Annotated in this window: 42 protein-coding genes; 30 read left to right on the top strand and 12 right to left on the bottom strand. The window is 59.0% G+C overall.

What is annotated here, in order from left to right:
• Positions 1 to 40: 40 nt before the first annotated feature.
• Together DMZ65_RS16655 and DMZ65_RS16650 are read right to left on the bottom strand one after the other, a co-directional pair.
• The gene (locus DMZ65_RS16655; protein ID WP_025031068.1) at positions 41 to 856 is read right to left on the bottom strand and encodes an AAA family ATPase; all 816 of its coding nucleotides are present in this window, start codon (positions 854 to 856) and stop codon (positions 41 to 43) included.
• Between the two features lie 2 nt (positions 857 to 858).
• The gene (locus DMZ65_RS16650; RefSeq protein ID WP_157960614.1) at positions 859 to 2271 is read right to left on the bottom strand and encodes a TnsB C-terminal domain-containing protein; all 1413 of its coding nucleotides are present in this window, start codon (positions 2269 to 2271) and stop codon (positions 859 to 861) included.
• A gap of 184 nt (positions 2272 to 2455) precedes the next feature.
• On the opposite strand from DMZ65_RS16650, the gene DMZ65_RS16645 reads away from it, so the two are divergent.
• On the top strand, positions 2456 to 3055 hold the full coding sequence (locus DMZ65_RS16645; RefSeq protein ID WP_116599034.1) for a recombinase family protein: 600 nt from the start codon (positions 2456 to 2458) through the stop codon (positions 3053 to 3055).
• A 383-nt stretch (positions 3056 to 3438) separates the two neighbouring features.
• On the opposite strand, the gene DMZ65_RS16640 is transcribed toward DMZ65_RS16645, so the two are convergent.
• Positions 3439 to 4275: a helix-turn-helix transcriptional regulator gene (locus DMZ65_RS16640; RefSeq protein ID WP_116599033.1), complete on the bottom strand. Its 837-nt coding sequence runs from the start codon at positions 4273 to 4275 to the stop codon at positions 3439 to 3441.
• A gap of 347 nt (positions 4276 to 4622) precedes the next feature.
• Between DMZ65_RS16640 and DMZ65_RS16635 the strand changes: the two genes are divergently transcribed.
• From DMZ65_RS16635 to DMZ65_RS16580, 12 genes are all read left to right on the top strand, one after another.
• Complete coding sequence (locus tag DMZ65_RS16635) at positions 4623 to 5573, top strand: Rieske 2Fe-2S domain-containing protein (RefSeq protein WP_157960613.1); 951 nt, start codon at positions 4623 to 4625, stop codon at positions 5571 to 5573.
• 21 nt (positions 5574 to 5594) lie between these two features.
• Positions 5595 to 6557, top strand: coding sequence for a PDR/VanB family oxidoreductase (locus tag DMZ65_RS16630; RefSeq protein WP_116599031.1), 963 nt, complete (start codon positions 5595 to 5597; stop codon positions 6555 to 6557).
• 22 nt (positions 6558 to 6579) lie between these two features.
• Positions 6580 to 7611, top strand: a complete 1032-nt coding sequence (locus tag DMZ65_RS16625) for a BMP family lipoprotein (protein ID WP_116599030.1) — start codon at positions 6580 to 6582, stop codon at positions 7609 to 7611.
• A 91-nt stretch (positions 7612 to 7702) separates the two neighbouring features.
• Entirely contained in the window at positions 7703 to 9229 is a 1527-nt protein-coding gene (locus DMZ65_RS16620) for an ABC transporter ATP-binding protein (RefSeq protein WP_116599029.1), read from the top strand.
• The gene (locus DMZ65_RS16615; protein WP_116599028.1) at positions 9226 to 10347 is read left to right on the top strand and encodes an ABC transporter permease; all 1122 of its coding nucleotides are present in this window, start codon (positions 9226 to 9228) and stop codon (positions 10345 to 10347) included. The genes DMZ65_RS16620 and DMZ65_RS16615 overlap by 4 nt, the downstream gene beginning before the upstream one ends.
• Positions 10340 to 11269, top strand: a complete 930-nt coding sequence (locus DMZ65_RS16610; RefSeq protein WP_116599027.1) for an ABC transporter permease — start codon at positions 10340 to 10342, stop codon at positions 11267 to 11269. Before DMZ65_RS16615 ends, DMZ65_RS16610 begins: the two co-directional genes overlap by 8 nt.
• Positions 11270 to 11290: 21 nt before the next feature.
• The gene (locus DMZ65_RS16605; RefSeq protein ID WP_116599114.1) at positions 11291 to 12196 is read left to right on the top strand and encodes an aromatic ring-hydroxylating oxygenase subunit alpha; all 906 of its coding nucleotides are present in this window, start codon (positions 11291 to 11293) and stop codon (positions 12194 to 12196) included.
• A gap of 14 nt (positions 12197 to 12210) precedes the next feature.
• Positions 12211 to 13959 (top strand): Rieske 2Fe-2S domain-containing protein, encoded by a 1749-nt coding sequence (locus DMZ65_RS16600; RefSeq protein ID WP_116599026.1) that lies wholly within the window; start codon positions 12211 to 12213, stop codon positions 13957 to 13959.
• A 10-nt stretch (positions 13960 to 13969) separates the two neighbouring features.
• Complete coding sequence (locus tag DMZ65_RS16595; protein WP_116599025.1) at positions 13970 to 14608, top strand: glutathione S-transferase family protein; 639 nt, start codon at positions 13970 to 13972, stop codon at positions 14606 to 14608.
• A gap of 40 nt (positions 14609 to 14648) precedes the next feature.
• Entirely contained in the window at positions 14649 to 15761 is a 1113-nt protein-coding gene (locus DMZ65_RS16590; RefSeq protein ID WP_116599024.1) for an S-(hydroxymethyl)glutathione dehydrogenase/class III alcohol dehydrogenase, read from the top strand.
• A gap of 3 nt (positions 15762 to 15764) precedes the next feature.
• Entirely contained in the window at positions 15765 to 16658 is an 894-nt protein-coding gene (gene fghA / locus DMZ65_RS16585) for an S-formylglutathione hydrolase (protein WP_116599023.1), read from the top strand.
• Positions 16659 to 16663: 5 nt separating this feature from the next.
• A complete protein-coding gene (locus DMZ65_RS16580; protein WP_116599022.1) occupies positions 16664 to 17671 on the top strand; it encodes a GlxA family transcriptional regulator in 1008 nt (335 codons plus the stop codon).
• Between the two features lie 255 nt (positions 17672 to 17926).
• Here the strand turns inward: DMZ65_RS16580 and DMZ65_RS16575 are convergent, their stop codons facing one another.
• The 7 genes from DMZ65_RS16575 to DMZ65_RS16550 form a co-directional block, all read right to left on the bottom strand.
• Entirely contained in the window at positions 17927 to 18730 is an 804-nt protein-coding gene (locus DMZ65_RS16575) for an aldehyde dehydrogenase family protein (protein ID WP_116599932.1), read from the bottom strand.
• A 3-nt stretch (positions 18731 to 18733) separates the two neighbouring features.
• The gene (locus DMZ65_RS16570) at positions 18734 to 19501 is read right to left on the bottom strand and encodes an enoyl-CoA hydratase/isomerase family protein (RefSeq protein WP_116599931.1); all 768 of its coding nucleotides are present in this window, start codon (positions 19499 to 19501) and stop codon (positions 18734 to 18736) included.
• Positions 19498 to 21069 (bottom strand): acyl CoA:acetate/3-ketoacid CoA transferase, encoded by a 1572-nt coding sequence (locus DMZ65_RS16565; protein WP_116599930.1) that lies wholly within the window; start codon positions 21067 to 21069, stop codon positions 19498 to 19500. The genes DMZ65_RS16570 and DMZ65_RS16565 overlap by 4 nt, the downstream gene beginning before the upstream one ends.
• Positions 21066 to 22070, bottom strand: coding sequence for a Gfo/Idh/MocA family protein (locus tag DMZ65_RS16560; protein ID WP_232825042.1), 1005 nt, complete (start codon positions 22068 to 22070; stop codon positions 21066 to 21068). The genes DMZ65_RS16565 and DMZ65_RS16560 overlap by 4 nt, the downstream gene beginning before the upstream one ends.
• Before the next feature lie 147 nt (positions 22071 to 22217).
• Positions 22218 to 23666, bottom strand: a complete 1449-nt coding sequence (locus DMZ65_RS16555; RefSeq protein ID WP_116599928.1) for an MFS transporter — start codon at positions 23664 to 23666, stop codon at positions 22218 to 22220.
• 43 nt (positions 23667 to 23709) lie between these two features.
• The gene (locus tag DMZ65_RS19535; protein ID WP_157960663.1) at positions 23710 to 23880 is read right to left on the bottom strand and encodes a hypothetical protein; all 171 of its coding nucleotides are present in this window, start codon (positions 23878 to 23880) and stop codon (positions 23710 to 23712) included.
• A 134-nt stretch (positions 23881 to 24014) separates the two neighbouring features.
• Positions 24015 to 25028: a GlxA family transcriptional regulator gene (locus DMZ65_RS16550; protein ID WP_116599927.1), complete on the bottom strand. Its 1014-nt coding sequence runs from the start codon at positions 25026 to 25028 to the stop codon at positions 24015 to 24017.
• Positions 25029 to 25131: 103 nt separating this feature from the next.
• Here DMZ65_RS16550 and DMZ65_RS16545 point away from each other — a divergent pair, with 103 nt between their 5' ends.
• The 11 genes from DMZ65_RS16545 (at position 25132) to DMZ65_RS16495 (ending at position 40775) form a co-directional block, all read left to right on the top strand.
• Complete coding sequence (locus tag DMZ65_RS16545; protein ID WP_116599926.1) at positions 25132 to 26385, top strand: sarcosine oxidase subunit beta family protein; 1254 nt, start codon at positions 25132 to 25134, stop codon at positions 26383 to 26385.
• Between the two features lie 11 nt (positions 26386 to 26396).
• A complete protein-coding gene (locus DMZ65_RS16540) occupies positions 26397 to 26696 on the top strand; it encodes a sarcosine oxidase subunit delta (RefSeq protein ID WP_116599925.1) in 300 nt (99 codons plus the stop codon).
• Positions 26693 to 29695 (top strand): sarcosine oxidase subunit alpha, encoded by a 3003-nt coding sequence (locus DMZ65_RS16535; RefSeq protein WP_116599924.1) that lies wholly within the window; start codon positions 26693 to 26695, stop codon positions 29693 to 29695. Before DMZ65_RS16540 ends, DMZ65_RS16535 begins: the two co-directional genes overlap by 4 nt.
• A 13-nt stretch (positions 29696 to 29708) precedes the next feature.
• Positions 29709 to 30239: a sarcosine oxidase subunit gamma gene (locus DMZ65_RS16530; RefSeq protein WP_116599923.1), complete on the top strand. Its 531-nt coding sequence runs from the start codon at positions 29709 to 29711 to the stop codon at positions 30237 to 30239.
• A gap of 78 nt (positions 30240 to 30317) precedes the next feature.
• A complete protein-coding gene (gene glyA, locus DMZ65_RS16525; protein WP_116599935.1) occupies positions 30318 to 31592 on the top strand; it encodes a serine hydroxymethyltransferase in 1275 nt (424 codons plus the stop codon).
• 567 nt (positions 31593 to 32159) lie between these two features.
• Positions 32160 to 33899 (top strand): NAD(P)H-dependent oxidoreductase subunit E, encoded by a 1740-nt coding sequence (locus DMZ65_RS16520; protein ID WP_198662718.1) that lies wholly within the window; start codon positions 32160 to 32162, stop codon positions 33897 to 33899.
• Complete coding sequence (fdhF, locus tag DMZ65_RS16515; protein WP_116599921.1) at positions 33896 to 36676, top strand: formate dehydrogenase subunit alpha; 2781 nt, start codon at positions 33896 to 33898, stop codon at positions 36674 to 36676. Before DMZ65_RS16520 ends, fdhF begins: the two co-directional genes overlap by 4 nt.
• A 51-nt stretch (positions 36677 to 36727) precedes the next feature.
• On the top strand, positions 36728 to 38404 hold the full coding sequence (locus DMZ65_RS16510) for a formate--tetrahydrofolate ligase (protein ID WP_116599920.1): 1677 nt from the start codon (positions 36728 to 36730) through the stop codon (positions 38402 to 38404).
• 116 nt (positions 38405 to 38520) lie between these two features.
• Entirely contained in the window at positions 38521 to 39411 is an 891-nt protein-coding gene (gene folD / locus DMZ65_RS16505) for a bifunctional methylenetetrahydrofolate dehydrogenase/methenyltetrahydrofolate cyclohydrolase FolD (RefSeq protein WP_116599919.1), read from the top strand.
• Complete coding sequence (locus tag DMZ65_RS16500; RefSeq protein ID WP_269801570.1) at positions 39408 to 40301, top strand: bifunctional 5,10-methylenetetrahydrofolate dehydrogenase/5,10-methenyltetrahydrofolate cyclohydrolase; 894 nt, start codon at positions 39408 to 39410, stop codon at positions 40299 to 40301. Before folD ends, DMZ65_RS16500 begins: the two co-directional genes overlap by 4 nt.
• A gap of 45 nt (positions 40302 to 40346) precedes the next feature.
• Entirely contained in the window at positions 40347 to 40775 is a 429-nt protein-coding gene (locus tag DMZ65_RS16495; RefSeq protein ID WP_116599918.1) for a group II truncated hemoglobin, read from the top strand.
• 254 nt (positions 40776 to 41029) lie between these two features.
• On the opposite strand, the gene DMZ65_RS16490 is transcribed toward DMZ65_RS16495, so the two are convergent.
• The gene (locus tag DMZ65_RS16490) at positions 41030 to 42007 is read right to left on the bottom strand and encodes an HpcH/HpaI aldolase/citrate lyase family protein (RefSeq protein ID WP_116599917.1); all 978 of its coding nucleotides are present in this window, start codon (positions 42005 to 42007) and stop codon (positions 41030 to 41032) included.
• Between the two features lie 98 nt (positions 42008 to 42105).
• Positions 42106 to 42762, bottom strand: a complete 657-nt coding sequence (locus DMZ65_RS16485) for a response regulator transcription factor (protein WP_232825041.1) — start codon at positions 42760 to 42762, stop codon at positions 42106 to 42108.
• Between the two features lie 201 nt (positions 42763 to 42963).
• Here DMZ65_RS16485 and DMZ65_RS16480 point away from each other — a divergent pair, with 201 nt between their 5' ends.
• The 6 genes from DMZ65_RS16480 to glyA (DMZ65_RS16455) are packed head-to-tail and all read left to right on the top strand — an operon-like array spanning position 42964 to position 51284.
• Entirely contained in the window at positions 42964 to 44211 is a 1248-nt protein-coding gene (locus DMZ65_RS16480; protein WP_116599916.1) for a pyridoxal-phosphate-dependent aminotransferase family protein, read from the top strand.
• A gap of 24 nt (positions 44212 to 44235) precedes the next feature.
• On the top strand, positions 44236 to 45432 hold the full coding sequence (locus DMZ65_RS16475) for a malate--CoA ligase subunit beta (RefSeq protein WP_116599915.1): 1197 nt from the start codon (positions 44236 to 44238) through the stop codon (positions 45430 to 45432).
• Complete coding sequence (gene sucD, locus DMZ65_RS16470) at positions 45432 to 46313, top strand: succinate--CoA ligase subunit alpha (protein ID WP_116599914.1); 882 nt, start codon at positions 45432 to 45434, stop codon at positions 46311 to 46313. The genes DMZ65_RS16475 and sucD overlap by 1 nt, the downstream gene beginning before the upstream one ends.
• A 12-nt stretch (positions 46314 to 46325) precedes the next feature.
• Positions 46326 to 47297: a 2-hydroxyacid dehydrogenase gene (locus tag DMZ65_RS16465; RefSeq protein ID WP_084353735.1), complete on the top strand. Its 972-nt coding sequence runs from the start codon at positions 46326 to 46328 to the stop codon at positions 47295 to 47297.
• Positions 47297 to 49963: a phosphoenolpyruvate carboxylase gene (locus DMZ65_RS16460; RefSeq protein WP_116599913.1), complete on the top strand. Its 2667-nt coding sequence runs from the start codon at positions 47297 to 47299 to the stop codon at positions 49961 to 49963. Before DMZ65_RS16465 ends, DMZ65_RS16460 begins: the two co-directional genes overlap by 1 nt.
• A 25-nt stretch (positions 49964 to 49988) precedes the next feature.
• On the top strand, positions 49989 to 51284 hold the full coding sequence (gene glyA, locus DMZ65_RS16455; RefSeq protein ID WP_116599912.1) for a serine hydroxymethyltransferase: 1296 nt from the start codon (positions 49989 to 49991) through the stop codon (positions 51282 to 51284).
• Positions 51285 to 51517 lie beyond the last annotated feature (233 nt).

Genomic DNA, 51517 nt, shown 5'->3' with positions numbered 1-51517 from the left:
GCTGTGATCCCCAGCGTTATCTGGCGGTGTTCCTTCAGCGCTAAGTGGCGCCAATTACCAGCGTGGAGCGTGCGGCCTCGACGACGTCGTCAGTAACGAGTGATAGCTCGTTGATCTTTAGGATGCGTTCTATTTGGACAAAGAGGCGATGCAGCAGCCGGAAGTTCCCGCCGGTGATGCGGGCAATGGATGCGATCGCTTGGTGATCAGTAAAGTCGGCGGCGTCCAGTTGCAGGCCGAGTTTTCGCCAGTGGCGGGTGAGGACGAAGGTCAGTTCATCCCCCTTCAGCGCGCGATAGTGGTGTGCGAAGCCGATCCGGCTGTAGAGCTGCGGATAGCGTTCCAGTTTTCGTTCCAGGCCGGGCATTCCGATCAGGATAACGCCGATACCGGTCCGGTCGAAGATATCGCGCACATGTTCAAGACTTTGCGTCGAAAGTCGTTCGGCCTCATCGACTACCAGAACTTCTATAGACCCTTGAGCATGGCGTTCCGGAATAACCATGCTCGGATTGAGCGCCAGATCGATGGAACCTTCTGCGCGGGTTATAAGACGGCGTAAATCTTCCCGAACCTCCCGAACCGGGCCGCCGACTGTCGGTGTGTAGAAAACTGTGCGTGACTTGGCCAATGCCTCATAGGCGATGGCGTCCGATGCGTCGCGTGGCCCCCACTCCGTCAGGAGCGCTTCGGCCTTGTCCCACCGGGCGAAACGCCGCGCCGACATCGTTTTTCCGACACCAGCCGTGCCGAAGCAGATTCCGATATACCGGTGTTTCTGCACCGCAGCTGCGAACTCGACAAAGCGGCGATGCTCTTTCGTGGCGATGAATGTGCCATTGCGCTGTCCCGTCATTGTCAATCATCAGACTGATAGGTTCGGAGTTTCGACTTGCGTTGCGGTCGAGGCGCGGTCTCGGTCGTCCTGCGGGCTGTTCCCTCCGGGAAATATTCCGCAACGACGCCGACCCGTTCATTAACCTGCTGGCGCAGGGCCCGCCGCTGCGCCGCACGGGCTGTCTGTATGTCTTTCAGCGTGATCGTCTCATGGGCATGTTTCGGGCTGATGGCGCGGCACAGGAAGCGGTTCTTGTGGAAGACGCGGATCTCACCAAGGTCGCGCGGATCATATCGGATCGTGACGCTTTCGCCGACATAGGGAGCAAGGATCGTGCTCATGAAGCGCAGCCCTTGAAAATGCACACCGTCGCGGCGCACGAGCCGAGGCTTTGCGACCATGACGAGTAACAGGTCGAGGTCGTCAATAGTGTTGGGCATTTGAGGAAGCCAACCGTCGGCGCACCACGACGTCAGCGGCGGCAGCCCCGTTTCGCGATGAGTGCGAGAATTGTAGGTCTCCGTGATCCACGCGCCGATGACGGCATTGAGATCGGCCAGCGACAGTTTCGGCGATGTTGCTGGTTTCCCGTTCACGACGTTGCCGGAGAGCTCCGGAAGCAGTTCGGTGTTCAATGTGCCGAAAAAACGCTCAATTTTTCCGCGCCCCTGCGGTCGCGCTACGGCGGAATGGATGATCTGGAACCGCAGGCTGGCAGCTGCCTGTTCGAGATGTTCTGATGTGAAGTCGCTCCCGTGATCGACATAGAGAATTTCTGGAATCCCGCAGATCGGCCAGTCCGGATTCAGCTTGCGCCAGATGGCCTGTCGAAGCGCCAAGGACGTTTGCAGAGCCGACGGTGCGCCGAGAAATACTAGGTATCCAGCGATTGCGCGGGAATAGTCGTCCATAATCGCAGTCAGCCAAGGCCGCACCGATTTTCCGTTCGCGTCGATGATCAATATATCCAGCATCGTATGATCCGCTTGCCAGAGCGCATTCGGTGCGCTCGCTCTGTGTCGGTGGATCAGCTCGAAGCGGTCTCGATAGGCGCACGCCCCATCCTGCGCTAGCGTGACCATCGCAGGACCGAGTGCCTGTACGATGGAATGAACGGTGCCATAGGATGGAACTGACCAATCCCTGCTTTTGGCAACAGTTTCAGCGCGTCGATAGATTGCGGCACAGGACAGCCGGGGCTTGCGAAGCGCGAGCCCCTCGATCAAAGTGATCAGTGGCCCGGGTAGCTTGCGAGTGCCGCGATCAGATCGCGCTCTGACCTTCAATCCGTCCAGACCTTCCAGCCTGTATCGCGACAACCAGCGTTGCGCCGTCCGGATCGGCACATCGGCCGCGCGGGCGGCAGTGGTCAGAGAAACGCCCTCTTCCAGATGGGGTCGCAGAGCGGCGAACCGGCGCATCGCTTCGTCCATTCTGCATCTCCAATCTGTCCGAAAGGGGAACGCTGAGCGGACGCCGTCTCGCCTCGGGCCCACACCTTATATTTAAGGGGAAAATCGATTCTCATTTAGCTGGTACGGTGATAGTATCATTTAACGGGCCTTTTTCGTTACAATTCTACATGGCTCCAGAATAATTTTTCCGAAGGACGCCCCCATGTCTGAAACTCGTATTGGATACGCCCGATGCTCGACCGATAAACAGGACCTTGCCGCTCAGAAGGCAACCCTCCTGCATCTCGGTGTGGCTGAGGACCGCACCTATACTGACCATGGCTTGACCGGAACGAACCGCGAGCGGCCAGGACTGGCGCAGGCCTTGGCCGCCGTAAGAGCCGGCGACACGCTGGTGGTCCCAAAACTCGACCGGCTGGCAAGGTCGGTTCCGGACGCTCGCTCCATCGCAGACGAGTTGGCAAAGCGCGGGGTTAGGCTTGCCTTAGGGGCGTCGGTCTATGATCCGCACGATCCGATGGGAAAGATGTTCTTTAACATTCTTGCCACCTTCGCCGAGTTCGAGGCTGACCTGATCCGCATGCGCACCAAAGAGGGCATGGCAGTCGCCCGCGCTAAGGGGAAGCTGAAGGGCAAGAAGCCCAAGCTGTCGGATCGCCGCCAGACAGAGTTGCGGCGCATGTATGACACGGGCGACTACTCCATCAGCGATCTGGCAGAACTGTTCGATGTTTCGCGGCCGACAGTCTATCGCGTCCTACAACGGACGCCGAGCGCCGAAGTATCCATCGAAGCGCGCTAGCTGACCTTCGCCGCGCTCTACATCAACAACTGCTCTGCGGACAAACCGGAATTGTGCGGCTGCAGATATTGCTCACGCAGAATATTGTCGCGCTTGCAGCGACATGGGTGCGGCGATGCGGTGGATTTCACCAAACCGGTCTTGCGATGCGTTGGAACCGAGCGAAATCAAACTCGCCGTTCACGGCACCTCTCCTAAGACCGCTTTTGGAAGTTCACATTTGCTGCAGCATGTATCTATGGGCTCTGTAACAGGGCTCAATGCGAGCTCAATTTCCTCGATGTCTCTCGTGAGCTGATTTAGTGTTGTGATGAAAAGTGTTTCGAGACACAGAACTCGCTGATATCTAAACCTGCTGACCTGCAGGACGATCCAACACACAGTCAGAACAAAGTATCTACAACAGAGTCCTCAGTATCGCTTGGCTGAGTGAATCCCAAGTCCTTGCGTAGTTCTGCAGGTGACATTCCGAAGAGTTTTTTTATCGTTCTGGAAAAGTGAGGCATACTTTTGAACCCACATTTGAAGGCGATTTCGGATTGCGCGAGACCAGATTGAATTAGGAGTTGTCGCGCGGTTGAAGCCCGCACTCGCCATAAATAGCGCGAGGGCGTAATTCCTATATGCTTTTTAAAGGCGCTGATCAGATATTGCTGCGTAATACCTGAATTACGGGCGATTGTCGGCATATCTAGTTTTTCGTCAGAAATATTCTCCTTTATAAATCGACGAGCAATAAGGATCGCTTTGGGAATTTTTCTGTCTGCCTCGGATTGATGAGCTTCAACCAGAAATGCACGAAGGGCAGCGTGACCAATCGCATCTCGCATTGCATTAAGTTCTGGTCCAGAAGAATGACCTGCTTCTAGTCCGATCTCCTGCAATTGAGCTAGCCTTTGAGTTGTCGACACCGTCTCGTAGCCGTGACACATCTGGCGAAATTCAAGTTTCTGCAGGCGCGGTAAAAACCCTTCGCACCAAATCGCAGTCGTGCACTCGCCCTTGCGATAGTGAAATTCAAACTTTTCATTTGCAACGGCAACGCCAGTTTGTCCTGCCGCGACTAGAATTTCGGCGTCTTCCGTACGCATGATGCAGCAACCTTGTTCAACCGTTAATAGTGACAGGTACGGGCGCAAGATAGGGCCGAAGACACCTCCGTTAGGGTAAGTCATTTTGCCGAAGGAATATCCGCGAACGTAGTTGAGTAGCTGGTCCATAAAATCAATCAAAGATCAAAATGCCGAATAGTGGTTCTGTGACATGGCGACGCAAGTGATCACCATTCAGACACAGAGATGGGTGGTGGCAAAGATTAATATGCACTGGATATTAATTTCAGGCAACAAAAGTCGCGATTCAGTCATTTTAAAGTTGATTTAGGTCAACAACATTGTGGGCATCAATAGCCTCTTCAAGCCTCCAAGGGGCTGCCAGCCAATTTCGCCAGTATGGAGAATAACGGATGTTCCAAGCCACAAATCACTCAAAGTACGCAGGTGATCTGCCACGAAACTGTACCTTTGATGAGAGCGATTGGCGGATTTTGGCATCGTTCTGGCATCCCGTGGCTTTTGCTCATGAGATCGAGGACAAACCGGTCAATGCGCGGCTGTTGGATGTTGATCTGGTGATCTACAGGACGTCGGAAGGTATCTCGGTTGCACGTGACATCTGTCCTCACCGCGGCACACGGCTAAGCGGTGGCTGGATGGATGGCGACACCCTGGTATGCCCCATGCATGGGTTGTGTTTCGATCATTCGGGTCAATGCACCAAAATTCCGTCCATAGCCGATCCGAATGCAAAAATTCCGCCAAAGATGCGCCTGATGTCGCTGAAATCCGAAGTGCGCTATGGTATCGTCTTTGCCTGCCTTTCGGACGAACCCGCACATCCGTTGCCTGTCTGGCCCGGGATTGAAGACGAGAGCCTGAAAAATCTCTACATTCCAAGCGGTACTTGGCATGCCGCGGCAAGCCGACATGTCGAGAATTTCAACGATGTCGCCCATTTCCCGTGGGTACATCAGGGTACTTTCGGCGGCAAGACGGCAGATCCAATCCCTCCTTATAAAGTCGAAAAGACGGATTACGGCCTCAGCTTTCAGTTGCCTTATCTGGAAGGAGGCAATCGTTTTCCGGATGATGTCGAGGGGAGTGAGCGCCAAGTGACTTATACTTATCAGCTGACGCTGCCATTCTCGACCATCATCATCATCGCGCCAAATGACAGCGATTACCGTCAGTATTTTGCGGACACGGTCTGCCCTGTCTCTGCGCATGAAACTCGTATTTTCCAGGTCTGCACCGATACGACAAGCGATCCGGATGCCGATTTCCTTGTGAAAGAGTCCTTGTTGATCAACGACGAAGACAAGCCGATGGTCGAAGGCCAGCGGCCAGAGGATTTGCCGCTGGATCTGACCGAGGAAATCCACATTCCGGCGGACCGGATGTCTGTCGAATACCGCCGAACCTTGGCCAAGCTTGGCCTGGGCGCGCCGATGGCAAGCTGAAGACGGTTGGAGGTCCGAAAGATGAACAGCGGTTTGCTCGAGGTAAAAGTTGCTGCGAAAACGATGCTCGCAAAGGATATCGCCGGGTTCGAGCTTGTTCATGCAGACGGTTCCTCCCTGCCCGGATTTACGGCGGGTTCTCATATAGATGTGCATTTGGGTGATGGCCTCATCCGGCAATACTCATTGTGGAATGATCCATCGGAATCACATCGCTACTGTCTGGGCGTTCTGAAGGAAGAAGCCGGTCGCGGCGGTTCGGCGGCCATGCATGAACTGACCGTGGGCGCAACGCTTTCGATAAGCGTGCCGCGCAACAATTTCGAACTGAACGATTCCGCCAAGCACTCACTGCTCCTGGCTGGGGGTATCGGGATTACGCCTATCCTCGGCATGGCGCAGGCGCTGCATGAACGGGGCGAAAGCTTTGCGTTGCACTATTGCGCCCGTTCGCCCGAACGTATGGCATTCAAAGGCATGGTCAAATTGTCCGGGTTTGCAGAAAACGCCCATCTGCATTTTGACAACGGTCCCGCCAAGCAAAAATTCGATATCGATGCGCTTAGGCAGCCGCCCGAAGAAGGGACGCACCTATATGTCTGCGGACCCACCGGGTTCATGGATGCCGTACTGGCATCGGCAAGTGATGCCTGGCCTGCCTCCAGCCTTCATCGCGAGTATTTTACCGCAGACCTGCAGGCTGTCGACGGCGAGGACCGGCCCTTTCAGATCAAGCTGGATTCCACCGGAGATGTACTCGACGTACCCGCCGACCGGACAATCGTAGAAGTGCTGGCTGACGCCGGTATAGAGATTCCCACATCATGCGAACAGGGAATTTGCGGAACCTGCCTGACGCCGGTTCTGCAAGGCACACCGGATCACCGTGATCTAGTGCTGACAGAAGAGGAACATGCCGACAACGATCAAATGACGCTTTGCTGCTCGCGTGCGTTGACCGATCTGCTGGTTTTGGACCTGTGAGAAACCTAAACGGGAGGAAAAAATGAAAAAACGTAAATTCTTGTCGATAGCCGGCGCCAGTGCCATCGCACTGTCCTCGGTCTTCGTTTCGGCACAAACGGCCGCCGCTGACGATCCGACGGATCTTAACATCGCGATCATCCTATCGGCGGGGATCGAATCCCCCTGGGACGGCACTCTGATTGACTCGCTTGAACGCGTGAAGGCGGAAAAACCCCATGGGCTTGACATGAACTGGCAATATACCGATCCGCTATGGGGTGACGACGCGGGTGAAGCGATGCGCCTCTTCGCTGAATCGGGTGAGTTCGACGTCATCTGGGCCCATTCGACATATTCCGACCAAGTCAAAAAGCTGAAGGACGAGTTTCCGGATATTCTTTTCGTCGTGGTTGGCTCGGGCAACGAGGGATTGGGCGGCAACCAATACTGGGTGTATAAGCGTATTCACGAAGCCTCCTATGTTCTGGGTGTCATGGCCGGCAAACTGACCGAAAGCAACACGCTCGGTGTCGTGGGGACATTCCCGGCAGACGACGTGAACGATGAGATCAACTCGTTCTTTGCGGGAGCTCGGTCGGTCAACGAAAACATTGTCCAGAAAGTCGCCTTCATCGAGAGCTGGTATGATCCGGGTAAAGCGGCAGAAATGACCTCCGCCCAGATATCAACGGGGGCTGATATCATCTTTTCTCTCGCGGCCAATTTCAAACCCTGTGAAGAGGCGGAAATTTTGTGCTTTGCCAATTTCGGGGACCAACACAGCTATTCACCTGAAACGATCGTATCCAGCGCGCTTGCATTCTGGGACCCTGACGTGAACTGGATCATCGACGAATGGTGGGACAAACAGGTGAACGGCGAACCCTACGACGGGAACACCGACATCATCTGGCGTGGCATGGCTGATGGTGGAGCTGGTATCGCCCCTTATCAGGCGCTTGCAGATAAGGTGCCGGACGACGTGAAGGCCTTGGTCGATGCGACGATCGCCGAAATAAAATCCGGATCGCTCGTCGTCGACGTCAACGTCAAAAATCCGGTTTCAAACTGATCGGCACTCCCTGCCGATCTCGCGCCCGCTCATAACCTCCTCCTCCCTGGGCGGGCGCAACTTATCGAAAAGCCATCGGAACCGAGTCATCATGTCCACACTTCTGAAAGCCGTAAATCTAACAAAACGCTTCCCAGGTGTCATCGCCAACGAGGACGTGAACTTTGAGCTGAAGCCGGGTGAGGTACACTGCCTCTTCGGTGAAAATGGTGCGGGAAAATCCACACTTTCGTCATGTCTGTTTGGCTTCTACCAGCCAGAAGGCGGCCACATCGAATTTAATGGCAAGCCCGTGGCCTTTCGGTCGCCACGCGACGCCATTCATATCGGTATCGGAATGGTCCATCAGCATTTTGTGCTGGTTAGCGAGTTCACCGTTCTCGAAAACATTGTTGTGGGCACACACGAGGCGGGATGGAAACTACAGATGCAAGAAGCCAGGGCAAGGGTCGAGGAGCTTTGCCGGGAATACGAAATCGATCTGGATATTGATGCCAACGTGCGTGATCTGGCCGTCGGTCAGCAGCAGTGGGTTGAGATGCTCAAGGCGCTCTATCTCGACGCCCGGGTTTTGATTCTGGATGAACCGACGGCGGTGCTCACACCGGAAGAGTCGCGAAAACTTTTTCGGATCATCGATCATATGTGCGAGTTGGGCCTGTCGATCCTGCTCATCAGCCACAAGATGGTCGAAGTCATGCGGTCGGATCGGGTCACGGTCCTGCGCAAGGGAAAGGTCGTGGGAACGGTAAAGCCGTCGGATGTTACCCCGGACGAATTGACACGCATGATGGTGGGGCGGGACGTGGATTTACGGGTCGCGCGCGACCGCTCTGATGACCGCGACCGAACAGAGCCGCCGGTTCTGATCGTGGAAAATCTTGTCTATCGCGACGGGCGGGGAAAACTGGCGCTTGACGATGTCAGCCTGGCAATCAGGAAAGGGGAGATATTGGGTCTGGCAGGCGTGTCGGGCAATGGGCAGAAAGAGCTGTTTGAATCACTTTCAGGTGTCCTGATCCCTGACAGCGGCAGCATCATATTGGGTGGTGAACAGATCAAAGGCCTGCCCTCGCGCCACTACATGGATCGAGGTGTGGGACTGGTGCCCGATGACAGGTTTCGCGAAGGCCTGATCCCGGAGTTCAATATTCGCGAAAACATGATCCTAGGGTGGCAGCGCCACGATGACTATACCAAGGGTCCATTCCTGGATCACAAGCAGATCGGCACGATCGCTGATGGCCTGATCGATGAGTTCCAGATTACGACACCATCCGGATTGACGCCAGTCAATCACCTGTCGGGTGGAAATGCGCAAAAGGTAATTCTAGCAAGAGAATTTGTGCATTCCAGAAAGCTGCTGCTGGCCAACCAACCGACACGTGGCCTCGATCTCGGGGTTATCGAGTATGTCTACAAGCAGATCATTGTCAAGCGCGACGAAGGCTATGCCGTTCTATTGGCCTCAGAAGAACTTGAAGACCTCCTTAATCTATCGGACCGGATTGCCGTGATATCAAGCGGACGGATAACCGGCGTGGTCGATCCGCAATCAACCACGATAGAAGAAATTGGCCTCTTGATGGCAGGCGGGCAACAGGGGGTCGCAGCATGACCAGCATCAATGAACCGGCTGAAAACCTTTTCCCGGAGCCGGTGCCGAAATGGCGGATCGAGCGTCGGGTAAATCCCAAGCGGTCCTGGACTTTTGCCATGTATGCGCTGGCGACACTCTTCGGATTGTTCCTATCCGCATTGCTGCTTTTGACGAGCGGGGCGGATGTTTTCAAAGCCTATTCCGCGCTTCTGAAGGGCGCCTTCGGTAGTGAGAAAGCCCTTTATGCCACGATGGCGAAGGCAACACCGCTGATCCTGACCGGGTTGGCGACCGTTGTCGCCTTTCGCGCCCAGGTCTGGAGCATTGGCCAGGAGGGTCAGGTCTATGCCGGGGCGATGGGCGCCTATCTTGGTTGCCTTGTATTCATTGGGCTGCCGGCATGGCTTTATGTCTGTCTTATCATCCTCAGCGGCATGATCGGCGGCGCGCTGCTAGGAACAACCGCAGCGATTCTGAAAGACCGGTTCGACGTAAACGAAATCATTTCGACCGTCATGATGAATTACCTGATCGTGTTCCTGTTGTCGTATCTGATCGGAGGCGGCCCCTGGACCGAGGTTTCCACGACAGTCGTCTATCAGCAAACCGGCCCGATTCCGGCCGCGTCGGAACTCCCCTATCTGCTGGGCAGCACGAAACTGCATTTGGGATTTATCCTTGCGTTGACCGCAGCATTGGTTTGCTACGTCCTTCTGGAAAAAACCCCCTTGGGATACGAAATCCGCGCGATGGGGTTCAATCCGATCGCCCTGGCCTATCGCGGCACGAATATTGGCCGGACCATCATCATCGTTATGGCAGTAAGCGGTGCGATTGCGGGACTGGCCGGGGTGTCTGAAATCTTTGGAACTGCCCACCGCCTCCGCGCCGATACGCTTTATGGCCTGGGCTATACCGGCATCATCATCGGCATGATCGGAGGATTGCGTCCGCTTGGCACGGTCGTGGCGGGCATCGTCTTCGGCGGGCTTGCCAGCGGGGGTCTCTACATGAAGCTGCTGGCTCAAGTGCCGGATGCATTGGTCCCGGCCATGCAAGGCATCCTGCTGCTCGCCTTCCTCTGCGCGGGAGTTGCAGCACGCTACAAACTCGTGAGGACCGAGAAAGATGTCTGAGTTGTTTCAGGAAGCCATTCTTGTCAGCATTCTGGCCGGAACAGTGCGCATCATGACGCCCATTCTGTTTGCTGCCATTGGCGAGTTGGTCACGCAACGCGCAGGTATCTGGAACATGGGCGTCGAAGGCACCATGCTGATGGGAGCGTTTACCGCCTACATCGTTGCAACGGCAACCGGCTCGATATGGCTCGCTGTCCTTGCCTCAATGGTCGTTGGAGGCCTCGTTGGTCTTCTGACCGCGTTTATGACGGCAACGATGCGCGTAGACCATTTCATCACGGGTCTGGGGATTAACCTGCTGGTCGCCGGCCTGACGCTTTACTGGTTCCGCATCTATATCAAGGGGCGGGCGCAACCGACCTTTGACGGTTTCGAGAATGTTCCCATTCCGGTCCTTTCTTCGATCCCTTGGCTGGGGGAAATTCTCTTTTCGCAGCGGTTGCTGACTTATGTTGCATTTGCCGCGGTGCCTGCCATCTGGTTCCTACTCTATCGGACACGTTGGGGGCTTGAACTGCGCTGCCTCGGCGAAAACCCCAAGGCACTGGATATTAAAGGACTCAGCGTCACCGGGCGTCAATACATTGCCGTGCTGATCGGGAGTGTAATGACAGGATTGGGCGGCGGGTTTCTGATGCTGGGCTTCTCCGACCGTTACCTAGCAGATATCACGGCAGGACGTGGTTGGTTGGCCATCGTAGCCATCATTGCCGGAAACTGGCTGCCTCGTGGCGTTCTTGCCGCCGTGCTTGTCTTTGCGCTGCTCGAAAGCATTGCGACACATGTCCAAGTACTGGGGCTCAATGTGCCGCACCAGATCTTCCTGGCGATGCCGTATCTTGCCTCGATCCTGCTGTTGATGGGGTTGCGCAGAAAATCCAGCCAACCCTTGCGCTTAGGCATTCCCTATTTCCGTTGAGCAATGAATGGAGCCCACGACATGACCGAATTGAAATGTACAGACCCAGTGATCCTGAACCAGTGGCATCCGCTTAGTTCAATCGACGAAATCACGCCGGGCTTAATCCATTCGACCATGCTTCTGGAAGAAAATATTTCCTATGGCATGGACACAGACGGAAATGCTTATGCTTGGCCATTTGATAACCAACTTCCAACGCGGAGCCGGTTAACCTCGAAAACGGTCCGCAATCCGCTACCCATACATATCGCGCACGGCTACGTCTGGACGTCGCTTGGAGAGCCGCCTGAAACGCTGTTCTCATTTGAGGAATATTACGAGGCCGATCGTATAAATGTGCCGACGGGTGTGTTTGGCGTGAATGTTTCCGCTGGCCGTGCCGTCGAGAACTTTTTGGACATGAGTCACTTTCCTTATGTTCATACCGGCATTCTTGGGGAAGAGCCGCATACCGAGGTTAAGGAGTATGCAGTTGAGGTTTCAGAAACTCGTGACGAAGTGTTGGCTACACAGTGCCAATTCTATCAACCAAAGGCCGCGCTAGCTTCTGAAGGCGGTGCGATGGTCGATTACACGTATCGGGTGCCGCACGTAAACTGCGCATTGCTCTACAAATCCAGCCCCAACGATGCGTCACGCAGTGACGTGATCTATATGTTCCTGCAACCCATGAGCCAGGATTGGGTGCGCGCGCATACAGGGATGTGCGTCATCGATGAAGACAACACCTACGAGAGTATTCGGTATTTCCAGCAGGTGATCTTCGGGCAGGACAAGCCGATATTGGAAAACCAGTATCCGAAGCGGCTTCCGCTGGATCCCAGATCCGAAACTCCAATTCGAGCCGACAAAACGGCCATCGCGTTTCGACGCTGGTTGAGTCGGAAGGGTCTGCGCTACGGCGTGATCCCTGCAGCAGCATAGAAAGAGGGTATGTCATGACGACAGATCTGACTACTTGGCACCCGATTGCATCAAGCACTGATCTCCCGATGCGGCACATTTATCATGGACAGCTTTGGGGGCGCGAAATGGCAGTGTGGCGGGCCGACGACGGCCACGTCAATGTCTGGGAAAACCGGTGTTTGCACCGGGGCGTGCGCCTGACGGTCGGCCTGAACGAAGGTCGTGAGCTGAGGTGTCTCTATCACGGCTGGCGCTACGCCAACCGGACGGCTGGCTGCACTTACATCCCTGCGCACCCGGCTGATGCACCAGCGCGGACAATCTGTAACAACACGTATTCAGCAGTGGAATCACATGGTTTGGTTTGGTCTGCCGTTGATCCGATCGGAGAATTCGAAGCGCCAGCTGTGTTGAATGGCAATGACGTTTTGGCGCTTCGACCAATACCGGTAAAAGCCGCCCCTGACATTGCTTTGAAACATGCTAAGTCTTATCGCTTTTCTCCAATTGGCGAGGGGTGCGCCGATGTCACTTTGGTTGAAGAAACTGATAATCACGTCCAATTGCACGCTAAGCAAGACCAGTCAAAAGCAACGCTTCTGCTGTTTGTCCAGCCGGTGGATGCCGGGCGATCCATCTTGCGTGGCGTGTTAACAGACCAGCCAGCCGACGCCGGCAACATTTTGCGCCATCATAATCGCAGGATGCAAGCGCTGCGCGATGTCATCGAGGCGGAAGCCACAATGCTGCCGGTCCCGGAACCAATTGAAGTTCAGTTTTCGAAGGTCGACGAAGAACTAGCCAAAATGCCAGCCCGCGCGAAATCTGGTCCAAAAGCTGAATTGCGTGTCTCTGTGGCGCATAAATGGGATGCCTCTGAAGGTGTCGCGGGTTTTCGGCTGGAGGCGCTGAATGGACAGCTGCCCACTTTCCAACCCGGAGCGCATATCGACCTGCATATGCCCAACGGGATGTCACGCCAATATTCTCTGACCAATGCACCTGGCGAAACCGATTTTTATCGGATTGGCGTCAAGCGGGAACCGGACTCACGCGGCGGTTCGGAATGCATGCACAATGCTGTTCAGGCAGGAGATGTGCTTGCAATCTCTGCGCCCCGCAACAATTTCCCGCTTCGGCGCGATGCATTGAAAACAATTCTTGTTGCCGGCGGCATCGGGATCACGCCGATGCTGGCCATGGCCCAAACCCTTCACGTTCAGGGGTTGGGCTATGAGCTGCATTATTTCGCGCAATCCGAGGCGCATTTGTCCTTCCCGGATGTGCTGAAAACATTTGGCAGCAATCTGATCCCACATATTGGACTTGATCCGGCATCGACGGGCGGCGCGCTGAAGGAATTGCTGTCCGGCTACGACTACGCGCACCACCTGTACATTTGCGGCCCCGGCCCAATGCTTGAAGCCACCCGAAAAATCGCTGCCGAAGCCGGTTGGCCCGAAGACGCGGTGCATTTCGAATACTTCAAGAACACCAAGGAAATAGACGACAGTTCCACTTTCGAAGTGGCGCTTGCACGGTCGGCACTCACGCTGCAAGTGCCAGCAGGCAGGACCATTCTTGAAATTCTTCAGGAAAACGGGATCGAGGCACCCAGTTCCTGCGAGCAGGGGGCGTGCGGCACCTGCCTGACAACGGTAATCGAAGGCGAGCCCGATCATCAGGACGTCTATCTTTCCGACAGCGAGAAGGCGTCGAACCAGAAAATCATCACCTGCGTGTCACGAGCCAAGTCAAAGCGGCTTGTGCTGGATATCTGAGGAGGCCGAAATGAAACTCTATGACTACGAGCTTTCGGGGAATTGCTTCAAGATCAGATTGTTCCTGAACATTCTTGGTATCGAATATGAAAGCCAAACCGTCGATTTCTATCCGGGGCTTGAGCATAAATCGCCCGAGTTTCTCCAGTTGAATCCACTAGGACAATTGCCGGTCATCGAGGATGAGGGCAAGGTCCTGCGCGATGCCCAGGCCATACTGACCTATCTGGCGGTAAAATATGATGCGAGCGGCCTATGGTATCCCGTCTCTGACCCTGGCCGCTTGGGAGAGGTTGCGCAATGGCTCGCCTTTGCCGACGGCATCACCGGAACGGCTTCGGCTGCGCGACTGCATGATGGGCTGTTCTATGAACTGGATGTCGAAGCCGCGCGCGCCGGTGCCCATCGTTTGTTCCGCATCCTTGACGAACATTTGTGGTTTGCCGAACGGGTCGGCCGCGATTGGCTTGTGCCTGGCGACCATCCCACGATCGCGGACATTGCTTGTTTCCCCTACGTGGCGCTCTCGGAGGAAGGGGGTATTTACAGACAGGGTTACCCTGCAATCCGGCGCTGGTGCGACCGGGTGAAACGGATACAGGGCTTTGTCGGCATGTCCGGCATTTTCACGACAAGCCACGCGGCCTGAGATCACTAAATCAATGAACTTAATTAGCAGGAGAATCGCTATGCGAACACGTGCGGCAGTTGCCGTTGAGGCGGGCAAACCGCTGGAAGTTATGGAAGTGAACCTCGACGGCCCCAGGACGGGCGAGGTTTTGGTCGAGATCAAGGCGACCGGTCTTTGTCACACCGACGAATTCACCCGCTCGGGTGATGACCCCGAGGGGATCTTCCCAGCGATCCTGGGCCATGAGGGCGCGGGTGTTGTCGTCGAGGTGGGTGAAGGTGTCACCAGCCTTGAGGTCGGTGATCACGTGATTCCTCTCTACACGCCCGAATGCCGTGAATGCGATTACTGCCTAAACCCCAAAACCAATCTCTGCCAGTCGATCCGCGCGACGCAAGGCGCCGGGCTGCTGCCCGATGGCTCGACCCGGTTCTCGATGCTCGACGGCACGCCGATTCACCATTACATGGGGTGTTCGACCTTCGCCAACCACACGGTCGTGCCCGAGATCGCCCTGGCCAAGATCCGTAAGGACGCGCCTTTCGACAAGGTCTGCTACATCGGCTGCGGCGTGACCACCGGCATCGGCGCGGTGATTAATACCGCTAAGGTCGAGATCGGCAGCCGCGCTGTCGTCTTTGGCCTGGGCGGCATCGGGCTCAACGTGATCCAAGGCCTGCGCATGGCAGGCGCCGACCAGATCGTTGGCGTGGACCTGAATGACGACAAGGAAGTAATGGCCCGCCAGTTTGGCCTGACCGATTTCGTGAACCCGTCGAAGGTCGATGGTGACATGGTCACGCACTTGGTCGAACTGACCGGAGGCGGAGCGGATTACACGTTCGATGCCACTGGCAACGTAAACGTCATGCGCACTGCGCTGGAAGCCGCCCACAAGGGCTGGGGCGAAAGTGTCATCATCGGCGTGGCCCCTGCCGGCGCCGAAATTGCCACTCGCCCGTTTCAGCTGGTCACCGGTCGGGTCTGGCGCGGCACAGCCTTCGGCGGCGCGTCGGGGCGGACGGATGTGCCCAAGATCGTCGACTGGTACATGGACGGCAAGATCGAGATCGACCCAATGATCACCCATAAGCTGACACTCGACCAGATCAACGAAGGCTTCGAGCTGATGCACAAGGGCGAAAGCATCCGCGCCGTCGTGGAATTCTGATCGATGGAACTGATCGAAAGTACGACATGCTTCGGCGGAAAGAACGCGGTCTACAGGCATCCATCTGATGCCTGTGGCTGTGACATGACTTTTGGCATCTACCTGCCTCCACAGGCCGAGACATCTTCAGTGCCGGTACTCTGGTACCTGTCGGGTCTGACCTGCACCCACGAAAACGCGATGTCCAAAGCTGGGTTGCAGCAATTTGCTGCCCGGCGCGGGGTAGCGCTGGTCTTTCCAGACACCTCTCCGCGCGGCGAGCATGTAGCCGATGACGAGGCCTATGATCTGGGCAAGGGCGCCGGGTTTTATGTGAATGCCACCCAAAAGCCCTGGGCCTCGCATTTCCGAATGTATGACTATGTCGTCAAGGAACTGTTCCAGATTATCTGCAGCCGCTTCCCTGTCACCGAAAGACACGGGATCACCGGCCACTCCATGGGCGGACACGGCGCGCTGACACTGGCGATGCTCAACCCCAGGAAATATCAATCCGTTTCGGCGTTTGCACCGATTGCCAACCCGACGGCCTCAGACTGGGGCAGCAAACAACTGGCAAGCTATTTGGGGGATGATAAGAAACTCTGGGCTGACCACGATGCCAGCCTTCTTTTGGCAGACAGGGGCTGGTCGAAAGACATCCTGGTGGATCAGGGCGCTGACGATCAGTTTTACGCCCTGCTGAAACCTAAAACACTAACAGCAGCCGCCGAAGCAGCAGGCGTGCCGGTCACTTATCGCGAGGCAGCTGGCTACAACCACAGCTACTATTTCGTCGCCTCCTTTGCCGAAGATCATCTCAATTGGCACGCTGATAGATTGATGTACCGATCAAAGGTCTTCCGCGCCGACCAACGCTTTGACAGAAGCGGGACGAAGCGTCGCTTTGAACGGTAAAAAAGATGAAGCACACAACTCACGACTTTTCAATAACGCAAGAGACAGGGGGGGCGCAGAGCGACAGCACAATTGCGATTGTTGTTCTCGATGGGTTTTCTACACTGAGTCTGGGTGCAATTGTCGAACCGCTTCATTTTTTCAGGAAAAAATTCCCCAGTATCGCGCCCAAGTTTCTACTAGTCGGCGGGCGCGATAAAGCCGTCAGATCGCAAAGCGGCGTTGCGTTTTTTTGCGATGAAACGCTTGCTGAGTTTTCTCTCCGATTGAGCAAGAGAAACGGGGTGTTAGCCATCTGCTTTTGCTGTGATTCTTACCAGCGGTTGGAGGAAAGTTCTGATATCCTGAGCCTGCTAAGGCGGTCCAAACGGTCTGGTATGGCGCTTTATGGGATCGGGCGCGCGTCGTGGATATTCGCGAAAATGGGGCTATTGGATGGGCACAAGGCTACCACGCATTGGTCCTCGCTGGTTGCGTTCTCTGAAAGCTTTTCTGATGTGTCCGCCAGGAACGTTCTATTTGTCTCCAACGGATCGACGACAACATGTGCCGGTGAATTGGCGGCCCTGGACATGATCATCCACTCTATTGCCAAGATCTCGCGAGAAGCCGCGCAATACGTATGCAATCAACTGCTGATTTCCTATCCGCGCGACCCTGACATCCGTCAGCCTGGATCTCAGGTCGACAGGCTTCGGCATGTCCCTGAAGCTCTGAGGGCTGCAGTCAGGCTAATGTCACAAAACATTGAGGAACCACTCTCAAAAGAGGAAATAGCAAATACGTGTGGGACGTCCGTAAGAAGCATTGAACGGCAGTTTGAAGTGCATCTCGGCAAATCGCCAATGCAATTCTATACAAGCCTGAAACTAGAGCGCGCTTACGAGCTGATGTCTCAGACCAACTTGCCTCTAAGAGAAGTTTCCATCGCCAGCGGATTCCGATCGTTCGGGAATTTCTCAAAACAATTCAAAAGAGAATACAGGTGCACACCATCCAAGTTCCGGCGGTAAACGTCAAATCCAGCGGTTGGTGAGCTTGCAGCTACGTCTTGACCGGTGATCTGTGAGCCTGCGTAATGATTCTCGTTTCGGTCTACATGGATGGCCGATCTTTTATGTTGCCTTGCAGCACTGAGAAATACGCAGCCGCGGAAATATTAGTGCTGCGAGCGCACGCTGCGAGATTTGCAAACTTCTCCTTTGGGCTCAAACCGGACTTTTGCCGCGCAAAGCGCGGATGACAGCTACGCTGCTTCCAGCACCAGCCTACGCCACTTGGCCATAAAGAAAGTGCGCCAAACATCGCGGAAGATCACACTTGCCGACGGCGGTCGATCCGGTGAACGTCACCATATCCACTTCCCGGTGGGTGCTGAGCAGGCTGCCGACCGGCGTGCCGTAGCCCAGAACGATGTTGCAGACACCGGCGGGCAGACCTGCCTCTTGCAGCATCTCGCCCAGCATGGCCGTGGTCGAGGGGGTCATTTCTGACGGTTTGACCACGCAGGTACATCCGGCGGCCAGCGCGAAGGGCAGTTTCTGGCTGAGAATCCAGAACGGGAAATTCCACGGCGTGATGATCGAGACAACGCCGACAGGCTCTTTGAGGACCATCCCCAGAATGTCCTCGCCCAGCGAATTGTGGCTGTCGCCATGCGACGTGCGGGCCAGCGAGGCCGCATAGCGCCACAGATCCGCCGCGCCACCGCATTCACCGCGCGCCTGGGAAATCGGCTTGCCGCTTTCCAGCGTTTCGATCACGGCAAGCCGTTCTTCGTTCTGTTCGATCAGATCGGCGACCTTGTTCAGAACCGCCGCACGATCCTTGGCCGACAGGCCGCTCCAGCGACCATCGTCAAACGCCGTGCGGGCGGCGTTGATCGCGGCTTCGGCCTCGGCCTCTGACCCAAGTGCGGCTTGGCTGACAACAATGCCATGCGAGGGTGAGACGCGCTCCGATTTCCGGCCATCGGCGCTGTCGGTGTGCGCGCCGTTGATGAAATGCCGGGCCTGATAGGGCGTTTGCGGCATGTCGACGGTCTGTTCCGAAAGAATATTGAGATCCAGCATGCGTTATCTTCCCGAGAAGTCTGGTTTGCGTTTGTCGCGAAAGGCGGCGACGCCCTCCGCGCGGTCATCCGTCGCGGCGCTTGCGGCGCTTCCCAGGGCTTCGACCATGGCGGCCCTGTCCTCGTCCTGCGCGGCATGGATCATCGACTTGGCGATCTCGACGGCGCGGGGCGACAGGGTGATCGCGCGTTCCAGCAGCGTGTCCGCCACCGTGCGGGGACCAGGGTCCACAGCCGCGACAAAGCCGCAGGCCAGCGCACGGTCCGCCTTGATGCGGTTGCCGAACAGCGCCATTTCCTTGACCATCGGTTCCGGCAGCAGGCGCAACAGACGTTGCGTGCCTGACCATCCGGGGACGATTCCGACGCCCGCTTCGGGCAGGGCCAAAGCCGCATTGGGGGCCATCACGCGGATGTCGCAGGCGGCGGCAAGTTCCAGCCCGCCGCCAAAGGCATGGCCTTGCATGGCCGCGACGGTGGGTTTTGACAGGCGTGCCAGCCGGTCGAATATCCGGTGGCCGTCGCGTACCCAGTGGCGGGCAAATTCGGCGGGGCCAAGATCGCCCCAGCCGTTGATGTCGGCACCGGTGCAGAAGGCGCGGTCGCCCTCGGCGGTCAGGATCACGGCGGCAATCGTGGTGTCGCGTTCGATCACCTCAAGATGCGCGGCCATTTGGTCCAGCATCTGGACAGTAAAGGCGTTCATCTTGGCGGGATTGTCCAAGCGCAGCTCTGCGATTGCGCCGTGTTGGATGAGATGAACGGTGCTCATTGCCCCCATCCCATCGGCGCATCCGCCAGCAGCGAGAGCGGCAGGGTGATCGCATCCTCTGCCAGTGTCACGCGGCCGCCGGACGCTTCGACAATGTCGCGCACCGGATCAATGCCGGGCATGATTTCGGTGGCGATCAGGCCGGTGTCACCCAGGCGCATGACGCAACGCTCTGTGATATAGAGAACCTCTTGCCCCAGCTTGCGGGCGCGCGCGCCCGAAAAGGTCACATGCTCCACCGCTTCGACCATCTTGGTGAACTTGCCCGGTGTCTTGACCTCGATGCCTTGTGCGGACAGCGCGATCTGCGCTCCGGCCTCGAACCAGCCAGAGAACACGATTTTCTTCGCGCCGGAGGTTATATCGACAAAGCCGCCGCACCCTGCGGTGAGGTAGGGTTTCTTGCCCAGTTTCGAGACGTTGACATTGCCTTCGACATCGACCTCCAGGAAAGACAGGAAGGACACGTCAAAGCCGCCGCCCTGAAAATAGATGAATTGCTGCGGCGAGGGCACGAAAGCGTCGGCATTCGATGCACAGCCAAAGGCAAATCCGGTCAGGGGCACGCCCCCCACGGCACCTTGTTCCACCGCCCATGTCACCGCGTCGGGATGGCCTTCTTCCAGCAGGATGCGCGGCACCATGGCGCTGATCCCGAAGCCGAGATTTGCGGTCATGCCCGGCTTCAGCTCCATCGCGGCGCGGCGGGCGATGACCTTTTCGACGCCTGGTTCGGCATGTGCAAAACTGTCCCACGGGCGCATGACATGACCGGAAATTGCCGGATCATAGGGCGTTTCGCAGGTCTGTTTCTGATCGGGGTCGATGACCACCAGATCCACCAGATGCCCCGGCACCCGCACGTCATGCGGACGCAGTGACCCGCGCTTGGTCACTTGGCTGACCTGAGCGATGACCAACCCGCCATGATTGCGCACGCAGATCGCCTGTTCCAGCCCGCCCAGATACGCGCCTTCGTGTTCATAGGTCAGGTTGCCATGTTCATCCGCCGTGGTGGCGCGCAGGATGGCCACATTCGGCACGATATTCGGGAAGTGCAGCCATGTGTCGCCATCGAATTCGACCCGTTTGACAATAGCGGCTTCGGCCCCGCGGTCGTTCATCGCACAGCCTTCGCGGACCGGATCGACAAACGTGTCCATCCCCACCTTGGTCAGCACGCCGGGCCGGTTGGCGGCGGCCTCGCGGGTCATGTCGAAAAGGATACCGGAAGGCACGTTATAGGCGGCAACGCGGTTTTCGACCACCATGCGCCAGATCTCTGGCATCGGCTTTGACGACGGGCCGGACGGATAAGAGCCGCCCAGAATGCGCGCCAGAAGCCCATCCTTGGCAATATGATCGACGCCTTTCACCCCGTACATGTCGCCGGCAGCAATCGGATGTATGCTGGTCAGGTTTGTCGGGTGGCCTTTGGCGTCGAAACGTTCGCCGAGCGCCTTCAACACCAGATCCGGGCATCCAAGCGCGGAGGAGGACGATACTGTCAGCGTGGCATTGTCGGGGATTTGAGCGGCGGCATGTTCTGCGCTGGTGACCTTTGTCATGCGATTTCCTCGTATTTCAGCGTCTGACGTTGGCCGGTGCGGGCAGAGGTGCGAACGGCCATGGCGACCTGTAGCGATTTGATCCCGTCCAGCCCGGTGGCCGCAGGCGCGCCATTGCCTGCCACGGCCTCGGCAAACTGGCGCACGGACTCGCCGTAAAGGTTGTGGTCGTCAAACGGGACGGGTTTGCGCCCGGCGGCTGTGACCAGTTCGATCTCGCCGTCCGGGTCCTGACCCATGACGCCCTTGGCAAAGATCGACCCGCCCGTTCCGTGTATTTCGATGCCCGATCCGGCGTAGGGATGGGTGAAGCTTTCGTGGCTCATCACCATCGCGCCCGATGGCATGGTCCAGACCGACATTGCTGAATCCTCGACCCCCTTGCCCATACCGGACACGCCCATCTGGGCCGCGACATCCTGCGGGTCTTCGCCGAGGATGAAACGCACGAGGTCGGCATTATGCACGGTAATATCGGGGATCACCCCACCGCCTGCGTCCGGATTGTCCAGCCGCCAGCCGCGCAGACCTTCGGGCAGATGGACGGCATGAAACACGCGCATGGACAGAACCCGACCGATGGCATCGTCGCGGATCAGGGACCGGATGGCCCGGTGGCTTCCGGCGCAGCGCAGATGATGGTTGGTCGCAAAGACGACACCGGCAGCCTTGGCCGCGCGCACCATCGCAGTTGCGCCCTCAATGGTGGTGGACAGGGGCTTTTCACACAAGACATGCTTGCCAGCGGCAATGGCAGCGAGCGCTTGCGACTGGTGTTTCTCGTTCGTGGACGAAATGTAGACTGCAGTCACCGACGGGTCGCCCAATGTCTCAGCCAAATCCGACGTGGCGCCGGGGATGTCGTTCTGTCGTGCATATTCCGCCGCGCGCTCCTGCGAGCCGCTGACAACCCAGGATACCCGACCCGCGCCCTGCGCGCGGATGGCACCTATCATGTAGTCGCGTGCAATGGTGCTTGCGCCGATGAGTCCCCAGTTCACGATAGCCTCCCGCAGTTTGGAACGTTCCATAACGTTAGTGGAACGTTCCAGTTCTAGTCAAGAGAAAATCTGATGCCACGCTAATCGGGTGCCGCGGGCTTGCGCGAGGCACTGTCGCGCTTGCTCAAGCTGTTTGCGAAGTCAGCCCTATGTGCGCAGGTCTCTGGCAGCGACCAGCAGAGACGCCAACACCATGAGTGAGATCAATCCGAATCCGACTGTGACTGCCACGGCCCATGACGTCATCGCGAGGGTGGCGAAGGTCGCCGCGGTGATAAGGGCAAAGCCGATGGCGGTGCCGATGCGTTGACCGGTTTGCATGATGGCACCCGAACTGCCCGCATAATCCAGCGGCACCTCTTCCAATGTCAGCGTCTGGTTGGGGCTGATGACAAGCCCCTGCGCCACGCCGACCGCACAGAGCGACGCCATAAGCCACCAGACGTCCAGATGACCCGCCTCATGCAGTATGACGACAATCATGCTGAGGGCCAGGCCGATCAGGGTCAGGCACAGGCCGAAAACAATCATCTTGTGCCCGTAGCGTGCTACCCTGCTTCCGGCCCAGTGGGCTGTGTACGCGCCAAGAAGTGCTGCGGGTGCGCCGAAAAACCCGGCTTCAAGCGCCGTTCTGCCATCGCCCTCTTGTACATAAAGGGCCACCAGTACCCAAATACCGGGCAAGCCCATGAAGTAGAATGACATGATCGAAATACCCCTAGTATAACTGTGGAGCTTGAATATTTCGAGATCCACCATCGGGCTGTGACCAAGGCGGAGATAGCGCTTTTCCCAAACCAGCCAGAGCCAGAGCAGAAGCAGCCCGGCTGGCAGCAAGGACCAAAGGGCAGGGGTGTCGCGCGCCTCGACAAAGGGAAACAGGATTGCCAGCACGGCCAGCCCCAGAAGAACCGCACCCACAGGATCCAGCGAACGCAGTCCGGTGCCCACGCCGGGAAGGCGGCGGATCAGAGGGCGCGGGAACCACATCAGCCCGAAGATGATCGCGATGACGCCAATCGGTACGTTGACCAGAAAGGTCAGTCGCCATCCGATGTCAGGTCCGCCCAGTTCGATCAACAGCCCGCCCAATACCGGCCCGATAGCAACGGAAAATCCGATCGCCGTGCCCAGATAGCCGAAGGCGCGGCCCCGTTCCTCGCCGCGGAAATAGTGCTGGATCATGCCAAGCCCCTGAGGGTTGACCAACCCCGATCCGATCCCTTGCACGAACCGCGCGATATTGAGCCATGTCGCATCGGGTGCCATCCCCGCAGCAATCGATGAAATGGTGAAAATCGCCACGCCGATCAGAAACAAGCCGCCACGTCCCATGATGTCGCCCGCGCGCCCCGCCGCGACAAGCACCACGCCGAAGGTCAGCGCATAGCCCGACAGCACCCATTGCAGATCGGATTGGGTCGCCCCTAATCCATGCCCGACGGCTGGTAGGGCGACATTGACGATGCTCACGCTGATAAGCGTCATGAAAATCGTGACCAGAAGCACGAACAGAACGCGCCATCGGACCGGGTCCGGCGCGAAGCCGCCTTGGGGTGTCGCGGAATTTGTCCCGTTCGTGTCCAGCTTATCCATCTTGACGACTTTCTGTGCGGAAAGGTGCAGCAGGTCAGCCCTATCAGGATGTGCCGTCAATCTGAAGCAGGTGTTTGTTGCGCGGCAAGGGCGCGACTGGCTTGGCGTGCAAAGCGACCGCAAACGGGTATGTGACGTCAAGAACCGCTGGGCCAACACTCATGCCGCCGAACCGAAGCTTGCCGACATTCGCCGTCTGGATGTCCGATTTCATCTGGCACGAATATGCTGCTCTTATAGCGGTTGGTCATGCGCTTGATGTTCAGCATATTGACGGAGATGTCGCATCGGTCACTGATGCGGCATTCGCGACCGTAAACGCACCAAGCTGTGACAGATCCGGTCCGTTCATGCCTGCGCGACGATGTGCTGTTCTTGCTGGGCGCGCCAGGCTTCGGGTGTGGTCTTGTAGGCGGTTTTGAAGACGCGAATGAAATGGGACACATCCGAGAACCCTGTTTCCTGTGCAATCTGGGTGACAGAGCGTTGGGTGCGCTGCAAAAGCCGTTCGGCATGTGCCAGACGTATCCTCTTGCCCGCCTCGAACGGCGTGATCTTGAGGGCGGAATGAAAGTGTCGTTCCAATGTGCGCGGGCTTATTTTCAATCGTGCCGCCAGGGTTGAAACGGTGGGGGGCGCTTCCAGCGACTGTTGCAACAGCAGCAAGGCGCGCCGCACCACCGGGTCGCTTGTCGTAAGATCAAGGGGCAGGCCCGGTTGCGGACGATCTGCTTCCATGGCTTCGTCGATCATCATGATCGACAGGCTTTTGCGTGCCGCACTACGGCTGATGTGACGCTCTACCAGATAGGCGGCCAGATGCGCGGAACTTGTCCCGCCCGAACATGTCAGCCGATCGCGGTCGACAACAAAAATCTGGTCGGAGACCGGCACCAACCCGTCAAACTGTTCCAGAAAGTCATTGTGGTGGAACCAGCTTACGCAGCAGCGGTATCCTTCCAAAAGCCCCGCGCCATGAAGAACGAACGACCCCGTGCAGACCCCGACAAGCGGCACACGCGCGGCGGCGGCGCGGTGCAGAAAGGCCGAATAGTCCGGTTCAAGCTGCTCCAGTTCTCTCATCAGGCCACCGATGACCACGATATAATCAAAGCGCGTCGGATCACCCAGACGTTCGTCAGGTTGCACGCTGACCCCGCTTGATGATTTGACGGGGTTCATGTCGGCGGACAGCACGCGCCAGTTACACAGGATCGGGCGCGAGCGGTCGCCCTCGTCCGAGGCCAGACGCAGGACATCGACAAAATTGGCAAAGGCGCAGATCGTGAAACGCCTGGTCAGGATAAAGCCTACCCGCAGGCGGGCACGGTCTGTTCGGGGCGTGAATTCGGATCGTGTCATGGCGTTATATTAACGCAAGGATGACGGAATTATACAGTCTTGTATCGGGCGAGTGTGCAAATCTTCACAAGGTTCAAATTTGTCCGCTCGGAAAGACTGCACCATGACCCATTTCTCTGCGATGTCGCTTCTCAAGAATGCAATATCGGGCCACAAGAACTGGCCCGAGCAATGGCCCGACAAGCAGCCCAAAGATGAGTATGACGTGATCATCGTCGGTGCGGGCGGGCATGGCCTTGGGGCGGCTTACTATCTGGCCAAGGAACATGGCATCACCAATGTCGCGGTGATCGAGAAGGGCTGGCTGGGCGGCGGCAACACGGGCCGGAACACCACGATCATCCGGTCGAACTATCTGTATGACGAAAGCGCGCGGCTGTTCGATCATGCGCTTGATCTGTGGGAGAACCTGAGCACCGAGCTGAACTACAACGTCATGTATTCCAAGCGCGGCGTGATGATGCTGGCGCATAACGTGCATGACGTACAGTCCTTTCAGCGGCATATCCACGCCAACCGCCTGAATGGTGTCGATAACCGCTGGCTGACACCGAAAGAGGCAAAGGCCTTTTGCCCGCCGCTGAACGTCTCGCCGGATGCGCGCTATCCCGTGATGGGGGCCGCGTTGCAGCAGCGCGCTGGCACCGCGCGCCATGATGCCGTGGCTTGGGGCTATGCCCGTGCCGCCGCCAAACGCGGCGTTGATATTATCCAGAATTGCCCGGTGATCTCGATCCGGCGCGGGGCGAATGGTGCCGTCGAAGGCGTCGAGACCGCGAAGGGCTTTATCAAGGCCAAGAAGGTCGCGGTGTCCGCTGCCGGTCACACCAGCGTCGTGATGGACAGCGCAGGCGTGCGTATGCCACTGGAAAGCTATCCGCTTCAGGCGCTGGTATCCGAGCCGATCAAGCCGGTCTTTCCCTGCGTGGTGATGTCGAACACCGTGCATGCCTATATCAGCCAGTCCGACAAGGGCGAGCTTGTGATCGGGTCGGGCACCGACCAATATACCAGCTATTCGCAGCGCGGCGGTCTGCCACTGATCGAACATACCGTGGCCGCGATCTGCGAGGTCTTCCCGATCTTCAACCGTATGCGGATGCTGCGCAAATGGGGCGGTATCGTCGATGTGACGCCCGACCGGTCGGCCATTCTGGGCAAGACGCCGGTCAAGGGGCTGTACGTCAATTGCGGCTGGGGCACCGGTGGGTTCAAGGCGACGCCGGGGGCCGCGCACACGCTGGCATGGACCGTGGCCAAGGACGAACCGCATCCGATCAACGCACCTTTCACGCTGGAACGCTTCACCACCGGCCGTCTGATTGACGAAGCCGCCGCCGCCGCCGTGGCGCATTAAGGGAGACCCACATGCTTTTGATTCAATGCCCCTATTGCGACGACGCGCTGCCCGAACTGGAATTTGCCTATGCGGGCGAGGCGCATATTGATCGCCCGAAAGACCCCTCGGCGCTGAGCGATGAGGAATGGCGCGACTTCCTGTTCATCCGCAGCAACGTCAAGGGCGTCCATGCCGAACGTTGGCGGCATATCAATGGATGCGGGCGCTTCTTCAACGCGCTGCGCGATACGGTCAGTGACCGTTTCGTCACCACCTACAAGGCAGGCGAGCCACGCCCCGACCTCTCCGGCAAGGAGCCCGCACAATGACCGATTTTCGTGTAGAAGGCCGGGGCCGCGTCAACCGCGCCAAGCCGGTGAGCTTCACCTTCGATGGCGAGACCTATCGGGGCTTTGAAGGCGATACCGTCGCCTCCGCGCTGCTGGCCAATGGCGTGCATCTGATGGGGCGCAGCTTCAAGTATCACCGTCCGCGCGGCGTGGTCACGGCAGGCTCTGACGAGCCGAACGCGCTGGTCGGCACGACGCGGGGCAAGGGCCGGTTCGAGCCGAACACCCGCGCCACGATCCAGGAAATCTATACCGGCCTGACGACCGAAAGCCAGAACAAGTGGCCCAGCCTCAAATTCGATCTGGGGGCGATCAACGACCGTCTCTACATGCTGTTTTCGGCGGGCTTCTATTACAAGACCTTCATGTGGCCGCGCAGTTTCTGGGACAGCGTGTACGAGCCGCTGATCCGCAAGGCCGCCGGTCTGGGCAAGGCCCCGACCGAGGTGGACCCGGATCACTATGCCAGCCGCTATCTGCATTGCGATGTTCTGGTCATCGGCTCTGGTCCGTCGGGTATTGCCGCGGCGTTGACCGCCGGGCGAGCCGGCTCCAAGGTGGTGCTGGTGGACGAGGCCGCCGAAATGGGTGGCACGCTCTTGTCCGAACCGTCGGTGTCGATTGACGGCCAGCCCGCGTGGGATTGGCTGGCGAGCGCGATGGCAGAGCTTGACGCCATGCCCAATGTCCGCCGCATGACGCGCACCACGGCGACAGGGTATTACCATCAGAACATGATCGGCATGGTGCAAAAGCTGACCGATCACATGGGTGACGTTCCCGAAGGTGCCCCGCGCGAACGGATGTGGCGGGTGCGCGCCAAGGAGGTGGTGCTGGCCCAGGGAGCCATTGAACGGCCGATGGTGTTCGACGGCAATGATTGTCCCGGCGTGATGCTGGCGGGGGCGGCGCAGACTTTCCTCAACCGCTTTGGGGTGCTGGTGGGCAAGCAGCCCGTGGTGCTGACCAGCCATGACAGCGCGTGGTACAGCGCCTTCGACATGGCGGACGCCGGTGCCAAGGTCGTGGCGATTGTCGATACCCGCGAGTCCGTGCCGCAAGCCTTGCAGAACGACGCCCGCGCGCGCGGCATCCCGATCCATCTGGGCCAAACCGCCACGGCCACCAAGGGCCGTCTTCGGGTCGAGGCGCTGCGGATCAACCCGGTTCTCAACGGCAAGGTCGGTGCCGGCCGCGTGCTGCCCTGCGATGCGGTTCTGGTCTGCGGTGGCTGGACGCCGTCGCTGCATCTGTTCTCGCATACCAAGGGAACGCTTGACTGGGACGCCGAGGCCAAGGCCTATCTGCCCGGCCACAAGACCGAAGACGTGCATATCGCCGGCGCGGGACGCGGGCTTTGGGGCATTGCCGCCGCACTTGAGGATGGCACCAAGGCGGGCGCGGATGCCGTCCAGTCGCTTGGCGGCTCTGCCGGTGCGGCGACGTTCGAGGTTGCCGATGACCGCACAGGGTCCGGGATCACGCAGAAGGAACTGCCCACCGATCGCAGCCCCGGCAAGGCCAAGGCTTTCGTCGATTTCCAGAACGATGTGACCGCCAAGGACATCCGGCTGGCCGTGCGCGAGGGCATGAAATCCATCGAACACGTCAAGCGCTATACCACCAACGGCATGGCCACCGATCAGGGCAAGCTGTCCAACATGAACGGTCTGACCATTGCTGCCGATGCGCTGGGGAAAGAGGCACCCCAGGTTGGTCTGACGACCTTCCGCCCGCCCTATACGCCGACCACGTTCGGGGCTTTCGCGGGCTATCACAAGGGCGCGCATTTCGAGGTTACGCGCAAGACGCCGATCGACGACTGGGCCGAGGAAAACGGCGCAGAGTATGAACCGGTCGCGCTGTGGCGGCGTGCCTGGTACTTTCCGCAAGCGGGCGAGGATATGCACAAGGCCGTCGCGCGCGAGTGCAAGGCCACACGCGAAAGCGTGGGCATTTTCGACGCGTCCACCCTGGGCAAGATCGAAGTGTCCGGCCCCGATGCGACCGAGTTCATGAACCGCATGTACACAAACCCCTGGACCAAGCTGGGGGTGGGGCGCGCGCGCTATGGCCTGCTTCTGGGCGAAGACGGGTTCATCCGCGACGATGGCGTGATTGGCCGGATGCGCGATGATCTGTTCCATGTCACCACCACGACCGGCGGTGCCGCGCAGGTTCTGAACATGATGGAGGATTACCTTCAGACCGAATGGCCCGATCTCAAGGTCTGGCTGACCTCCACCACCGAGGAATGGGCCACCATTGCCCTGAACGGCCCCAACGCGCGCAAGCTGTTGCAACCCTTCGTCGATGGCGCGGACATCTCTGCCGATGCCATGCCGCATATGTCGGTGGTGGAATGCACGGTCGCGGGCTTTCCGTCACGGCTTTTCCGGATCAGCTTTACCGGCGAATTGGGGTTCGAGATCAACGTGCCCGCCCGCCATGGCAGGGCGCTTTGGGAAAAGCTGTGGGAGGCCGGTCAGCAATATGACATCTGCCCCTATGGCACCGAAACGATGCACGTCTTGCGGGCCGAAAAGGGCTTTATCATCGTGGGTCAGGACACCGACGGCACCGTGACGCCCGAAGATGCGGGCATCGGCTGGGCTATCGGCAAGAAGAAGCTCGACTTTGTCGGCAAACGCTCGCTTGACCGGCCTGACATCGTGGCGAAGGGGCGCAAGCAACTGGTGGGCCTTCTGACGGACGATCCCAAGACCGTGCTGACCGAAGGCGCGCAGATCGTGGCCGATCCGAACCAGCCCAAACCGATGAAGATGATCGGGCATGTGACCTCGTCCTACTGGTCGGAGGTGCTGGGCCGCTCTATCGCGATGGCGCTGGTCGAAGGTGGTTTTGACCGGATGGACGACAGGTTGCACATCCCCACGGAAACGGGTGGCACGGTGACGGCCAAGGTGACCGGAACCCAGTTTTATGATCCCGCAGGCGAACGCCTGACGGTCGAATAAGGAGGACGATCCGATGAATGCTCCTGTTACATCCTTTGACGCGGTATCCGTCGCGGTTCTGTCGCCGGTGGCGCGGTTCAATCTGCGCATCGCGCCCGCCGACCTGGCGGTTGCCTCCAAGGTCTTTGGCCTGACCCTTCCGACGAAGATCGGGGCGGGGGTGCGGAACGGTGATCGCGCGGCCTATTGTATCGGTCCCGACGAATGGTTGCTGCATGCGGCCGAGGCCGACCAGACCGCCATCATGTCCAGTTTCGATGCCGCCCGCGCCGACACCCCGCATAGCATAACGGTGCTGTCCGACCGGGAAATCATCATCGGGATCACCGGGCCGGCGGCGATTGACCTGCTATCGACCTGCTGCCCGCTGGACCTGTCGTGCATGGCTGTGGGGGGCGCGAAACGCACGGTCTTTGACTATGCACAGATCGTGCTGATCCGTGACGGTGACGACGCGTTCCGTCTTGAGGTCTGGCGGTCCTTTTTCCCGCATGTGCACGGCCTGCTGGAAATCGGCGTGCGCGAATTGGCCGTCGGCCTTTGACGCCCGACCTCAACCGTAAAATTGACGCGCCCTGACAAAGGGCGCGCGCCCTTCCTTATGTCTGAAAGGATCCTTCCCATGCTCGATTCCGCTAAAACCACCGGCATCACCGACACTGCCATTGCTGATGCCGTCAGCCATGAACTTGACCGCCAGCAGAACCAGATCGAGTTGATTGCATCGGAAAATATCGTCAGCGCCGATGTGTTGAAAGCGCAAGGGTCGGTGCTGACGAACAAATACGCCGAAGGCTATCCGGGCAAGCGCTACTATGGCGGCTGCGAGCATGTCGATACCGTCGAGCAGATCGCCATTGACCGGGCGCGCGAACTGTTCGGCGCGGGCTTTGCCAACGTCCAGCCGCATTCCGGCGCTCAGGCCAACCAAGCGGTGTTTCTGGCGCTGCTGCAACCGGGCGATCGCATCATGGGGCTCGATCTTGCGCATGGCGGGCACCTGACGCATGGCTCGCCCGTCACCATGTCGGGCAAATGGTTCGATGTGGTCAGCTATGAGGTGTCCAGGGGCGATCACCTGATAGACATGGCCAATGTGCGCAAGACCGCGTTGGAGACGAAGCCCAAGCTGATCGTGGCGGGCGCTTCTGCCTATCCGCGCCATATGGATTTTGCCGCGTTCCGCGAAATCGCGGACGAGGTGGGTGCCTATCTGATGGTCGATATGGCGCATTATGCGGGCCTGGTCGCGGCGGGCGAATATCCCGATCCGCTGCCGCATGCCCATGCGGTGACCACCACCACCCACAAGACCCTGCGCGGCCCGCGCGGTGGCATGATCCTCAGCAATGACGAGGCGCTGGCCAAGAAGTTCAATTCCGCCGTGTTCCCCGGAAATCAGGGCGGCCCGCTGATGCATGTCATCGCAGCCAAGGCCGTGGCCTTCGGCGAGGCGCTGGAGCCTTCGTTCACGCAATACGCCAAAGACGTGATCGCCAATGCGCGTGCGCTGTCCGAGGTTCTGGTTGCGGGCGGTCTGGGTGTCGTGTCCGGCGGCACCGATTGCCACATGGTTCTGGTCGATCTGCGCCCCAAGGGTGTGACCGGCAAGGCGGCAGAAATTGCACTGGAACGCGCCGGACTGACCTGCAACAAGAACGCCATCCCCTTCGACCCCGAAAAGCCGTTTGTGACCTCCGGCGTGCGTCTTGGCACCTCCGCAGGCACCACGCGCGGCTTTGGCGAGGCAGAGTTTCGCAAGGTGGGCGCACTGATCCTGAAGGTGATCGACGCACTTGCAGACAACGCCGAAGGCGATGGAGAGGTCGAGGCGGCAGTGCTGGATGACGTCCGCGCGCTGTGTGCCGCGCATCCGATCTATGCCAACGACCCGTAGCCCGCTATTTCTGTCCGTCTTTGACATCTGCAAGCTCGGCTGCTGCGCGGTTGGACCCCGGCGGTGCGGGCTATTCTGTTCTAGCACGAGAAGAGTGATGTGATCTGGGGGCCGGATGACAACATTAGCGTCAGCAATTGCCACAGCCATTGACCTGACGACCCTGGGGCGACACCTGCCGCGCCGGTGTCGGCTGTGATTGGTCTGCCGTGTCCTCGATCTTTCCGAAACGGCATGATATTGCGATGAGCGTGACAAACGACGCAGCCGATACTTTTACCCTTCGAGCGGGTCGATAGCGGTTATTTCGCGCGTCGTGGTCACGCAACGCTCTGCAAATGGTTTGCCTCGAAAAATTGCGCTCTAATTTTAATGGTTCTGGCGCGCGGTTTGTGAAGCCGCGACCTAACCTTATGTATCTATAATAACTTTTCGGATAGTCGGTTATGACGATTTTATGAACAAATCCTCGATATGGCTGCCCAGACTCGCAGAATGTGAAGCCAAAACATGTTGACCTAAAGGAAAATTAGTTAAACAATGGGAATAACAGGGAGACTTGCACCGATGGCTTTGGATCAGCAAAAAGGCGTTTGGAAATCAGGCAAGGGCAAGGGGCGGCATACGCCCAAGGGACGTCAGTTACAGGATCAAGCCTGGGACGAGGTCCGTAGCCTTTTGGGTGCTGGGCCGCGCCGCCGTGACCTGTTGATCGAATATCTCCACCTGATTCAGGACAAATACGGACATCTGTCCGCCGCACATCTTCGCGCTTTGGCCGAGGAATTGCGTGTGAGCATGGCAGAGGTCTACGAAGTCGCGACCTTCTACGCGCATTTCGATGTGGTCAAGGAAGGCGAGACACCCCCGCCCGCGCTGACCATTCGCGTATGCGATTCGCTGTCATGCGAACTGGCCGGCGCGCAGCAATTGAAGGCGGCGCTGGAGGACGGGCTGGACGCCAGCGAGGTTCGCGTGTTGCGGGCACCCTGCATGGGGCGCTGCGATACGGCCCCGGTGCTGGAACTGGGTCATAACCATATCGACCACGCGACGCCCGAAAAGGTGCGTGAAGCCATCGAAGCGCAGGATACCCACGCACATCTGCCCGAATATGAGCAATTCGACGCTTATGTCAGCGACGGCGGTTACGAGTCGCTGAAATCCCTGCGCAAGAATGGCGACTGGGAAAAGGTGCAGGCCACCGTCAAGGAATCCGGCCTGCGCGGTCTTGGTGGGGCCGGTTTCCCATCGGGCACGAAATGGGGTTTCGTGCGTGGCAATGCCGGCCCGCGCTATCTGGCCGTCAATGGCGATGAGGGCGAGCCGGGCACATTCAAGGACCGCTACTATCTTGAGCGCACGCCGCATCTGTTCCTCGAAGGCATGTTGATTGCCGCCTGGGCGGTCGAGGCCGACACCTGCTTTATCTACATGCGTGACGAATATCCCGCCGTGCTGGAGATTCTGGCGCGCGAAATCGCGGCGCTGGAACAGGCGGGTATCGTGAAGCCTGGCTTTATCGAGCTGCGGCGCGGTGCCGGTGCCTATATCTGCGGCGAAGAATCCGCGATGATCGAAAGCATCGAGGGCAAGCGCGGCATGCCCCGTCACCGTCCGCCCTATGTGGCTGCGGTCGGCGTCTTCGGACGCCCCACGCTGGTGCATAACGTCGAGACTCTGCTGTGGATCGCGCGCGTCTGTCGTGAGGGGCCGGAATGCCTGAACGCGACGGAAAAGAACGGTCGCAAGGGGCTGCGCAGCTATTCGGTATCGGGCCGGGTGGCCAAGCCGGGCGTTTACCTTTTGCCAGCAGGCTCCACCATTCTGGACATCATCGAGGCTTGCGGCGGCATGGCGGATGGTCATGTCTTCAAAGCCTACCAGCCGGGCGGCCCTTCCTCGGGATTGCTGCCTGCGTCGCTTGATGACGTGCCGCTGGACTTTGACACGTTGCAACCGCATGGAAGCTTCATCGGCTCGGCTGCCGTTGTGGTGCTGTCCGAGGCGGATAGTGCAAAGGCGGCGGCCCTGAACATGCTGCGGTTCTTCGAGGATGAAAGCTGTGGCCAGTGTACGCCGTGCCGGGTGGGCTGCGAAAAGGCGGTCAAGCTGATGCAGGCCGACAGCTGGGACCAGGGCTTGCTTGAGGAGTTGAGCACCGCCATGGTCGATGCGTCGATCTGCGGGCTGGGGCAGGCCGCACCCAACCCGATCCGGCTGGTGATGAAACACTTCGCCGATGAAGTCACCGCCGATCCGGGCGGTGCCGCGAAAAGCCTTGAAAACAAGGAGCAACCGCAATGAGCGACACAGTCACATTCACCCTCGATGGTGAGACCGTAGAAGCAAAGGCGGGTCTGACAATCTGGGAAGTGGCCAATGGCCGCGGCCTGATAATTCCCAACCTGTGCCACAAGCCCGCGCCGGGATACCGGCCTGACGGCAACTGCCGCGCCTGCATGGTCGAGATCGAAGGCGAACGCGTACTGGCCGCCTCCTGCATCCGCGAGCCGTCCGAGGGAATGGTTGTCACCACCAACAATGCGCGTGCCACGAATGCCCGCAAGATGGTGGTCGAGATGCTGCTGGCCGATCAGCCTGAACAAGACGTCGCCCATGACAAATCCAGCCATTTCTGGGACATGGCGGACATGCAGGGCGTCAGCGAAAGCCGCTTTCCCAAGCTGGAGGAAGGCCGCATCCCGCTGCTCGACGACAGCCATGTTGCGATGTCGGTCAATCTGGACGCCTGCATTCAATGCGGGCTCTGCGTCCGGGCGTGCCGCGAGGTGCAGGTGAATGACGTGATCGGCATGTCCGGTCGCGGGCATGATGCCTATCCGACATTCGATCTGGCCGACCCGATGGGCGACAGTACCTGTGTCGCCTGCGGCGAATGTGTGCAGGCCTGCCCGACAGGGGCCTTGATGCCCGCCACGGTCGTTGACGACGCACAGGTCGGGGACAGTGCCGATTTCGACGAAGAGGTTGAATCCGTCTGCCCGTTCTGCGGTGTGGGCTGTCAGGTCAGCCTCAAGGTCAAGGATGGCCGCGTCAAATATGTCGACGGGATCAATGGTCCCGCGAATGAAGGACGGCTTTGCGTCAAGGGGCGGTTCGGTTTCGACTATATCCATCACCCCCACCGCCTGACCAAACCGATGATCCGCCGCGAGGACGCGCCCCCCAAGGGGCTGAACGTCGATCCGGGCAATCTGTCCACGCATTTCCGCGAAGCCAGCTGGGACGAGGCGCTTGATTTCGCGGCCGGTGGCATGGCGCGGATCGCGCAGGCGCATGGCGGCAAGGCTGTCGCGGGCTTCGGCTCTGCCAAATGCACGAACGAGGAAGCCTATCTGTTCCAGAAGCTGATCCGCGAAGGGTTCAAGCACAACAACGTCGATCACTGCACGCGCCTGTGCCACGCGTCCTCGGTAACCGCGCTGATCGAAAACGTCGGGTCCGGCGCTGTCACGGCGACGTTCAACGAGATCGAAAATGCCGATGTGGCGATCATCATCGGCGCCAACCCGGTGGAAAACCATCCCGTCGCCGCCACGTTCTTCAAGCAGTTCACCAAGCGCGGTGGCAAGCTGATCGTCATGGACCCGCGCGGCGTTGGCTTGCGTCGTTTCGCCAGCCATATGTTGCAGTTCCGCCCCGGCGCGGACGTGTCGATGCTGAACGCGATCATGCATGTGATCGTCGAGGAAAAGCTTTACGATCAGCAATATATCGACGCCTATACCGAGAACTGGGACGCCGAAAAGGCGCATCTGAAAGACTTCAGCCCCGAAAAGATGGCCGAGATTTGTGGCATCGAGGCAGATGTGCTGCGCGACGTGGCGCGGACCTTTGCCGGGGCCAAATCCGCGATGATCTTCTGGGGCATGGGCGTTTCCCAGCATATCCACGGCACCGACAATTCGCGTTGCCTGATTTCGCTGGCGCTGATGACCGGCCAGATCGGACGACCGGGCACCGGACTGCATCCATTGCGCGGACAGAACAACGTGCAGGGCGCGTCCGATGCGGGTCTGGTCCCGATGTTCCTGCCGGATTACCAGTCCGTCACGGATGACAATGTCCGCAAAGCGTTCACGGACGTTTGGGGCAGCGAGGATTTCAGCAACGAGAAGGGACTGACCGTCACCGAGATCGTCGATGACATTCATGCGGGCAACACCCGGTCGATGTATATTCTGGGCGAGAACCCGGCAATGTCGGACCCGGATGTGGATCACGCCCGAGAGGCGTTTGCCAAGCTGGAACATCTGGTGGTTCAGGACATCTTCCTGACCGAAACGGCGAACTATGCCGATGTCCTTCTGCCTGCCTCGACCCTCTATGAGAAATCCGGCACGGTCAGCAATACCAACCGTCAGGTGCAGATGGTCCGTCAGGCGGTGTCACCGCCGGGCGACGCGAAAGAGGATTGGTGGATCGAGGTTGAATTGGCCAAGCGTCTTGGCCTGGGCTGGACCTATACCGACCCCGGTCAGGTCTTCGAAGAGATGGCAGTGAATATGCGCTCTCTCGACAACATCACATGGGACCGCCTGAAAACAGAGGCAGTGACCTACCCGTCGCTGTCGCCCGAAGATCCCGGCCAGCCCGTTGTGTTCGGGGATGGATTCCCGCGCCCTGATGGTCGTGCGAAGTTCACCCCTGCCAGCGTGATCGCGCCTGACGAGGTGCCCGATGCCGAGTATCCGATGATCCTGACCACGGGTCGCCAGCTTGAACACTGGCATACCGGCTCCATGACGCGCCGCGCCAAGGTGCTCGATTCGGTCGAGCCAGAGGCCAACGCGTCGCTGCATCCGAAAACCTTGCGCAAGCTGGGCGTGGTGCCGGGCGGCATGATCCACCTGAGCACGAGGCGGGGTACGATCACGATCATGGCGCGCGCGGATCGTGCCATTTCCGAAGACATGGTGTTCCTGCCCTTCGCCTATGTCGAGGCCGCGGCCAACATCCTCACCAACCCGGCGATTGACCCTTATGGCAAGATTCCGGAATTCAAGTTCGCCGCTGTCCGGGTGGAAAAGGCACCGGACAGCGCATTGGTTGCCGAATGATCGGCAATCCAACAGACCACAGCACTCAATCCTGACAGGGAGCACGACCAAATGGCCTTCAAGACCGACATCCAAATCGCCCGCGAAGCGAAGAAACGACCCATCCAGGAGATCGGCGACAAATTGGGCATCGGCAGCGACGATCTGCTGCCCTACGGCCACGACAAGGCGAAGGTCAGCCAGTCCTTCATCGACGGGGTGCAGAAAAATAACAACGGCAAGCTGATCCTTGTCACCGCGATCAACCCGACACCTGCCGGTGAAGGCAAGACGACAACAACCGTGGGTCTGGGTGACGGACTGAACCGGATCGGCAAGAAAGCGGCCGTTTGTATCCGCGAAGCCTCGCTTGGGCCGAACTTCGGCATGAAGGGTGGCGCTGCGGGTGGCGGCTATGCACAGATCGTTCCGATGGAAGAAATGAACCTGCATTTCACCGGCGACTTCCATGCGATCACCTCTGCCCATTCGTTGCTGTCAGCGATGATCGACAACCACATCTACTGGGGTAATGAGCTTGAGATCGACACGCGCCGCGTCGTTTGGCGCCGCATCGTCGACATGAACGACCGCGCGTTGCGCCAGATCACGGCCAGCCTGGGCGGCGTGGCCAACGGCTTCCCGCGCGAAACCGGGTTCGACATCACCGTCGCGTCCGAGGTCATGGCGATCCTGTGTCTGGCCAAGAATCTGGAAGACCTGCAACAACGACTTGGCGATATGATCGTGGCCTATCGCCGCGACAAGACTCCGGTCTTTGCCCGCGACATCAAGGCCGACGGCGCGATGACCGTTCTGCTCAAGGACGCGATGCAGCCCAACCTGGTGCAGACCCTGGAAAACAACCCGGCCTTCGTGCATGGCGGACCCTTCGCCAATATCGCGCATGGCTGTAACTCGGTCATCGCCACAACCACCGCTCTGAAGCTTGCGGATTATGTCGTGACCGAAGCCGGTTTCGGTGCTGATCTGGGGGCCGAGAAGTTCATGAACATCAAGTGTCGCAAGGCCGGTCTGGCACCGTCCTGTGTGGTGCTGGTCGCCACGGTGCGGGCGATGAAGATGAACGGCGGCGTTGCCAAGGCGGATTTGGGGGCCGAGAACGTGGACGCGGTCAAGAAGGGCTGCGCAAACCTGGGACGTCATATCGAGAACGTCAAATCCTTCGGTGTGCCGGTGGTCGTTGCGATCAACCATTTCGTGACGGATACCGATGCCGAGGTTGATGCGGTCAAGGAATATGTCAAGGGGCAAGGCTCTGAGGCGATCCTGTCGCGGCATTGGGAGTTGGGGTCCGAAGGGTCTGCCGATCTGGCGACGCGTGTGGCCGAAATCGCCGATGGCGAAAGCGCCAATTTCTCGCCAATCTATCCCGACGAAATGCCGTTGATGCAGAAGATCGAAACCGTGGCCAAGCGCATCTACCGGGCCGATGAAGTGCTGGCGGATCAGAAGGTTCGCAACCAGCTCAAGGAATGGGAATCGCAGGGATATGGCAATCTGCCAATTTGCATGGCCAAGACCCAATACAGCTTTACCACCGATCCCGACCGTCGCGGAGCGCCCACCGGGTTCAGCGTGCCGGTCCGTGAGGTTCGCCTGAGTGCGGGGGCGGGTTTCGTGGTGGTGATCTGCGGTGAGATCATGACCATGCCGGGCTTGCCGCGCGTGCCTTCGGCGGAGAATATCAGGCTCAACGCAGACGGCGACGTCGAAGGGTTGTTTTGACTTGACGGGCGGGACGTCGCGCGGCTGCGCCGACGCCCCGCCCACCCTCCCATCTGCCGCCTGGTTCTGACTTGTGGTGGTGGATATTTCGACCAGACAAACAAGAAGGTAATCCGATGACAGCGACAATCATCGACGGCAAGGCATTCGCGGCACGCGTGCGCGAACAGGTGGCTGAGCATGTGACGCGATTGAAGACAGACCATGACCTCAAGCCGGGTCTGGCGGTTGTGCTTGTCGGCGAAGATCCGGCATCGCAGGTTTATGTCCGTTCCAAGGGCAAGATGACTGTCGAGGTCGGGATGAATTCGGTCGAGCACAAGCTGGATGCCGATACGTCAGAAGCCGATCTGCTGTCTCTGATCGACCAGTTGAACAATGATCCAGAGATCCACGGCATTCTGGTGCAACTGCCTTTGCCGAAGCATCTGGATGAAGATCTGGTGATCAATTCGGTCGCGCCTGAAAAGGATGTCGACGGGTTTCACATTTCCAACGTCGGACTCTTGGGCACCGGACAGAAAAGCATGGTGCCCTGCACGCCGCTGGGCTGCCTTATGATGCTGCGCGACCACCATGGCAGCCTGTCTGGAATGGACGCGGTTGTCATTGGACGGTCCAATATCGTGGGCAAGCCGATGGCGCAATTGTTGCTGGGAGACAGCTGCACCGTGACCATCGCGCATAGCCGTACGAAGGATCTTGCCGACGTGGTGCGCCGCGCCGATATCGTCGTTGCTGCGGTGGGGCGGCCCGAGATGGTGCCGGGCGACTGGATCAAACCCGGCGCGACCGTGATCGATGTCGGCATCAACCGCATCGAGCGCGATGGCAAGAACAAGCTGGTGGGCGATGCCGATTTCGACAGCTGCGCCGCCGTTGCCGGTGCGATCACCCCGGTGCCAGGCGGCGTGGGGCCAATGACCATCGCCTGTTTGCTGGCGAACACCGTGACGGCCTGTTGCCGGGCGAATGGGCTTGCTGAACCTGAGGGACTCACGGCGTGAAGGATGCGCCGCAAGACCATCGGCTGATCGACGGCAAGGCCGTCATGGCGCGTATTCTGGATGATGTATCCGCCTATTTTGCGGGTGCAGATGTCGGCCAGAAGGGCGCTCGGCTGGTGTCCGTGAGTATCGGCGACAGCCCCGAAGTCGCGGTCTATGTGCGCAATCAGGCGCTGGCCGCGCAAAAGGCCGGCCTGCGTTTCTATCAAGAGCTCTGGAGCGATGAGGTCAGCCAGGAAGAATGCAAGCAACTGATCGTCGAGATGAATGACGATCCCAGCATTGTGGGCATCATTCTGCAACGCCCTGTTCCGGATCATATCAATGTCCGTTCGTTGCAGTCGGCTATTCACCCGTTGAAGGATGTGGAGGGTATGAACCCCGCCTCCATCGGGAATATCGTCTATTCAGACATGGCGCTGGCACCCTGTACGGCGGCGGCGGCGGTTGAATTGATCAGGGAAACCGGACTGGAGCTCAAGGGGCTCGAAGTTGTCATGGTCGGTCATTCGGAGATCGTCGGCAAACCGGCTGCTTTGTTATTGATGGCGGAGGGTGCGACCGTCACCGTCTGCCATCACATGACCAGGGCGCTTGCGATGCATTCACGCCGCGCGGATGTGCTGGTGGTTGCGGTGGGGAAACCGCATCTGATCGGGGCGGATATGGTCAAGCCGGGCGCGGTTGTGATCGATATTGGCATCAACCAGATCACGGATGCGGCCGGTAAAACCCAGATCGTCGGAGATGTTGATACTGCTGCGGTCAAGGAGGTCGCCGGTTGGGTGACGCCTGTGCCGGGCGGGGTGGGGCCGGTGACGGTCGCCATTCTGATGCGCAACGCGATGATCGCACACCAGCGCCAGAGGGAGGTCGGCTGGATCTGCTGAGGCTGACTGCATCTTGGCGGGTCTCTTTTTGAGAGGAGGACGAACATGAAGCAGAGCATGCTGGAACAGATTGGCGGCGAAGACGCGCTGCGCAAACTGGTGAATGACTTTTACGACCTCATCGAGACGATGCCCGAAGGTGCCGAGATCAAGAAGATGCATGACCGGGGCCATGGGTTGGCGCATGTCCGGCTGGAACAGTTCAACTTCATGTCCGGTTTTCTGGGCGGTCGGCGTTACTACGAAGAGAAATTCGGCCATATGGACGTGAAATTGATGCATGAGCATGTGCCGATTTCAGAAGCGGAAGCCGAAAACTGGTTGACCTGTATGGATAAGGCACTGGAAGTCAACGGACTTGCCGGACCTGAAATCGAGCGATTGCGCGGCGTGCTGCGGCGTGTGGCGATGCTTCTGGTCAACGATTTGGGCGCTTGGGGTGTGCCAGCGACCGAGGGACCGCAGACAAGCTGATAATCTACTTGGCACTTTCTGAGTGATCGCATTGCAAGCGCGTCTGTCGGGTCAGACGCGCCTTTTTTGCATTCAGCCGACGAAGCACTGCAAGCGCGATTTTATCGAGCGTCGAATGGAAAATGGCACCCGTCGGCCGGGAGGGGTGTGCCGACGGGTGCGCCCGGTACTGTCCTGCTACTGCAAGGCAGCAGCGGCGACATTCACGGGATGGATAGACGGCTGACGCGCCAGAATACGCGTCAGCCGTGATGCTAGCCAGCGCTGATCTGCTTGGCCTTTTCCACCAGGACTTCGGCCTGGCGGATGGAGGCATAGTCGATCAGACGGCCATCAAGCGATACAGCACCTTTGCCTGCCGCTTCGGCTTCGGCCATCGCCTTGAGGATACGTTCGGCCCGATCCACCTCGTCTTTGGAAGGGCTCATCACCTCGTTTGCAAGGGCGATCTGGCTGGGATGGATGGCCCATTTCCCCTCGCAGCCGATGACGGCAGCACGGTAGGCGGCTGCCTTGAACCCGTCGGGATCGGAAAAATCGCCGAACGGGCCGTCCAGTGGGCGCAGACCGTTGGCGCGGGCGGCGACGACCATGCGCGAAATGGCGTAGTGCCACATGTCGCCCCAGTGAGTTTGGCGATTGCCGTCACCGTCTGGATCCGTCAGCACGGAATAATGCTCGTTGACACCACCGATAACGGTGGTGCGTGCACGCATGCTTGCGGCGTAGTCCGCGACACCGAAATGCAGGCTTTCGTTGCGTTTGGACGCGGCGGCGATCTCGTGGACGTTTTGCATGCCAAGGGCTGTTTCGATGATATGTTCGAAGCCGATGCGCTTTTTGAGACCTGTGGCATCCTCGACCTGGGTCAGCAGCATGTCCACGGCATAGACATCTGCGGCAGTGCCTACTTTGGGGATCATGATCAGATCCAGACGTTCGCCGGCCTGTTCAACAATGTCCACAACGTCGCGATACATGTAGTGCGTATCAAGCCCGTTGATCCGAATCGACATGGATTTTTTGCCCCAGTCGATCTCATTCAGCGCCTTGATGATGTTCTTTCGGGCTTGCAATTTTTCGTCGGGAGCGACGGCATCTTCGAGATCCAGAAAGATCACGTCGGCGTCAGAATCAGCTGCTTTTTCAAACATTTGTGGCTGACTTCCGGGAACGGCCAACTCGCTTCTGTTCAGGCGTCCGGGGGCCTGTTCGATTGGATGGAAACTCATGTTCTATGCTCCTTGGCGGTCATTGCTCTGGCAGCCCCTATGCAAGTAGGAAGAATAGTTTCCTGTCAAGAAAATAATTCCGAGCCTGTCAAACCGGGTCATTCTTCGGCTTGCTCACGCGAGGCTCGTTCTCCGGGCAAGCGGCTGCTGTAGTAGAAGGCGATCGCTTGCGCCCGGTTCCTGACCGAGAGTTTTTCGAACAGGTTCGAGAGGTGGAATTTCACGGTGTTTATCGAAATATCCAATTCCTTCGAAAGCTCGCGATTGGTCAGACCTTTCGACAGCGCCTCAAGCATGATCCGCTCGCGCCGCGACAGGGAATGGATCGGATCCTTCTGAAGGTCGCGCACATCGAGAAACGGAAAGACCATCTGCCCCGCCGCGACCGCGATGCAGGTGTCAAGCAACCCCTCGACAGGGCCGTTCCGCGCCACAAAACCGGCCGCACCTGCCGCCATTGCGCCGCGATGCGCATCGCTGTTCTCATCCGCATAGACGACCAGCCGCGGTGCTTTTTCGTGCTCGCGCAGCACTTCCAGCAGCCTGGCACCGCCCAGCACGGGCAGATTCCAGTCGATGACACCGACCTGCACCGGCACCCGCATGACCGTTCCAAGAAAACCTTCGGCGGTGCCGGAGGTGGCAATCAACGAGAATCGCTTGTCGCGCTCAAAATAGGCGGACATTGCCGACAGAACGAGCGGATTGCTGTCGGCCAACATGATGCTGATCGGGGGTGCGATTTCGTTAACCATATCAAATCATAGCCTTTATTTGCATAAACTATACGTTTGGGTAGGGTCTAAAACAGTATACCATGGCATATTTGCCTGAAAGGATAGTGATTTCCCCACCCATTTAGATACCCAAAAGCAGTAATGACGGATGTTGCGCGATTTGTCGAGTGAGTGTTTCCTGATGGGGACTGGAAATTAACTGATAGGAAAAATATCAGCATGACCGACACTGAGATCTTCCCGCAGCTCGACATTCCGCAAACTCTTGCCGCAGGGCCTGGGCCCGGCAATACCGATCCTCGTGTGTTGCAGCGTTTCACCGCTGCGGGGGTCGCGGATCATATGCAACCCGATGTGTTGCGCGGCATGGTCGAGGCAAAACACATGTTGCGCGATGTAATGGGTACGCTCAACGTTCATACTTTCGGCGTTGCCGGTACGGGCTGGAGCGGCCTGGACGTAATGTTCAACGCGGTGATGCCGGGCGACAAGGTCGTCGTGTTCAATAACGGCACGTTTTCGGGAATCGATGGCCTGACTGTCCGCATGAAGGCAGCGACCGCCGAGGAACTGGCAGCCAATCCACTGGACCCCAAGCCTGCCTCTGTCACCATCATCGACGTGCCGCATGGTGAGTCGGTCAGCGGCGAAATCGTTGAAAAAGCCCTGTCAGAGCATAAGCCGAAATGGGCCGCGATGGCGCATTGGGAAACCGGTTCAGGCCGGATCAACGATCTGCGCGGGTTCTCGGATGCCTGCGAACGCCATGATGTCATGGGCCTGATCGACGCTGTGTCGTCGCTGGGCGTCGAGGATTTCCGGATTGACGATTTCCCCGGCGTGCACGGCTGGGCCTCTTGCCCGCAGAAAGGCATCTGCTGCCTGCCGCTGACCTACGCCCCGGTATCGTTCACGGATCGCTATATCGACGTTCTGAAATCCACAGGCTGCCGCAGCTTCGTGCATCATCCGATCCTCGAAGCGCGTCACTGGGGGATTATCGACGGCAAGGATGCCGAGAAGGGAGTGTATCACCGCACGCACAGCCCCTATGCGGTCGCCGCCTTCCACGAGGCGCTGCGGATCACCCTTCAACATGGCGTCGCACAGCGCGCGCGGGACTATGCTTTCCACGAGGCAGCCCTGCGCGAAGCCGTGACGACAATGGGGTGCAAGGTGTCGTCGAACATGACGTCGCTGGTGGTGCTGAACCTGCCCGAGGAATTGGCAGGCCGCGAAATGGAGCTGGTTCAGAATTGCCGGGCAAATGGTTTCGGTATCTGGCCGACGCTGTCGCAACCGGTGCAGATCCGTATCGGCATTCTCAACCTGCTGACGCAGGACGCAATCCTTGAGATCGCGACCCGGTTCGGTGACGCAATGCGCGAATTGGGTGCCAAGATCGACACCGATGCGGTCCGTGATGGGCTGAACCGGCATTACGACACCGATATCGCAGCGGAATAATCTGTCACCGGGAGGAACAGAACTATGGATATTCACGAGTATCAGGCCAAGGAAGTGCTGAGTAACTTTGGCGTAGAGGTGCCCGCTGGGGCACTGGCCTACAGTCCTGAACAGGCCGCATATCGCGCCCGCGAAATGGGTGGCGAGCGTTGGGTGGTCAAGGCGCAGATCCACGCCGGCGGACGAGGCTTGGCCGGTGGCGTCAAGGTTTGCAACAGCGACGTCGAAATTCAGGAAGTCACGGAAAACATGTTTGGCCGCAGGCTGGTCACGCATCAGACCGGCCCCGAGGGCAAAGGCATCTACCGTGTCTATGTCGAGGCAGCCGTGCCGATCGACCGCGAGATCTATCTGGGCTTCGTTCTGGACCGGACAAGCCAGCGCGTGATGATCGTGGCGAGCGCCGAAGGCGGAATGGAGATCGAGGATATCTCGGCTGACCGGCCCGATAGTATCGTGCGCGCCACCGTCGAACCGGCTGTGGGTTTGCAGGAATTCCAGTGTCGCGAGATCGCGTTCAAGCTGGGGATCGACGCAGGGATGGTGCAGCAGATGGTGCGCACCCTTCAGGGATGTTTCCGAGCTTTCACCGAGCTTGACGCCACTATGGTTGAAATCAATCCGCTGGTCATAACTGGGGACAATCGTATTCTGGCGCTCGACGCCAAGATGACCTTCGACGACAATGCGCTGTTCCGGCATCCGCAGATTTCCGAACTGCGCGACAAATCGCAGGAAGATCCGCGCGAGAGCCGCGCGGCCGACCGCGGACTGTCTTATGTCGGTCTGGATGGCAATATCGGCTGCATCGTCAACGGTGCCGGGCTTGCGATGGCCACGATGGACACAATCATGCTTGCCGGGGGCGAACCCGCGAATTTCCTGGATATCGGGGGTGGTGCCACGCCTGAACGGGTAGCCAAGGCATTCCGTCTGGTTTTGTCCGACACCAAGGTCGAAGCGATCCTTGTCAATATCTTTGCCGGCATCAACCGGTGTGACTGGGTGGCAGAAGGCGTGGTGAAGGCGCTGCGCGAAGTCGAAGTAAACGTGCCGGTGATCGTGCGCCTTGCCGGAACCAATGTCGAGGAGGGTCAGAAGATCCTCGCGGAAAGCGGTCTGCCACTTATCAGGGCAACGACCCTTGTCGAAGCCGCTGAACGCGCCGTCGGCGCGTGGCAGAGCGATCTTGATCAAAGCACCAAAGTGAGGGCCGTGTAATGAGCATCTATCTGGACCGCGATACGAAAGTGCTTGTGCAGGGGATTACTGGCAAGATGGCCCGGTTCCATACCAAGGACATGATTGAATACGGCACCAATGTCGTGGGCGGTGTCGTTCCCGGCAAGGGCGGCGAAACCGTCGAAGGCGTTCCCGTCTTCAACACGATGAAGGAAGCCGTCGCTGAAACGGGTGCCGAGGCGACCCTTGTCTTTGTTCCGCCCCCCTTTGCGGCCGACAGCATCATGGAAGCAGCCGATGCTGGTGTCCGGTATTGCGTCTGCATCACCGACGGCATTCCCGCGCAGGACATGATCCGGGTGAAACGCTACATGTACCGCTATCCGAAAGAGCGGCGCATGGTGTTGACCGGCCCGAACTGCGCCGGAACGATCAGCCCCGGCAAGGCGCTTCTGGGGATCATGCCCGGACATATCTATCTGCAAGGCAATGTGGGGATCGTCGGGCGGTCCGGGACGTTGGGGTATGAGGCCGCGGCACAGCTCAAGGAGCGTGGGATCGGGATATCCACCTCGGTGGGGATTGGCGGCGATCCGATCAACGGGTCCTCCTTCCGCGATATCCTTGAACAGTTCGAGAATGACCCGGACACGCATACCATCTGCATGATCGGCGAGATCGGCGGACCACAGGAAGCCGAAGCCGCCGAATATATCCGCGATCACGTCAGCAAGCCAGTGGTCGCCTATGTGGCCGGTCTGACCGCACCGAAGGGCCGCACGATGGGACATGCCGGGGCGATCATCTCGGCCTTCGGGGAAAGCGCCAGCGAAAAGGTGGAAATTCTGACCGCCGCGGGCGTGACCGTTGCCGAAAACCCTGCGGTGATCGGTGAAACCATCGAACGTGTCATGCAATAGGAGGTTGTTTCAATGGTGAAGCCCAAGGTTCTGGTCACGCGTCGTTGGCCCGCAGCGGTCGAAGCGCAACTTTCCGAAAGTTTCGATACGGTCCTCAACACATCGGACAAACCGCTTGGCCCGGAGGACTTTCGGGCGGCGCTGTCTTCGTGTGACGCCGTGCTGCCGACCGTGACCGATTCAATCGGTGGCGAGGCGATGCAGATGAAGTCTGTACAGACCAGGATCATCGCCAATTACGGGGTCGGTTATACCCATATCGACATCGCCGCCGCGAATGATCTTGGCATCACCGTCACGAACACACCGGATGTTCTCAGCGAATGTACCGCCGATCTTGCCATGACGCTTTTGCTGATGGTTGCAAGGCGGGCAGGCGAAGGGGAACGTGAGATCCGCGAAGGCCGCTGGACGGGTTGGCGGCCGACGCATCTGGTTGGAACCAAGGTCTCGGGCAAGACGCTCGGGATCATCGGGTTCGGCAGGATCGGTCAGGAGGTCGCCCGCCGGGCGCATCATGGTTTCGGCATGAAGATCGTGGTGCAGAACCGCAGCAAGGTTGCGCCCGAAGTGCTGGCACAATGCAACGCCACCCAGGTCGATGACATCGAAACGCTGATGCCGCTTTGCGATTTTGTTTCGCTGCATTGTCCGGGCGGTGCCGAAAATCGGAACATGATCAACTCTGCCCGGCTGGAACTGATGAAGCCGGACGCCTTCTTGATCAACACGGCCCGTGGCGAGGTGATAGACGAACTGGCGCTGTCGCAGGCGCTTTGGTTCAACACGATCGGAGGGGCAGCACTTGATGTGTTCGTGGGTGAACCACGGATCAATCCGGCGCTTCTGGATTGTGACCGTCTGGTGATGCTGCCGCATCTGGGCAGCGCCACCCACGAATCCCGCGAGGCGATGGGCTTCAGGGTCATTGATAACCTGCGCGATTTCTTTGAAGGGCGCGAACCGAGGGACAGGGTCAACTGATGGCACAAGCCGAGGCGTCCACCGGGCCGGAGCACGCTCTTGCAGTATCCGATGCCTATGCCGACACCCTGCGGACCGAGGTGCAGGAACTGTGGCGCAATGTGATTGCACATCGTGCGCCGCAAGTCCTGCCATTGCTCGACAGCTCTGATGGCTCCCTGCCGCAAGGCAAGGATCAGGCCAGCTATCTTCAGGCGTTGAATATCTGGTTTCAACTTCTGAAGATCGTGGAAGAAAACGCCGCGATGCGGGCCCGGCGCGAAGCAGAGACCAAAGACGGAGCCGATGCGGTGAGTGGCAGTTTCGCCAGAGCACTGGCTGACGCGGGAGATGTCTCGCGGGCGGACTTCGATGATGCCGCGCAGCGCCTGTCGGTTGGCCCGACATTGACGGCGCACCCCACGGAAGCAAAGCGCGTTACCGTTCTTGAGATCCATCGCCGCATCTACCGCGGACTGGTGAAGCTTGAGACACGGCGCTGGACGCCGCGCGAACGCCGTGACCTCATGCGGGATCTGGAAAGTGAGATCGACCTGCTGTGGTTGACCGGTGAGTTGCGTTTGCAGCGCCCCACGCCCGAAGATGAAATCGAATGGGGCTTGCAGTTTTTCCGCGACGCGCTTTTCGACGCGGTGCCCGAACTTTATCACAGGTTCCATGATGCTGCGCAAAGCCGCTTCGGTATCGGGGGCGATACGTCGCCCTGTGTGCATTTCCATTCCTGGATCGGTGGGGATCGCGACGGCAACCCCAATGTCACCACGCAAACCACGCAGGCCGCACTGAAGAGGAACCGGGCAACCATCCTCGCGCGGTATGTGACCGAATTGACCGATGCTGCCAGACACATCAGCGTCAGCACCGCGATTGCCGGACTGCCGCCCGAGACGCTTGAAGTGCTGACAAAGATCATAGATGCAGCGCCACCTGCCGACAGCGCCATCCATCCCAATCCCGGCGAGCATTTTCGACAGGCGCTGAGCGCGATGGCGCGGCGCATAAAAACCACGCAATCAGGTGGGGCAGGGACGTATCGACAGGTTCGGGACTTTATTCAGGATCTGCGCCGGATCGAGGACGGCCTTGTCGCAATCGGTGCCGCCCGGTTGGCGGCCCGACACATCCAGCCGATCCGCTGGCAGGCGGAAGTGTTCGGATTTCGGACCGTTACGCTGGACGTCCGGCAGAACTCTTCCGTGACCACGCGCGTGATCACCGAAATCTGGGCACTGACCGAAACCCCGCCCGAATATGGAACACCCGAATGGTCAGCGCGGTTGCGCCGGGATCTAGGCAGCGCCGATCTGCGATGGGTCGATCATGACAAGCTGGGCGACGAAGCCCGCGAAATGATGGCGTTGCTGACACTGATGCGACAGGCATCTCTGGGCGGCGATCCGCAGGCGATGGGCCCGTTTATCCTGTCGATGACGCGGTCTTGTGACGATCTGCTTGGGGTCTATTTGCTGGCGCGATACGCTGGCTTTGGGGCTGAAAAGCTGGACCTGTCTGTTGTGCCGCTTTTTGAAACGATAGACGACCTGCGCGCTGCACCACAGATCCTGGACCAGTTGCTTAAGGTGCCGCTGGCCCGGCGCAGCCTTGTCGGCCGCGACAGCCAGATCGAGGTGATGCTGGGCTATTCCGACAGCAACAAGGATGGCGGATTCATCTGTTCCACCTGGGAATTGGAAAAAGCGCAGCGCAACATCACCCGCAGCCTTCAGGCACATGATTGCCGCCCGGTCTTTTTCCACGGGCGCGGCGGGTCGGTCAGCCGGGGTGGCGCGCCAACGGAACGTGCCATCGCGGCCCAGCCGCATGGCACTGTGCACGGCAAGCTGCGGACCACCGAACAGGGCGAGGTCGTCTCGTCCAAATTTGCCAATCGCGGCACTGCTCAACATGAACTGGAACTGCTCGCGTCTTCGGTTCTTGCGCGGTCCTTAAGCAAAGTCGCGCCCGAAAACAGGCCAGACCATCACGACGCGCTGGAGGCGCTGTCGGGAATGTCGCAGACCGCCTACAGCACTTTGCTGCACCAGCCCGGATTCGTGAGCTATTTCCAATATGCCAGCCCGGTCGAGGAATTGGCGATGCTCAAGATGGGGTCACGCCCGGCGCGGCGTTTCGGGGCCGAAAGCCTTGATGATCTGCGCGCGATCCCGTGGGTTTTTGCCTGGTCGCAGAACCGCCACCTTATCACGGGCTGGTATGGGTTCGGATCGGCGATCACCTCTTTTCGACGGTTCCGCAAGGAAGAGGGCGATGTGCTGCTGCGGACCATGTTCGCGCAATCGCCGCTTTTTCGGCTGATCGTGGACGAAGTGGAAAAATCGCTGTTCCATACGGATATGGATGTGGCGGCGCGCTATGCCGAACTGGTTGCCGATACCGATATTCGCGACAACATTTTCGGAATGATCCAACGCGAATACGAGGCAAGCTGCCAATGCCTGCGCACGATCACCGGTGCCGGCCAGATCGGTGCCCGTTTCCCCATGATGAGCAGCCGCTTTGCGCGCATTCGGGGCGAACTGGACCGCGTGCACGATATGCAGATCGCGTTGCTGAAAGACAGCCGTTCGAAGACAGATGGTCCGGGAAGTGTGCCGCTGATGCAATCCATGAATTGTGTTGCCGCCGCACTTGGTTGGACCGGATAGCCCCAATATCGAAGGAAATGCAGACATGAATGCCCCCCACCGCGCCACAGGATTTTTCACTGAACCGCTTTCTGATCGTGACGCGGATGTATTTGCCGCGATCACGGGCGAGCTTGGCCGCCAGCGCGACGAGATCGAGTTGATCGCCTCCGAGAACATCGTCAGCCGGGCGGTGATGCAGGCGCAGGGCTCTGTGCTGACCAACAAATATGCCGAAGGCTATCCGGGCCGGCGCTATTACGGTGGCTGTGACTGGGTCGATGTGGCCGAAAACCTTGCCATCGACCGCGCCTGCCAGCTGTTTGGCTGCGGCTTTGCCAATGTGCAGCCCAATTCCGGCAGCCAGGCCAATCAGGGCGTGTTCCAGGCGCTGATCAAACCCGGCGACACCATCCTGGGCATGAGCCTCGATGCGGGCGGTCACCTGACCCATGGCGCGCGGCCCAACCAGTCGGGCAAATGGTTCAACTCGGTCCAATACGGCGTGCGCGAGCAGGACAATATGCTGGATTACGATCAGGTTGCGGCGCTGGCGGCGGAACATAAGCCCAAGCTGCTGATCGCCGGTGGGTCGGCGATTCCGCGCCGGATCGACTTTGCCCGGATGCGCGAGATCGCCGACAGCGTGGGTGCCTATCTGCTGGTCGACATGGCGCATTTCGCCGGTCTCGTGGCCGCGGGCGAACATCCCAGCCCCTTCCCGCATGCGCATGTCGCCACCACGACGACGCATAAAACCCTGCGCGGGCCCCGCGGCGGCATGATCCTGACCAATGACGAGGAGATCGCCAAAAAGGTCAACTCGGCGATCTTCCCCGGCATCCAGGGCGGCCCGCTGATGCATGTGATCGCGGCCAAGGCGGTGGCTTTCGGCGAGGCGCTGGACCCCTCCTTCAAGACCTATGCCAAACAGGTCATCGCCAACGCGCAGGCGCTGAGCGACCAGCTGATCAAGGGCGGGCTGGACACGGTCACCCACGGCACCGACACGCATGTGGTGCTGGTCGACCTGCGGCCCAAAGGCGTGAAAGGCAACGCCACGGAAAAGGCCCTGGGGCGGGCGCATATCACCTGCAACAAGAACGGCGTGCCATTCGATCCCGAAAAGCCGACCGTGACCAGCGGCATCCGGCTGGGCAGCCCCGCCGGTACCACACGCGGCTTCGGTGAGGCCGAATTCCGCCAGATCGCCGACTGGATCATCCAGGTGGTCGACGGCCTCGCAGCCAACGGCGAAGACGGCAACACAGAGGTCGAAGTCAAGATCCGCGCCGAAGTCGAAGCGCTGTGCAAACGCTTCCCGATCTACCCGGACATCTGAAGCGGCATCCAGCACCTGCCCCCAGACAGGCACCGGGGGCGGGGCATAACTTTCCGGCGGACATTCTGACAGGAAACGATGCAGAGACGGGCCGTCCAGAACCAGTCGACCGAGGCTAGAAAACCATATTCCAGCCTCCGTCATCCCGAACCCCGCCTTCTCTCGCCAGCCCCTCTTTCAAATTCTCATTGGCAAAAATACTCCGGGGAGTGTGAGGGGCTGGCCCCTCACTC

The sequence above is a fragment of the Primorskyibacter marinus genome (assembly GCF_003313245.1).
GTDB classification, from domain to species: Bacteria; Pseudomonadota; Alphaproteobacteria; order Rhodobacterales; family Rhodobacteraceae; genus Primorskyibacter; species Primorskyibacter marinus.
Note: the sequence above shows the minus strand (reverse complement) of the source record. Positions and strands in the feature narration are given on the sequence as shown.

Bases quoted from the DNA above. Each gene is read 5' to 3' on its own strand.
- DMZ65_RS16655 (WP_025031068.1), bottom strand. From the start codon at position 856: ATGACGGGACAGCGCAATGGCACATTCATCGCCACGAAAGAGCATCGC.
- DMZ65_RS16650 (WP_157960614.1), bottom strand. From the start codon at position 2,271: ATGGACGAAGCGATGCGCCGGTTCGCCGCTCTGCGACCCCATCTGGAA.
- DMZ65_RS16645 (WP_116599034.1), top strand. From the start codon at position 2,456: ATGTCTGAAACTCGTATTGGATACGCCCGATGCTCGACCGATAAACAG.
- DMZ65_RS16640 (WP_116599033.1), bottom strand. From the start codon at position 4,275: ATGGACCAGCTACTCAACTACGTTCGCGGATATTCCTTCGGCAAAATG.
- DMZ65_RS16630 (WP_116599031.1), top strand. From the start codon at position 5,595: ATGAACAGCGGTTTGCTCGAGGTAAAAGTTGCTGCGAAAACGATGCTC.
- DMZ65_RS16625 (WP_116599030.1), top strand. From the start codon at position 6,580: ATGAAAAAACGTAAATTCTTGTCGATAGCCGGCGCCAGTGCCATCGCA.
- DMZ65_RS16620 (WP_116599029.1), top strand. From the start codon at position 7,703: ATGTCCACACTTCTGAAAGCCGTAAATCTAACAAAACGCTTCCCAGGT.
- DMZ65_RS16615 (WP_116599028.1), top strand. From the start codon at position 9,226: ATGACCAGCATCAATGAACCGGCTGAAAACCTTTTCCCGGAGCCGGTG.
- DMZ65_RS16610 (WP_116599027.1), top strand. From the start codon at position 10,340: ATGTCTGAGTTGTTTCAGGAAGCCATTCTTGTCAGCATTCTGGCCGGA.
- DMZ65_RS16605 (WP_116599114.1), top strand. From the start codon at position 11,291: ATGACCGAATTGAAATGTACAGACCCAGTGATCCTGAACCAGTGGCAT.
- DMZ65_RS16600 (WP_116599026.1), top strand. From the start codon at position 12,211: ATGACGACAGATCTGACTACTTGGCACCCGATTGCATCAAGCACTGAT.
- DMZ65_RS16595 (WP_116599025.1), top strand. From the start codon at position 13,970: ATGAAACTCTATGACTACGAGCTTTCGGGGAATTGCTTCAAGATCAGA.
- DMZ65_RS16590 (WP_116599024.1), top strand. From the start codon at position 14,649: ATGCGAACACGTGCGGCAGTTGCCGTTGAGGCGGGCAAACCGCTGGAA.
- fghA (WP_116599023.1), top strand. From the start codon at position 15,765: ATGGAACTGATCGAAAGTACGACATGCTTCGGCGGAAAGAACGCGGTC.
- DMZ65_RS16580 (WP_116599022.1), top strand. From the start codon at position 16,664: ATGAAGCACACAACTCACGACTTTTCAATAACGCAAGAGACAGGGGGG.
- DMZ65_RS16575 (WP_116599932.1), bottom strand. From the start codon at position 18,730: ATGCTGGATCTCAATATTCTTTCGGAACAGACCGTCGACATGCCGCAA.
- DMZ65_RS16570 (WP_116599931.1), bottom strand. From the start codon at position 19,501: ATGAGCACCGTTCATCTCATCCAACACGGCGCAATCGCAGAGCTGCGC.
- DMZ65_RS16565 (WP_116599930.1), bottom strand. From the start codon at position 21,069: ATGACAAAGGTCACCAGCGCAGAACATGCCGCCGCTCAAATCCCCGAC.
- DMZ65_RS16555 (WP_116599928.1), bottom strand. From the start codon at position 23,666: ATGGATAAGCTGGACACGAACGGGACAAATTCCGCGACACCCCAAGGC.
- DMZ65_RS19535 (WP_157960663.1), bottom strand. From the start codon at position 23,880: ATGAAATCGGACATCCAGACGGCGAATGTCGGCAAGCTTCGGTTCGGC.
- DMZ65_RS16550 (WP_116599927.1), bottom strand. From the start codon at position 25,028: ATGACACGATCCGAATTCACGCCCCGAACAGACCGTGCCCGCCTGCGG.
- DMZ65_RS16545 (WP_116599926.1), top strand. From the start codon at position 25,132: ATGACCCATTTCTCTGCGATGTCGCTTCTCAAGAATGCAATATCGGGC.
- DMZ65_RS16540 (WP_116599925.1), top strand. From the start codon at position 26,397: ATGCTTTTGATTCAATGCCCCTATTGCGACGACGCGCTGCCCGAACTG.
- DMZ65_RS16535 (WP_116599924.1), top strand. From the start codon at position 26,693: ATGACCGATTTTCGTGTAGAAGGCCGGGGCCGCGTCAACCGCGCCAAG.
- DMZ65_RS16530 (WP_116599923.1), top strand. From the start codon at position 29,709: ATGAATGCTCCTGTTACATCCTTTGACGCGGTATCCGTCGCGGTTCTG.
- glyA (WP_116599935.1), top strand. From the start codon at position 30,318: ATGCTCGATTCCGCTAAAACCACCGGCATCACCGACACTGCCATTGCT.
- DMZ65_RS16520 (WP_198662718.1), top strand. From the start codon at position 32,160: ATGGCTTTGGATCAGCAAAAAGGCGTTTGGAAATCAGGCAAGGGCAAG.
- fdhF (WP_116599921.1), top strand. From the start codon at position 33,896: ATGAGCGACACAGTCACATTCACCCTCGATGGTGAGACCGTAGAAGCA.
- DMZ65_RS16510 (WP_116599920.1), top strand. From the start codon at position 36,728: ATGGCCTTCAAGACCGACATCCAAATCGCCCGCGAAGCGAAGAAACGA.
- folD (WP_116599919.1), top strand. From the start codon at position 38,521: ATGACAGCGACAATCATCGACGGCAAGGCATTCGCGGCACGCGTGCGC.
- DMZ65_RS16495 (WP_116599918.1), top strand. From the start codon at position 40,347: ATGAAGCAGAGCATGCTGGAACAGATTGGCGGCGAAGACGCGCTGCGC.
- DMZ65_RS16490 (WP_116599917.1), bottom strand. From the start codon at position 42,007: ATGAGTTTCCATCCAATCGAACAGGCCCCCGGACGCCTGAACAGAAGC.
- DMZ65_RS16485 (WP_232825041.1), bottom strand. From the start codon at position 42,762: ATGGTTAACGAAATCGCACCCCCGATCAGCATCATGTTGGCCGACAGC.
- DMZ65_RS16480 (WP_116599916.1), top strand. From the start codon at position 42,964: ATGACCGACACTGAGATCTTCCCGCAGCTCGACATTCCGCAAACTCTT.
- DMZ65_RS16475 (WP_116599915.1), top strand. From the start codon at position 44,236: ATGGATATTCACGAGTATCAGGCCAAGGAAGTGCTGAGTAACTTTGGC.
- sucD (WP_116599914.1), top strand. From the start codon at position 45,432: ATGAGCATCTATCTGGACCGCGATACGAAAGTGCTTGTGCAGGGGATT.
- DMZ65_RS16465 (WP_084353735.1), top strand. From the start codon at position 46,326: ATGGTGAAGCCCAAGGTTCTGGTCACGCGTCGTTGGCCCGCAGCGGTC.
- DMZ65_RS16460 (WP_116599913.1), top strand. From the start codon at position 47,297: ATGGCACAAGCCGAGGCGTCCACCGGGCCGGAGCACGCTCTTGCAGTA.
- glyA (WP_116599912.1), top strand. From the start codon at position 49,989: ATGAATGCCCCCCACCGCGCCACAGGATTTTTCACTGAACCGCTTTCT.